This window comes from Cytobacillus oceanisediminis (assembly GCF_007830235.1).
GTDB lineage: Bacteria > Bacillota > Bacilli > Bacillales > Cytobacillaceae > Cytobacillus > Cytobacillus oceanisediminis.
Genome location: NZ_VLKI01000001.1, coordinates 555,481 through 613,151, shown reverse-complemented (window position 1 = coordinate 613,151; position 57,671 = coordinate 555,481). Strand labels below are relative to the sequence as shown.

Genomic DNA, 57,671 nt, shown 5'->3' with positions numbered 1-57,671 from the left:
AGTATCAGTCGGAGAACAAGAAATACAGCCAGTTTTGGGTACATATAAATGGAATGGTGAAAAAGTGGAGAAGGAATTAAAGGATTTAACAGGGTCGCTCAACTATAAGAATCTAGAATTTAGCGATAAATTAACAATTCGCTTTCCAGATGATGAGCAACCCATTTTTGTTGCTAAAGGAAACTATCATAATAACAAACTTTATGTAAATCCTTATTATAGTCATTTTGGCGAGAATGATTATTATTTAAGTAATTATTCAAGTATTGAAACTCTTTCTCTTCACGCTTATTGGAAAGATGGTAAAAGGGCTGAATATATTATTCCTTTAAATATTCGGCAGGTTAATCCTGAAAAAGATTATCTGGCTCACAGTAGGGGGTATCATTCACTGCTTCTTATAGGAGACGCTGAATCGGATGGGCAGTCAGTAAGTGATGAGCTTCATGCAGAATTCCCAGCCTTCTTAATAGAAAGACGTGGATACATAGATACTGAAACAGCTAAAAAGCTATATCCAGAATTGAACGTTGAAAAAGATCCAAGTTATATTTTATTTGATCAGGAGAAAGAAGTATTCCGGACAAATACTTTGGAAGAATTGAAGAATTATATAAAAGAAAATTCTTATGTTCGCAAAAGGACTGTTGAAGGAGTTGTTACTTATATAGATCGTGAGTTTAGGTTCATAAAGGTGGACGATAAGCCCTTTTCAGCAGAAGATGTTTCTTCCATTCGGACAGGCCAAAAAATCAGTCTGGATGTGACTGATTTAAACAAAGACATTCCTTTCTATCATAAAATAGAAAATATAAAAGTATTAAAAGAACCTGACCGCACTTTACTGGACAAGAAATGGCTATCAAAGGAGAAAGATAAATTCTCTATCCTGGCAATCGGCGATACTTCTTTTACCAAGCCTTTCAAATCTCCTCATAAAGCTGACTTCAAATTAGCAGATAACATTACCATACAGAAGTCACTTAAGTTAGACGATGGCAAGGCGGAGCCAGCCATTTATGTGTTTAACGATAAAGAGTTACTATTCCAAACAAGTGATTATGAAAATGTGCTGCAGTTTTTATTTGAAATGGAGCAAATATTGCTTATGAAAAAAGAAATGAAAGCCATTGATTATTAACTGAGTATACTAATAATTATAACTGCATCTTACTGTAATGTTCATTAAACACTTTAAAGAGCCTTTCATCTCCGCCGCGGTCGGGATGGAGGGCTTTTAGCAGTTTCTTAAATTCTTTTTTTATTAATTGCTCATCGGTTTCAGTGCTTAAGCCCAAAACCTCGGCAGGGTGAAAGTCTGAGTCTGAAATTTCATTTTGTTTATGTATCATTTTCTTTAAAGAGCGTACCTTAGACTCCTCGATATTTATGCGGGTCTGCAAGATTTCGATTTGGCCTTTAAGGCTTTTGACTTCCTGAAGGATGCATTCCAATTGCCGCTGATGCTCTTCGGCTTGTTTTTGGAAAATGAAATCAGTAAGGTCCTTTATTTTGATTTTGTAGGAAGTTTTCCTTCGCTGGCTGCGTTCCGCCTTGATTTTCCCTTCTTCAATCCAGCGTACGACTTCCTGGTGGTTGGCGGAAATGCCAGCACACATTAGTTGTTCTACTGCTTCCGTTACATTTAGCATCTATTTTCACTCTCTTTATGTATAATCTCCGGTTAAAAAGTTAATGCAGTCAGAATTATCATACCACTAATTTATTTCAGAAAAAGAACAGCAATATGACAGAGTATTAAAGTCTATTTACGGCGTAACAACTTTGTTTCATGTTCTTACAGTTATTGGATATAAGAGTCATTCTTTAAGAAGCGGGTATTAAGAGATTAAGAGAGGCATATTTAAATGGGAGGGGTTTTACCATGAAAAAATCAACAATGGGTCTTGTTTTAGGATCACTGGTTTCTGCAGGGGGGCTTGCGTTGGCTGCCTCAGCTTATAGGAAATGACAAAAAGATAACTGTGAAGTGCTTGAGGATTCGAATATGAGGAACAGTGAAAACATTGACCAAATAGAAAGTGTGGATGCTGATAAAGTTCCAGAAGAAAAAGGACTTACCCTTTATGATTCTGCTTTAAGAGCAGAATGGGTCGCTAACGTCTTTCCGCAGACGCATTTTGATTGGGAGGAAACCGAAAGGCAAAAAATATAGAGAATGATCTTGAACGGCTGCCGGGTTGGCGGCTTTTATTAGTCTTTGGCTCTGTTAAAGCTTATTGTTGTTTTTTAGCACCCTGTTGATTGGAGCGGAAGGCACGAACTCCTCGAAAATGCATTCGCATTTTCTTCGTGCGGTGTTTATTCGAGGATGCTTATTCAACGTCCTGCGGGAGTGCGGATCAAAGGGAGACCCCGCAGGAGGAAAGCGACGAGGAGCGTCGGACCGCCCGCTGTTCGCTGAGTGCCTCGTGCTGAAATCAACAGGCAAATTTAACAGAGCCTAGTTTTTAAAGAGAATAAATACCAATCATTCCATAGTTTCATTTGCTAATGACACTATGGAATGATTCAATGCTTCACAATATATCCACTTTCCCTTAGTTAGGGAGATGGGACTATTATTTAATCGGGCGTTCCAGCGTTAAAATTTCATCTTCCATTGAAGCATATTGCTGTTCAACTACATGCTTAACATCAGTAATAGCCGCATTGTAGAAATGTGGTGCTAGTGACTCTTTAGCAAAATCCAAGACCCTTTCCGCACTAAATTCCGATATTTCTTCGCATCTTTCTTGAGAAAAAAAGGTTTGAATGTCCGAAATCATCTTTTGCTGCTGTTCTTTTGTAAGTTTTATAAACAAAAAAATCCATCCTCTCAAACAGTGATACATGTAACTATACATCTGAAATCCAAAGAATTATAGGCTGGATTTCAAAGAATTTATATGTACAAACAGGAGTCAGCAACTGAACTCCTGTTTGTGTGCTTGTTCAATAAACTTGCCAATTGATTACAGGTAATGTTTTTCTCTATAAACAATGGTTCAATTGTTCTTTGCGAAGATGCGAGGATACCCAATGACATGGGATTTGGTAACCAGCCGATTGCTAAAATTATGCACATCACAACACTAGAAATCCCTTTGGTTGAAATAGGAAGAAAATTATTCTTCAAGCAAAAGATATTAAAAAAATTCCCATAAAGAAATCGTTGTCAAATTGATCGAACGGAAAACCGTTTAGTTAAGGGTTAATTAAATAATTCATATCAAAACGACAGGCATCTGTCGTTTATTTGTATAGAATAAACTCTATTTTCCCAGTAAATACTAACAAAAAAATATGGGGATGATGTATATTGGGTTTTGTCCTTTTAGTCTTTTTGGCTTGGCTTATAACGGTATTGTATACAGTAATAAATAAGAAGCTAACGTTTATTGAAAATACCTTTGTTTATTTGTTTACCCTTGTTATTAATATTAATTTTACGTGGATTGTATATGAGGAATTGAAATTGGCTGAGATATCGGATCGGGCATTGGATTATACCGCCTTTTTGATTCACCGCAGCATTACCCTTCCATTAGTGATTGTGATAGCCATCAATCTTTATAGAAATGCGAATACCCTCGGATCTAAAGTGGTCAGGACGGCGTTATCCGTATTATTCCTTGTCTTCGCTGTTGCAATTGCTCGTTATTTTGACATTTTGGAGTATAAGAACTGGAGTATCCTGTCCGAGATCGTCTACTTATTGTTATTGCATTTCCTGGCCATTTACTCCTTAAAATACTTCGAAAACATTAAAACAAGAGGGGTGCGAGGATCATGAAATTGTGGGAAAGTTTCGACCAGAATGAAGTTATTCTTTTAATCTTGATAATTATGGCCTATTTGGCCTATTTTCTGATGAAAAGGAAACCAGGCAATCTCGCACCTCAAATAAGAATTTTAAGTTTACTGTGGGGATTGGCGATAGGGGTCTTATACGATTTTACCATTGGCGGAGGACAGACCGATTTTTATCGGGTAAATGATTTAAATAACTATGAAGTCACAGATGTTATTTATTATTTATTATTTGCCCCCTTTGGGTACTTCTTTTTCTATTTCTATGAAAGGCTTAAGATCAGCAAAAAAACATTTATTATCTACGTCTTGGTCTGGGCTTTATTTGGAGTCGCGATTCAATGGCTTTTGACAAAGGCGGGTATTTTAACCCTGCAAAATGGTTACCGCCTGGCCCATTCATTCCCGATCTTTTTATTCACCCAGACGATAACAGGAATTTATATTCAGATGCTTAAATCGAAAGAACAAGTCTGGGCAGTGGAATAAAGGATTTAATTCCTGCTATTAAGTGGCAGCTATTTTGTTTGAAGTGAAAAAAGCCAGAAAAGAGTACTTCCCTTGATGAATCCTAACAAAAAAAGAAACTAAAAAAGTCATCCAAAGGGATGACGGGTAAAACGATTGAACTTTTTAATTGTATTTAACAAATCAACATTATTTGGATTTTTTATCATTTGTTTTTACTGTTTGAAGTTTGCCTGTTCTCTGGCGTTCAGCATCTTTCTTAAATGCTTCCATAGCCTTGTAGCAGAGAAAATTCATCGTTACACCTCCCAGTGGCATTTGTTAGTTATTTTAATTTATTCCCGCCATTGTTTTCGTAAAACGTAAAATTTGAAAATTTCTAATTATAATGCAAAGGGTGTAGCTTATTTTTAAAAAGCAAAGTTAATGTAGGGTTTGTTGAAGCGAATGGCAGATTAACGGGTACTTTAATTTATTAAAAACGCTCAGAGCTAATAGTCTCTGAGCGTTGTCCGGTAACCTCGGCGGCTTCCCCAATATATTTGCTGCTAGCTTATTTACCATATATCAGGTTACAATTTGCCTAATTATAGAGTTTACCATGAAAATGGGGAAGTTGAAGTATTTACCATTTGAAAAGATAGAATGGATTTTTATTCCTACTGATTGATTGTTATTTGGTATAGTGGTAAATAAGCAAACTCATATAATTGAGGAGAGGGAGGATATTTTTGCGAAACGGGTTTCCTAAACTTGAAACTAAAAGGCTAATTTTAAGAGAGGCAACAAAAGAAGATGCTCATGATATGCTGGCCTATTTGTCAGATATAGAAGTTGTCAAACATATGGGGATCGACTCTTGCCAAACGATTAAAGAGGTCAATGAAGAAATCGAATGGTATCAAGCCATATATGAACAAAGTACGGGAATTAGATGGGGAATTGCACTCAAAGAATCCGGAAAGATAATAGGAAGCTGCGGTTTTCTTAATAGGGAAGCCAAACATTATCGCAGTGAAATTGGATATGAATTGAGCAAAGAATATTGGGGGAAAGGAATTGCCAGCGAAGCATTGGCAGCCGTTGTTAAGTATGGTTTTGAAAACCTTCAGTTAGAAAGAATAGAGGCATTGATTGAACCTCCCAATCTACCATCCCAAAAGCTGGTTGAAAGACAGGGTTTTATCAGAGAGGGCTTGCTGCGGCATTATGAATATACACGAGGCAAATTCGATGATTTATATATGTACTCAATCATTAAAGGAGATATCAAGAAAGTATAGTTATACTTAGAAAAGACAGAACAGGCAGTAATAACATTATGTTAATTTCTTGGTGGCAAAATATGCAGGTACTCGGGGGAGCTTTACTAAATTTAAGCTTATTAAAGGGGATGGATAATATGGTGAATTATAATGGCCGTACATTTGTTTCAGTTGAAAATACAGCAAATGGGGAAGTTTCTTCCAAAACTTTTTTCAATTACAAACAAGAAGGGCATATTATTTCAGCGACCTATAGCGGGGGAGAGATTATACAAGGAACGCTTATTGGCTTAGTAAAAGAGGATAGCAGCTTAGAGTTTAGATACAATCACGTGAATAGAAAAAATGAAATTAGAGGCGGTATATGTATATCTACACCTAAAATCTTGCCAGATGGACGAATCATGTTAGATGAAAAATGGCAATGGCTTGATGATGAAGCAACTGAGGGAACTTCCAAAATAGTAGAAGTTATCAAGTAAGAAATTAAAAGATCGTTCGTTCATAAACGTTAATAATGAACTATGTTTCTTATTTAAAAATATGCTATTGTTTTTATTTATTTTATGAAAATGGAATTTTGAAAATTTTTACGAAAAGAATTAGTTAACTATTAACAGGGAAAGCGACCTTTTTCAAGGCCGCTTTTTTACTTTCTCACATATAGATAAGAATCTTACTCAGGTTTATTGTTAGCATCTGGATCAGGTGTGAAGGTTGCTTTATACCCATCATATTGAACCATATTTACCATTCCTGCTGTTGCATGATGAAGGTCGTGACAATGGAATAGCCAATTTCCAGGGTTATCAGCTTTAAAAGCAACAACATATTCATCCCCCGGTTTTAAATTAATTGTATCTTTCACAATAGGAGAGCCTTCTAATGGTTTGCCATTTTTGCTCAGAACTTGGAAGAAATGGCCGTGCAAGTGCATTGGATGATCATCCATCATCGAATTATTAGTCAGAGTCACTTTAACTAGATCGCCTTCCTTAACCTTTATATTATCGGTATCCGGGAAAGTTTTTCCGTTAATCGTAAAGGCCATTCCATTCCCATCCATAGCTGTATTCAGATCCATTGTATATTCAACATCATAATTTTGGCCCAGCGAGAACTGCCCTTTATCCAAACCGCCGTAATTAATAAATGTGAATTCTGGAAGTTGTTCTGACTGATTGGACTTATCTGTTGAATCAATTGAATTTTCGTATTGGATTTTGGTCTTCATTCCTTTTGTGCCTTCCATGTCGCCGTGGCACTCAATGAACCATTCTCCAGGATTGTCTGCTGTAAATTCAATGTCATATCGCTCACCTGGTGCTATGGAGATCACCTGATCTTGGATTTCTTGCGGCTCATTCAATTCTTGTCCGTCAATAGCGGCTACTTTAAATTTATGGCCATGCAAATGGATTTTATGAGACATAAATCCAACATTGACAAGGCGGATTCGAACTTTTTCTCCTTCTTTTACAATCAAGGGATCAATACTGTCACCGCTTTTTCCGTTGATTGTAAAAATATCATAGGCGCTCATATCATGGCCCATTTCACTCATGCTGCCATGATCCATGCCGCTCATAGAGGAGTTATTGGAATGGGTTTCCGTTTCATTATCATCTTCAGATCCCATATTGCTGTGATCCATACCTTCCATATCAGAGTCAGACTCTTCGGGATTGCTCATCCACTCATCAAGCATTAGGGTATAGTCCCTGTCGTATGCTTTTTCTTTAGGCTCTACAATAAAGGATCCGTAAAGGCCTTTGTCCATTTGCTCCACCGCATTTTGATGGGTATGGTACATATAAGTCCCTGCATCTTCTGGTGTAAATTCATAGGTGAAGCTTTCTCCAGGCTGGAGGGCATTTTGTGTTACACCAGGTATACCATCCATATCATTTGGGACCGTAATGCCGTGCCAGTGGATGGATACTGGTTCGGACAGTTCATTTTTAAGATTTATTTTTACCTTTTCTCCTTGCTTTACACGGATTTGCGAACCAGGAACAGAACCGTTGAATGTAAGGGCATTTACACTGGTTTTCTTATTAAGCTGGTGATTTCCCTCTTTAGCAACAATGTTAAATTCATTGCCTGTTAATGTTTTAGTGCTAGCAGTTCGAACCCCTTTTACCATCTGTTCTCCAACTGAATTCTCCTGTTTCTCTTCTTCCATGTCCATATTGCTATGGTCCATGCCGGCCATATCCTCTGTTTGCTGTGAAGAGCACGCAGCAAGAACAAGCATTGAGAAAAAGACTAGTGCTAGAAGTTTAAGTTTCATAACCAATACCTCCTGTATTAAGTAAACAAATCATAATCTAAATATTTGCAGAAAGTATGGATAAATGGATATTAATTTTTGGCATCTTTCGTATTTCACAAAACCTTGAAAAGTTCATTCGCATAGAGAAGAAAGACGATAATTCTACCTGCTAAATATGCAGTTTTAATGCATTTCAAAATATTGTAAGATTTTATGGAATTCTCAATGGAAAGTGAAGTGTATCACAGTAGAAGTTTCTCCAGCCTATTATGATGGCTATACAATTGATTAGGAGGAACTCAAAATGAAAAAAGCAAAAAAAGTAATTTTGATTAGTTTTTTAGCATGGGGCGTGATACTGGCTGGCTGCAGCAGCTCTGAAAGTGAAGAAGAGGATCCCACTTTAAAAGAGAAGGCATCTGTGACTGTAATTGAAGATGAGCAAGAAGGTAAAGCAGAAGAAACCGCTGAAGCATCTGCGGTTCAATACTATTACACAGCAAATGAAGGGGGAAGCATTTCGAAAATCGATGCAGCCACCAACTCCGTTGAATCGTCCATTGAAGTAGAAGGCTCAGTTCATAATGTTCAGGTTTCTCCTGATGGAAAAATGATTGGGGCAACCGTTGTGCCAAGCATGGGAGGTCATGGCCATAGTGATGGGAAGGAAATGAGTGCAAAAGCGCTGTTTTATAGTATTGAAAGTGATGAACTCATACAGGTAGTTGAGGTAGGAAACCACCCTGCCCACATTGTGTTTACTGAAGATGGAAAATATGCGGTTGTGACTAATAATGAGGACAATACAATATCGATCATTGATATGAAAAATTTTACAGTTATTGATACAGTTAATACAGGAAAGGGACCGCATGGTTTCAGGATTTCAGATAACAGTAAAAAAGCATATATCGCAAACATGGGGGAAGATACAGTCAGTGTAGTGGATCTAGAATCTATGGCAGAAGAAAAGCGTATTAAAGTTGGTGCAGCCCCCGTTACAACTGGAGTAACTTCTGATGGAAAAACATTGGTTGCAACTTTAAATGGAGAAAATGCCCTCGCCATTGTAGATTTGGCTACAGACAAAGTAGAAAAAGTTCCAGTTGGTACAGGACCAGCACAGGTTTATATTGATGTGAAAGATCAGTTTGCCTACGTCGCAAACCAAGGAACAGAGGAAGCACCATCAAAAACTGTTACAGTTATCAATCTTGCAGCGAAGAATGTAACAGCCGAAATTGAAACCGGGAAAGGCTCTCATGGAGTTGTTTCAAGTCCAGATAATAAAAGGGTCTATGTGACCAACATGTTTGAAGATACGGTAAGTATAATTGATATAGTAGAAAATAAGGTTATTGAAACCATTGAGGTAAAAGGCATTCCGAATGGCATCAGCATTACGGAATAATTTAGAAACGAATAATCAAAACTCTTAGAAATCATCAGCAAAGAATAAAGTACTTTTACAATCTGTTTTTTTGAAAAATACCAAATAGTCTAGAAACGGACAATGTTTCATGGCTAGACTCTTATGGTTACTGAGTTATAAAAATATCCTGGATGTACGGGGGCCCAAATTAAATTTGCTGGCTTTCGTACATTTTTTTATACTTGAATTATCTTTACACTATTTACTTAAGGTTAATCATTAGAGGCGGAAACGAGGTTATTTAAAACATGGCCATTTTAAAGAGGCACTTGCTCGTCGGATTTGCAGCAATATGTTTGGTCTATCTTTTCTTAATAAGCCGCTCAGAGTGGAATCCAATGCATGCATGGAACCGTGCGTATGCTGATGTCTCATTTATTCTTCTTTGTGGAACGATTTTGATTGGCCCTCTTAGCCATATACATAGGGGATTTATTCCACTGTTATCCTGGAGGCGAGAAGTAGGGATCTGGTGTGCCATAATGGCTTTACTGCATGTGTATATCCTTCTTGAAGGCTGGTTTTATTGGGAACTTGTTAGATTAATCATAGGAGTGAATCAGGAAACGGGACGACTATCTTTTGATCCAGGGTTTACACTTGCCAACCTTATAGGCGTCATATGCCTTATTTACTTGCTGCTGCTGGCTCTTCTTTCAAATAATAAAGCAATTAAAATCCTGGGAAAACGGGGATGGGACTATCTCCAGCAAAAGAGCGGGACCCTCTATATACTGGTTGTTTTGCATGCAGCTTTTTTCCTATTCTTTTTCAGATTAGGAAATGTTAATTGGATGCAGCGTCCTTTCCTCTTAATAATAACAATTGTTTTTATATTGCAGTGGCTGGTTTTTATACTAACGGTTAAAAAAAATAAAAAAAAGAAATAGTAGGAACTGGCGAAAATTGATTTTGCCCGATTATGTTAATAGAAGAAAGTTCCCAATTAACCTGAGCATGCGATTAAAATCGCATTTTTTTGCAAAAATAAAAGTTAATGGCTGTATATTATTTTTTAATAGAATCCCATCAAGTTGGGATTCTATTATTTTTTCTTGTACATATAGTTAGTAAAACGGAAATTAATAGGGCGGAGGGAATAAATGAAAGAACGGAATTACAGGGTTATCTTATTTATGCGTATACAATCCATCTATCTAGCTTTATTTTTCCTGATTTTCAGTATTATATTTTTTGTTAATTTTATAGATTTGAAAGAAAAGTTTACGTCTTCTTTTATTTATGATACGAGCGAAAAAATACATGTGAATTTCTTTTTAAGCCTTATGGCAACGGAAATCGGCCAGTTAAAATCAACTGTTAACGAGGAAGAAGCTCCTTCCATTTCCCGTTCGGTATTCCTTACATTTACAAATATTTGGCCGGAAGACATACGTACTTTTCTTGGAAGAGAAATTCCGGGTTTTTCCTCTTTTAACACCGAAATTGCTGTAGCAGGATTTGGAACCGATCTCACTACTTTGCCAATTGAGTCAGCGCCTCCGCTGGAAATGCTATTGAAAGAGAAGGAACTAGCGGAACAAGATCAATCCCAGCCAAATAATACACAGGAAAAGGGTATTATGCCAGGGCCCAAAACGGGAAAGGATGTAGCCTTTATTTATCACTCGCACAGCTGGGAGGCATTCTTGCCAGTGTTGCCTGGAAAAAAGACAGCTAATGAAGCAGTAAGTTTAGATGAAAGTAAAAATATAATTGCTGTTGGAAGAAAATTAAAAGATGAATTGATGAAAAGAGGGATTGGAACCAGCCATAGCACTACTAATGTAACAGAGGAATTGAAGAAGAAGGATTGGAATTACAATCATTCTTATGCTTTATCGAGAGAGACTGTAAAAGAGGTTATGGCCCAGGAATCTTCAATAAGTTATTTGATTGATATTCACAGAGATTCTCAGCCAAAGAAACTCACTACTGCCGTTATAAATGGAAAAACATATGCAAGATTATTTTTTATTGTAGGAAAGGAAAATAAAAACTATGATCGAAATCTAAAACTAGCAAAAGAATTAAATGAAGAACTAGAAGAAAGATATCCAGGAATCAGCAGAGGTGTTTTTATTAAAACAAAGGATGATGGGAATGGCGTATATAATCAAGACCTTTCAAGCCAGTCCATGCTGCTTGAGTTCGGAGGTGTAGAAAACAATAAAACCGAACTGGATCATTCTATTAAGGCATTTGCGGAAATTTTTAGTGAATATTATTGGAAAGCAGAAGAAGTAAGCGGAGAAGGATAAATTTAAAAATGTCTGCAGGCTGAATCACAAAAATTTTCAATTTCAAACTCCTATGTAATTTTCTCTTTATTGTTTTGTCTAAAAAGCTGACTTGAATTGAAGTCAGCTTTTTTTCTTTATAAATTAATTTAAGAGTGGCTTATTTTATTTTTAAAAAACAGAATGTTCAAAAAATATGGTAATATGATAAGTATTAACCCCCCTGGGGGGATAGGGGTGAGGAATATGAGTGACTCTCATAAACACAGGAAGGCAATAATTAATCGATTAGCAAAAATTGAAGGACATGTTCGGGCAGTAAAAGAGATGACTCAAGAGGGGAGGGATTGTAACGATTTATTGATTCAACTTGCTGCTATCCGTTCCGCTATTGATGGCTGCGGAAAACTGATCTTAAAAGATCATTTAGAAGGCTGTCTAATCCAAGCGGTCAGAACTGGTGACGAGGAAGAAGTCTTAATGCAGCTGAACCAGTCAATTGACAAATTTATAAGGTAAGGGGCACGAGATGGCAGGTGATATTGGGCAAGAACCTTTGAAAATAATAAAAACCATTCTCTTGTTGGCATTGCCAGTAGTTATTGAAAACTTTTTTCAAATGATACTTGGGTTTGTAGATACATTGTTCGTTTCAAAGCTGGGGCTTATTGAAGTAAGTTCAGTTGGAGTTACAAATGCAATCCTGGCTATTTACCTGGCGATATTTATGGCTATAGGTATTTCAGCAAATGTTTATGTCGCCAAATATTCAGGAGCTGGAAATGATGAAAAGGTTAAAGAAGTAACAGCTCAGGCCATTATCTTGGCCTTGCTTTCAGGAATAATTTTTGGCTTGATCACCCTGTTCCTTTCTGATGAATTGTTAAAACTGATGGGTGTTGAAGAAGAGGTACTTTCGTCAGCTAATTCCTATTTCAGAATAATAGCTATCCCGTCCATTTTTATTTCCCTAATGTTTGTATTAAGCAGTGTTCTAAGAGGAAAGGGAGATACAAAATCTCCTATGAAAATCAGTATATTTATCAATCTCCTAAATATAGTGCTTGATTATGTTTTAATTTTCGGTTTTTTCTTAATTCCTGCGTTTGGTCTCGAGGGTGCAGCATATGCAACTCTTTTTTCCCGTTTAGTTGGTTCCTTCTGGTTAGTAATAGATCTAAGGAGAGAGGGCTTAATCGAATGGCGGATGAGTCTTTGGAGAATAAATAAAAAGGTTCAGTTAGAGATGATCTCTCTCAGCAGCCCGGCTGCAGCAGAGAGATTGGCAATGCGTCTTGGCCAGGTTTTATATTTTGGTTTTATTGTCAGTATTGGAACCAACACCTTTGCAGCACATCAAATTGCAGGCAATATAGAAGTGTTTGCCTATATGATTGGGTATGGATTTGCAACAGCAGCAACCATATTGGTCAGCAAGAATTTTGGTTCTGGAAAGCATGATGAGGCAAATATGTATGCAAAGTACTCTTTGTGGATTGGCACAGTCATAATGAGTTTTTTTGGCTTGTTGCTTTTCTTGGGAGCAGAGTGGCTTGGGTCGTTTTTTACGCATGATCCTGGTGTATTAAAAGACATAAAAATTGCTTTGCAAATAGATGCCTTTATACAGCCTGTCCTGGCTATTGTATTAATCTTAACAGGTGTATACCAAGGCGCCGAAAATACAAAATATCCTTTTTATTTAACTTTGGCAGGCATGTGGCTGATCAGAACAGGAGGGGTTTACGTTCTGGGAATGACCCTGGGAATGGGGATAGCCGGGATTTGGTTAGCCATAGGATTAGACAATTTATACAGAGCCATTTTTCTTATTAAGAATTTTAAAAACGGAAAATGGATGAAAGAAAGGTCAGTGCCTGCAGATGATCCTGCAGTAAGCTGACCTTTTTTTTAGTTTACTTTAATTGTTCCGGTCATACCGTTTTCTTTATGCCCGGGAATGGAACAGTAAAACTCATATACCCCAGTTTCAAGAGGGGTGAAAGTCAATGTGGCGCTGCTATTGGAGGAAGCATGGAGGTGAAAGTCAGCTTTAGAAACACCGTGGTTTGCATGGTGGCCGCTATCTTTTTTCTTAATCGCTATCTTTTTAATTTCAATGTCATGGTCTGCATGATCTTGATTGTTCAGAGTGATCGAAGCTTCTTGGCCTTTATTCAGGCTAATTTCTTCGGGTGTATAGGAATATTCTGATGGATTAACAGTTAAAACAATTTCATTCGATTTGTTATTTTTGTCTTGGCTGCTGTGGCTATGCTCTATTGCTGCTGAGTTAAAGTAGGGGATTGCATTGCTTTTATCTAATTGAGTTCCAAAGAAGAAAAATAAAAATAGTAAAACAAAAGTGAAGAACGGTTTTAAAAACCACTTTTTATCATCAACTGATTTTGTGGCAGGCAGGATATTATATAACAATAATGAACTCACAGATAGAGTGAGTAAAATATTGAGCATGGTCAATGATTGTTCCTGGGTGATCATTTCACCGAGCATTGCTCCCATCATTCCTCCCATTAAACCAGACATAAATCCTTCTAATGAAGGAAGGATGCCAAACGCTATTCCGCTTGCCAATCCAGCAAGTACCCCAATTCCTGCTGAAACCAGTGTAGAAGTATATAAATCTCCTTGATAAAGTGCTCCAAATAAGACTCCCGCTGTTAAACCCATATTCATTCCCATTGCCATTGAAATAACCATTGCTTGCATTTTAGTTAATCGGTGCCTGAATTTTATGGATAACATAATGGCTGCGATTCCCGAAGCAGCTATTGTTGTTAGAACAAATAACTGATACAGTCCCAAAATTATCAACTCCCCTTTGTTTGCTAAATGATATGTAAGGAGGAGACAAGCGATGCAAAAAAAATGTAAATGGATAAAAAAATACATTACTAAAGTATGCAATATTCTAAAAATTCGGTATTTACAAAGCGGGGATTTGGTATTATTATAGTTTCTAATACCCAATATACGATAGTGGGGTACTGTACTTTACAAGGAGGGAATAAAATGCCTAAAGGTCAGAAAATCTTATTTCTAGGAGTTTATGGAATGGAAGTGGTTGAATGCGGGGGAGCGTTAGCCAAAAACATATTAAACGGGGGAGAGTCATATGCAAGCATTATGCTTTGCAGAGAAACGAGCCAGCCTCAAGTAAAAAGTGCTGCTGAGACATTAGGAGTCAAAGTTTCTTTCTTAAATTTTGAATATGGGACGGTAGATTTAAGTAAGGAGTCAAAGGTTAAGCTGATTAAGAGAATCCGTGAAATTAGGCCTGATATTATCATAACACAAGATCCTGAACACTCTTTTCATGACCTAGACCCCGACCGAAGACCTGCCATGACCCTGCTGCTCGAATCAATCGCCCTTGCAAGCAGAGACTATGCATTGGATGAAACACCTGGTTTAGCCCCTCATCCTATTCCGACAATCTATTACATGACACCTCACCATCCTAATACAGTCATTGACATTTCCCAAGTATGGGAGAAAAAAGAAAAGGCAATGGATATGCTTGAGAGTCAAATGGAGTTCAGCGGCAAGCACTTTGATGAAATGCTGGATCTAAAGACAGTTGAGATGTTATATCCTGGATTTTCAAAATTGGATAGTTACCAGGAAAAAGGAAGAGCTATGCATAAAGTTCTGGACAAAGCCGTTCATGTATATCATGGCCTGGCGACACACGGACATTTTGCTCTTGCTGAAGCTTACCGGAGAGAAGGAAACTTTCATTTACAGGAACTAATCAAATAAGTAGCTTAAATCACTAAATAGGGGGAGTGAAAATGAAGAGGTCAGCAATTTCCATGGGATTAATATTTTTGTTTTTGCTATCAAGCTTGAATCCTGTTCACGCTGCTGAGACAGTTCAATCATTGAAAGTGGGCATTACAAAAGATGAGAATGGATTAAACCCTTATACTTATGTGACCGGATATCCAGGTTTAGATCTGGTAAATTTACTCTATGATACTCTCTTTAACCTGGATGAAAATAACCAGCCGGAACCCTGGCTAGTAAAGGAATACAAAGTCAGCGAAGATGGACTGACCTATGAGTTAACTCTGCATGAAAACATAAAGTGGCATGACGGAAAACCCCTTACAGCTAATGATGTAAAATTCACAATGGACTATTTTATTAAATACCCAAAGTCAAGGTTTACAAATCCTTTAAAAACAATTAAGTCAATAGAGGTAACCAGTGAAACGGCTATAACGCTATATTTATCACAAGCTGACCCTAACTTTATGATTCAGCCTCTTGCTGATTTGCCTATTTTACCAGAACATATTTGGTCTAATGTTTCTAATCCTGACGATGAAACAAATGCACTCGGAAGCGGACCTTATATTCTGGTGGAACACAAATCAGGACAGTACTACAAAATGAAATCCAACAACGAATACTTCAAAGGGGCTCCGCCAATCAACGAAATGATATTCCCAATAATTGAAGATACGACCGCCATGTATAATGCTCTTCAAGCAGGCGAGCTTGATGCCATCTCATCAAGTATTTCACCTGAACTTGTAGAGCAATTTAGTTCCAATCCTGCTTTGCAAGTTGTAAGGGGGCCTGGATACAGTACGAGCTTATTTCAACTCAATGCAGAGAAATATCCAATGACGGAAACGGCTTTTCGCCAGGCCATCGATTATGCCATTGATAAAGAAGGTTTAGTGAATACAGTTCTGCTTGGGTATGCAGAAGTGGGAAGTCCTGGTTTTATTCATCCATCCTCAGCGTATTTCAACTCCGAAGTAAAACCAGTTTATGATAAGGAAAAAGCCAAACAAATTCTGGAAGATGCTGGTTTTATTGATAAGGATGGCGATGGTTTTAGAGAAGACCAAAAGGGTAATAAAATCGACTTAACTACTTTGGTTTACTCTGGCAATCCGATTAGAATCAGAACGGCAGAATTAATTTCGGAAGCGTTAAATGAAATTGGAATCAAAAATGCAGTGAAAGCAATGGATTCGACTACTGTAGACTCCTTAATGTGGCCTGATTTTGATGTCAGCAAAGGCAGAGATTACGATCTTGGTGTCTGGAGCTGGTCCAATACTATGCAGCTGTTCCCAGATCGAATGAATGATCTTTTTCATTCCGATCCAGCTATTGGGTCTGTCAATATTGGGGGTTACAAGAACCCCGAATTTGACCAAATGGGTGAAAAGCTTAAAGGGACATACGATGAAAAAGAACGTCTTAGTCTAATCAAGGATATGCAAGCTTTTGTTGCTAATGATGCTCCTATTATTACTCTTTATTACCAAGAAATTGTTGGTGCCTTTAACCCTGCAAAATATGATCAGTATGTCTTCCAGGTGGGCAAGGGGATTATCAACAAACTATCCTTTGTTTCAAGTGAAAAATCTAATTTGCCTGGCAATGAAAAGGTAAGTAACGATTCAGCTGCTTCAACAGATAGTAAAACTGCCAATACGAGTACAGAGAACGAAGGGAATAATACTTCACTATATGTATTTGGTTTTGTTGTTTTAGTAGCTGTCGTGGGATTTGTACTCCTAAGAAGAAAGAAAAAAGATAAAGGCAAGGATGATTTTGGTTTTTAATTGAAAGATTTTCCCGTAAAAGCACTTACTTTTACGGGAAAAATCTTTTTAATGGAATTTACATATTTGGAGGTGAAAAAGTTGGGGAAATTTATTGCTGGCAAGCTTTTGCAATATTTAATTGTTATTTTTCTTATGCTGACATTGAATTTTCTATTGCCCCGTCTTATGCCAGGAAATCCATTGGTTTTCTTAGCAGGAGAAGATGTGGGATTTATGTCCAGTGCAGAAAAAGAAGCTATATTAGATAAATATGGCCTAAATGATTCCATCTTGGAGCAGTATGGAGCATATATAAAGAATATTTTCACTGGTGATTTTGGATATTCTTATCAGCAAAAACGACCTATCTCAGAACTCTTGATGGAGAGACTCCCATGGACAATGCTTCTTACAGGTCTGGGGCTTGTACTCTCAACCGTTATCGGTGTCATGTTTGGTGCAATCTCAGCATGGCGCAGGGGCACCAGAACAGATGCCAACCTTCTAACTGTCTTTATGTTTTTAAGTGCCATGCCTTCTTTTTGGGTTGGCATGATCCTGGTGTCTATCTTTTCAGCTCAATTAGGATGGCTGCCAGTGTTTGGAGCAGAAAGTGCATGGTCCAACTATACGGGAATGGACCGGTTAATAGATATTGGAAAACATCTTATCCTCCCATTGGCTACCCTTATTTTGATTTCTGTTACAAGTACATTTATGATTATGCGGTATTCTATGCTGAACGTGCTCGGAGAAGATTATATTATGATGGCTAAAGCAAAGGGTGTAAAAGAAAAGGTTATTAAATATAAGCATGCTATGAGAAATGCACTTCTCCCTGTGGCTACTGTATTTATGCTTAGTTTGGGATTTACTTTGGGCGGTGCAACTGTTATAGAAACCGTATTTGCCTATCCAGGTGTAGGCCGTCTTATGTTTGAATCAGTATTAAGCAGAGATTACCCTCTTATCCAAGCTACATTCCTAATTATCACCTTTAGTGTAGTCATTGCTAACTTTCTGGCAGATTTAATTTATCCTTTACTTGATCCAAAGGTGGGAAGCCGCAATGGTTAATCAGAAGTGGAAGAAATATTGGCAAGTTCTCACATCTAATAATATCGGCTTGTTTGGTTTAATTCTTTTAGTGATCTTTTTGCTGATTGCCCTTTTAGCGCCAATCCTTGCTCCATTTGATCCATCAGCCCGAGTTGGGGATCCTTTTATGAAGCCTAACAGCCAATTTTTACTTGGTACGAATGATGTTGGACAGGATATATTAAGCGAATTGCTATATGGGACCAGAATTTCTTTGTTAATAGGAGTTATTGCGGCTTTTATATCGATTCTTCTTGGCTGTCTTGTAGGGATTATTTCCGGTTACTATGGCGGAAAAACAGATGCATTTTTAATGAGATTGGTAGACTTAGTGCTGGTTATTCCATTTCTGCCTCTCATGATTTTATTGGCTGCGTTTATCGGCCCAAGTTTTTGGAACATTGTTTTGGTTATTAGCCTTATTTCATGGGCGAGTCCAGCAAGGGTAATAAGATCTCAGGTTTTAACATTAAAAACAAAAGGATATGTTGAGGCTGCAAAGTCTATCGGTACAAATATTACAGTCATATTAGGCCGTCATATTTTGCCTGGGGTTATTCCCATAGCACTTTCCCAATTTGTATTAGCGGCAAGTCATTCCATTTTAATCGAAGCTTCATTAAGTTTTTTAGGTCTTGGAGATCCGTTTACAAAAAGCTGGGGGACCATTCTATATTATGCTCAGGCCAGAGGAGCGTTTTTAACTGATGCGTGGATCTGGTGGGTTTTGCCGCCAGGATTGCTAATTACAACACTGGTAATAGGATTCGCTTTTACAGGTTATTCACTTGAAGAGATTCTGAATCCCCGATTACGAAAGGAGCGCTAATTTATGAACACAGTGTTGTCAGTGGAAAACCTTTCTACCTACTTTAAAACGGATAAAGGCATTGCAAAGGCAGTAGAGAATGTATCATTTTCACTCAATAAAGGGGAAATGCTCGGTTTAATAGGTGAGTCAGGATGTGGAAAAACAACAGTTGCTCAATCCATTTTAAGGTTAATAGAATATCCTGGAAAAGTGGTGTCGGGGCGTGTCCTATTAAATGGAAGAGATCTCATAAAGGCTTCTGAAAAAGAACTTTCATCCATGAGATGGAAAGAGATTTCGGTTATACCCCAAAGTGCAATGAACGCGTTGAATCCTATTTTCACAATAGGAGATCAAATTATGGAATCCATTTTGCTGCATGAGAATGTAAGCAAACGGGAAGCACTTCAGCGCACGAAAACCCTTCTCGAATTAGTGGGTATAGATGGTGAGCGGTGGAGGAGCTATCCTCATGAATTCAGCGGAGGAATGAAACAAAGGGTCGCCATTGCTATGGCTTTGGCATGCAATCCCAAATTGGTTATATCAGATGAATCCACAACGGGATTGGATGTTTTAACGCAGGCACAGGTAATTGCCTTAATCAAAAGCCTTCAAAAGAAAATGGACCTATCCGTCATCCTGATCTCTCATGATTTGCCGATGGTTACAGCCATATGCGATAAGATAGCCATTATGTATGCAGGCAACATCGTAGAATGGGCTTCCACTGAAGATATTTTAAAAAATCCCAGACATCCATATTCTCAAGCACTTTTAAATGCTTCTCCTGATTTAAGCAATCCAGAGAAGGAAGTGGTTTCTATACCAGGCAGCGTCCCTAATTTGGTGGATTTTCCACATTCCTGCCGTTTTCATACAAGATGCCCCTATGCTTATGACAAATGCCGGCAGGAAAATCCGGAATTTAAAGAAATCAAAAAAGGACATTACGTAGCCTGCTTTTTAGAGGAGGAAGGAAACCATGGATAAAAGCATCCTTTTAAAAGTGAGAAATTTGAAAAAAACCTTCATAAAAAAGTCGGGAACTTTTTTAAAAAGAAAAAAAACGGAGGTTTATGCTGTCAATAATGTCAATTTTGAAGTCAAGCAAGGCGAAATACTTGGAATTATTGGGGAAAGCGGATGTGGCAAAACGACAACTGCCAGAATGGTCATGCGGCTTATGAAAGAAACTGAAGGAGAAATATCCTTTGAAGGAGTTAATCTTTGCAATCTAAAAGAATCAGAGACTAACAAAATCAGAAAAAAGATGCAAATGATATTTCAAGACCCATACGATACATTAAACCCCGGTATGAGAATACATGATATTTTAATGGAGCCGATCAACGCTCATGAAAAGGATTTGCCCTACGAAACTAAGTATCGAAAAGTCATAGAAGCCATTGAGGCTATTGAGCTAAAACCCGCTGAAGACTTTATTAATCGATACCCGCATCAGTTAAGCGGCGGGCAAAGACAGAGAATTGCCATTGCGCGAGCTATAATATTAAAACCTTCATTTATTGCGGCAGATGAACCTACGTCCATGCTTGATGTATCAGTAAGAGCTGGAATCCTGAACCTGCTGCTGGATTTAAGAAAGAAAATGGGACTTACAATGATGTTTATTACGCATGATCTATCTACAGCCAGTTATATGTGTGATCGAATTGCCGTCATGTATCAAGGTAAAATCGTAGAAATAGGTCCTACGAAAAAAATTATTCAGCATCCGTCACATCCCTACACCAAAGCGCTTGTTGCTGTGGTAAAAGATTTAAATTATTTTATTAAAAATAGGGAGAAGCTGATACTGGATGGGGAGGTCGATTCCACCAAAGAGGAAAAAGGCTGCCCGTTTGTTGCCAGGTGTCCTCACAAAGAAGCAGCATGCCATACACAAGTACCCGAGTTAGAGGATGTGGACAAAGGACATTCAGTATCTTGCCATTGTCATACTGAACTATTAGAAAAGACTTCTTAAGAAAGGGGAAACGAAATGGTCTCTGAAGTGAAGAAGAATGAGTTGCTCCTCGAAGAAGAAAACTGCTGTGCCAGCGGAAGCGAGAGAAAAAGTCACCATTCCGAGAAGGTAAAGAACAACCTAGTTATACGATTAAACCGAATAGAAGGCCAAGTTCGCGGCATAAAAGGTTTAATTGCAAAAGACACTTACTGTGATGATGTCATTACACAAATCTCTGCTACTCAATCGGCTTTAAATAGTGTGGCAAAAATTCTTTTAGAGGGGCATTTAAAGGGATGTGTTGTGGATCGTCTTCAAGAAGGGGATATGGATGTATTAGATGAGGTGCTCATTACTGTACAAAAATTAATGAAAAAATAGAGGAGTTGTTTAGGGATGGAAAAGGTCACTTTGAATGTAGAAGGAATGTCATGTGAACATTGTATTAAAGCAATTGAGGGCAGTGCTGGCGAGCTGGTGGGGGTTTCAAATGTTAAAGTTCATCTGGATAGCGGGATAGTCGATGTTGAATATAACTCCTCTAAAATTACTTTAGACAAAATAAAAGAAACCATCAATGATGAAGGGTATGAAGTAAAATAGGAGTGCGAAATGGCACTCCTATTACTGGTTTAATTACTTTTGGGCTTGTTGAAAAAGGCTTCAGCAGTGGGGTCACCCCTCCGCATGCAAATTCAAGTTTGTTCTGTTTCTTTTAGTTTTTTCCTTTGTCAACGTGAAAAAGGCGATGAAGCCAATAAAGGAAGTGATAAATAAAATGGTTCCCATTGGGACAGCAGTTGTTTCATCAATGCTGACAAGAGGGGAGACAGCAGAACCGAGCACTAAAGGCAGCATTCCGATCACTGCGCTTGCACTTCCAGCACGATGTCCCTGATTTTTCATAGCCAATGTAAATGAGCTTGTAATGATCATCCCCATGGAAGTCATGTAAATGAAGATGGGGATGACAAGCATGAATAGCGGTCCCTTGATAATCGTCATAACCAAAAGTACAGAGGTGGCACTAACAGCGATACAGACCGCTGTTCGAAGCAGGCTCCTTTCCGGGATAATTCCCGCAAATCGGCCGATAAGAAAGCTCCCCGTAATAATGGCCAAGCCATTAATGCCAAAAAGAATGCTAAATACCTGTGGCGAAACCCCATAAATCCCCTGATAGACAAAGGGCGTTCCGGAAACATAAGCAAAGCTTCCACCGTGAATAAAACCTACAATTAAAGCATAGCCAATGAAAGAACGGTCCTTGAATAAGCCCCCCATACTCCTAAGTGAATTCCCGATCGAGCTTGGAACCCGTTTTTCTGGCGGAAGGGTTTCTTTTAAACGCAAGTAGATCACGATCGTAATAAAAACCCCAAGCACACATAGAAAATAAAATATAGTTTCCCAGCTGGCAAACGGCAGAAGCAGAAGTGCTCCTCCTGTCATTGGCGCAATCATGGGAGCTGTGGCATTGATAACCATCAGGAGCGCGAAAAATTTCGTCAGTTCTTTTCCGCTGAACACATCGCGAACAACTGCACGAGAGAGGACAATCCCGGCTGAAGCGGTTAAGCCCTGCAAAAAGCGGGCAGCAATAAAGGTTGTGATATTTGGTGCAATCGCACATAAAAGGGAGGATAGTGCAAAAAGAGAAATTCCAATTAAAAGAGGCTTTCTTCTTCCATGGGCGTCACTAAGCGGCCCGACGATAACCTGTCCAACGGCAAGCCCGATCAGACACGCCGTTAAACTCAGTTGAACAAGTGAGGCACGCGCACTCAAATCCTCCGAAATATCCGGAAAGCTCGGCAAATACATATCAATATTGAATGGCCCCAGAATTCCGAGCATACTGAGGAGAAAAGCCAGGGCAAGCCGTTCTTTTCCTGTTGGATTATGAAACAATACAAACACCTTTCTTTCTGTAAAACTGCTAATCTTTTACATAAATATGGCTAGTATACGCCAGGGGAGGAAGGATGTCCAGCAGAGAATCCCGAAGAATGATTTCTTGTCTTCTGTATTCCATTTTGTGCTCAGGGTAGTATATTAAGCGGTCCAACTTGCTTATAAACTAAAAAAGCTTATTAAGGTAAGTCCATAATAAGCATTGGTTGTTCTGTTTTCCTTTGGCATTTCTTTTCTGATTGATCGAAGTAATTAATTTAATTTTTATAAAAGCTTTATCCAAGTCTCTTTTCCTTAAGCTCTTTTCTAAAAGATTGTTGTTTTTGAATAGGTTCTGTGAGATAAACAAGGTTGGTTGATTGGAGCGAAAGGTGCTAATCCCGCGAAAATGCATTCGCATTTTCTTCGTGCGGTGTTATTCAAGGAAGCTTATTCAATGTCCTGCGGGAGGAGCGGGACAGGTGAGACCCCGCAGGTGCGGCACACCGAGGAGGTTCACCGCCCTCCCCGCGGTTCGCTGAGCATCCTGGAGCGGAAATCAACCTCTCCTCAGTTAGCAACAAAATATACGAAAACAGCCTTTCCTTATGATGAATTCTTCTTATTCATGAAGCTTATGGATTTCCCTTGCCATCGTTTCTAAAATATAAACAACAGGTACTTGTGTAGTAACATTGGATTCTTCAAAAAATTCCTCTGTTACATAATAGGCGATGTTTACATCAGAGATTTTGGCAATAGTTGAGAGTTTATTATTAGTAATACTAACGATTTTACTACCTTCTTGTTTAAGTTGGTTCAGATGAGTGACCGTAAAATTATTTTCTCCTGAGACAGATAAAGCAATGGTTACGCTATTATTCCGGAGTTTAGAGTGGATCGGGAAGTGAGGATCTTTAATATACAGCGAGAATTTACCTAAGCTAGAGAAATATCTTGCCCCATATTCAGCGAGGATACCAGAGCTGCCGATCCCAATAAAAATAACGGTATCTGCTTTAATAACGAGATTTGCAGCCTCCCTAATTTTTTCCTCTAAATTACCTTTAAGAGTTCGATCAAAAAATTCGACAATTGATTGTTGGGAACTTTTAATGATCGTCTTTTTATTCTCTTGTAAATACATTTTAAGCTTTACTTTAAATTCAGAAAAACCTTCACAATCCAGCTTCCTGCAAAAACGTAAAATGGTAGCTGTTGATACATGGGTTTCATCTGCAAGTTCACGGATTCGCATATAAGGCACTTTTTCACTGTTTTGAGAAATGTAGTTGTACAAAGAAGTTTCTAATTCATTAAAAGATGCGATTATGTCGTTTGTGAACATTGATCTAGATTCTCCTTCAGTAAAAAAAGTATTGTAGCCTAAAAAAATGAGTATCCACATTTTAACACAACGAATTAATGAGAAACAAAGTGTTACACATATGTAACAAATCCCTTTTTTCCGTTATTAAATACTAGATGCACTTCGTTCATTTACTATCCTGCTAAATGCAGTTAAAATGCTTTTATAATCTTATTTCGAATTTTATAGGGAAGAGAGATTTAAAAATAACACGAAAAACAAATATTAATGATGGAATAATATTTGGAGGTAATCAAATGAATAAATATCAATTCCCCCAAGGTTTTTTATGGGGCGGGGCGACGGCAGCCAATCAAATAGAGGGCGGATTCAATGAAGGCAATAAAGGGCTAAATATTGCAGATGTTCTTCCAGGCGGAAAAGAACGGTATAACATTTTAATGAATCCAGGTTTTGATTTTGAAATCCATCGTGATCAATATTACTATCCAAATCATGAAGCGATTGATTTTTTTCATCGATATAAAGAAGATATTGCATTGTTTGCGGAAATGGGTTTCAAGGCGTTCCGTATGTCGATTGCCTGGACGCGTATTTTCCCAAATGGCAATGAGTTAGAGGCAAATGAAGAAGGTTTGGCTTTCTACGATCGTGTGTTTGAAGAATTGCACAAGCAAGGAATTGAACCAGTCGTAACCATTTCCCATTATGAAATGCCGCTGCATTTAGTAAAAGAATATGGCGGCTGGAGAAACCGCCAAGTGGTCACTTTTTTCGAGAGATATGTAAAAGCTATTTTCAATCGCTATAGGGATAAAGTAAAGTACTGGATGACTTTTAATGAGATCAATAGCGGCTTGGTGATGCCGATTCAAGGGCTTGGCTTTTCATATCAAAAAGAAGAGGACAAATACCAGCCAACCTTTCAGGCGTACCATCATCAATTTGTTGCAAGTTCCATCGCGGTTAAAGCATGCCATGAGACCATCCCTGATTCGAAAATTGGCTGCATGATTCTTTTTGCACCTGTCTATTCCTTTGATAGTAATCCTGAGAATGTCATGTATGCCCTTCAGGAAGAACAGCTTTTCAACTATTATTGTGCAGATGTACAAGTACGTGGGGAGTATCCAGCTTTCATTAAGAGATACTTCAAAGAACATGATATTGAATTGGAAATTCAAGAACGCGATTTCGAATTAATAAAGGAGAACACTGTTGATTATATTGGCTTCAGTTATTACATGTCCCGCACTGAGAAGAAAGTAAAGACAGGTGCGGAAGGGGCAGAAGGCAATATCATTGGCGGCGTAAGAAATCCTTTCCTGGAAACAAGCGACTGGGGATGGGAAATCGACCCTGAAGGCCTGCGCATTAGTTTAAACAAATTATATGACCGTTACCAAAAACCGCTATTTGTTGTAGAAAATGGGCTGGGAGCCTATGACAAAGTAGAAGAAGATGGATCGATTCATGATGAATATCGAATTGATTATCTTCGCGAACATATTAAGGCCATGGGTGAAGCCATTGAAGATGGTGTTGATTTAATGGGCTATACAAGCTGGGGCTGTATTGATATGGTAAGTATGTCAACAGGGGAGTTCTCAAAACGCTATGGTTATATTTATGTTGATAAACATGACGATGGCAGTGGAACAATGGAACGGAAAAAGAAGAAGTCGTTCTTCTGGTATAAAGATGTAATTGCAACAAATGGGGAAAAATTATAGAAGTCGATTTTGTTGAGGGCTGCTGAGGTAGCCCTTTTTTTCTTTTTACTAAATGGCTCTGTAAAAGCTTATTGTTGTTTTTTAGCACCCTGTTGATTGGAGCGGAAGGCACGAGACTCCTGCGGGAGTGCGGATCAAAGGGAGACCCCGCAGGAGCAAAGCGACGAGGAGGCTCCCGGACCGCCCGCGGAAAGGGAGTGCCTGCAGCGGAAATCAACAGGCAAATTTAACAGAGCCTACTAAATAAAAGGTCACTTAAAAAATTGTTAACAGGTTCCAAAGTTATAAAAAGTTTTTTATCAACCAGGATAAGCTATTGATATAGGCAATGGATTACCAGTGAAAGTAGCTCAGTACAAAAATTCAAGTACTTGTTATTTTAAATTTGTAGAACCAAAGAAATTATTATAAGAAAAAAGTGTAGATGAAGGGAGCTATAAAAATAATTAAAGCCATATTATCTAGGATTTCTTGTAACTTATTTGGCAATTCTAATGTTAGTGAAACCTTTAAAGTTTTTTTAGATAGGGGAGAGGTGTATGGAGTCACTTTGGCTGGAGTATGCTTGGGCATTGTTAATCTTAATAGGACTAGAAGGTTTGTTGTCGGCTGACAATGCCCTTGTTCTGGCAGTTATAGCCAAGCATTTACCCGAAGATCAGAAAAAAAGAGCTATAACTTACGGAATTATCATGGCATTCGCTTTCCGATTTGCTGCGCTATTTGCCATTTCTTTTATTGCAAACGTTTGGCAGATACAGGCGATAGGAGCAGCTTATCTTCTATACCTGGGTTTAAAGCATATCATTCAAGCCCGGTTTGGAAAAGAAAATGAGAATATCCAAAAGGAAGTTGAAGAGGAATCCGCTGGGAAAGGATTCTGGCCTACAGTAGGGAAAATTGCTTTAGCAGATCTCGCTTTTGCCATTGATTCCATTCTCGCTGCTGTTGCTCTTGCCCTTGGTCTTCCAGATTCACCACTTGAAGACTTTGGGGGGATGGATGGAGGACAGTTTATTGTTGTTTTACTTGGAGGAATTGCTGGTCTTGTCTTAATTAAATTTGCGGCAACCTGGTTTGTGCAACTTCTTAATAAACGTCCAGCATTGGAAACAACGGCATATGCCATTGTTGCCTGGGTTGGTGTCAAACTTGCTGTGATTACACTTGCACATGAGGATATTGGTATCTTAGATCATGATTTTCCCCATAGTACAGCTTGGACATTGGTCTTCTATGGAATATTGGTTGGTATTGCCCTAATCGGCTGGTTTGCACCGAGCAAGAAGTTAACTGAGAAAAATATAGTCTAAAAGTTACCCAATGGAAGAAAAAGAATAGCGGTGGTATAGCATATATAAAATGAATCCATCATCTTTTTCTTCCGATTTAAGGTTATGTTCATTCAATGTAATAAATAGCTGTTATGAAGTTAAAAAACTGGAAGAGCGAAATGCAGACCTTGTATTTCTAACATACTATTTTAAGTAGTCTTAAATTCCCCCGCCTGCATCATAGTAGCTTCTTTTCTCATTTCTCTCAATTCTGGATAAAACAAGGCTCCCAACTGCTACAATGATCGCACTGCCCACTATTAGAACGTTATAGATATCAAATTTGCTAAATAAGTTGATTAATAGATAGGAAACAATAAGGGAAGCTAAAGGGGAGATGACCCAAACTAAAGCAATTCGCTTAATCACACTTTTTTGTAAAATGGAAAACCCATCTTTAGCAGCTCCAACCCCCAGGATTCCACAGGTTGTTACCTGGGTAAGGGGGATTGGAAGACCGAAAATGGAAGCAATAATCACCAATGTACCCCCAGTAAAAGATACAGCGCTTCCCTGCAGTAATGAAAGTTTGGTTATCTTTTTTCCGTTTGTTTCTAATACCCTGCTTCCTAAAAGCAAGGCTCCTAAGGAAACAAATAGGGCACCGATCAAAAGGCCATTTCCTGCTGAAATCATGTTGGCGCCTACAAGAGGGCCGATGGCATTGGCAACATTATTCATACCCGCAGAAAAAGCCTCCAAACAGCCGCCAATAACCAGTAATAGGGAGAGCCATTTTGTCCATGGGCCATTTCCTGTAAGGCCAGTCCACCGGTTCTCTGAATACTTGATCAGGTAGCCTAACCCGTATGTAATCAGAAATGAACTAATCGGTATGATGATCCAGAAAGCGATAATCACAAATAAAGTATCAGTGTATATAGCCTGAAAAGCAGCTCCAACCCCTATGATTGATCCTACTGTTACTTCACTGGTGGATAAAGGAATTCCAATAATGTTTGCAATGAAAAGGGTTAAAGTTGCTCCTAATAAAATAATGACTACAATTTGGGCATCCAGTAAATCAGTCGGGATTAATCCTTCTCCGATCGTTTTAACTACTTCTCCGCCGCCTAAAAAAGCACCCAAAAAGGCTGAAGCTGCAACTAACAAAAGTGCAAACTGTTTACTTTTAATTGCACCAGCCCCGTATGGTGCCCCCATGGAGGCTGCCGTTCCGCTTGCACCTATGTTCATGGCGAAGAAAAGGGAAACACCAATTGCAATGTAAGTTAACAAATAAAAAACCTCTTTTCATGGTTGTTTAAATGATGATTTTTAAAAGAGAGACAATTCAGGCTTTTAATTCCAAGTAATCCAATATGATTTTATTATTATAGATTATAAAGTCTTCCATGAAAATACACAAGAGTTTAGGGAGCGAATATTTAAAGAACGATTATTAAATGAACTGAATAAATGGACCCTTCCCGATGGAAACCATTTATACTGGGAAAAAATTGATGAAGATCTAACCAGGATGACTTTACGAAACAAAGGTGTTCCAACTGGATTCGCAAAAGTTTTTAGACCTAAACAGTCGTTTCTGCCTTCTTTTATCAATCCTGCCAATCATATATAATGAAATCATTCCAAAATGATAGGTGAACGAGGTATGAATATTACGATTAAAGATATTGCCGAGCTAGCAGGTGTCGCAAAGAGTACGGTTTCGAGGTACTTGAATGGCGGCAATGTGAGTGAAAAGACGAAAGAGAAGATCCGCAAGGTAATCGCGGAAACGAATTATGAGCCAAATTCTTTTGCCCAGAGCCTGAAAGCGAAGAAGACGAATTTTATTGGGGTGATTGCGCCTACTCTGGATTCGTATGTGACCTCGACGGTGCTGATGGCGATTGATGAAGAGTTGAGGAAACGGGATTATACCACACTGATCATTAGTACAAGCAAACATGTTGAACGCGAAATTGAAAGCTTGATCAGTCTGTCACGGCAAAAGGTAGATGGCATTATTCTGATTGCTACTGGTGTTACTGAAAAGCATATTGAGACCATTAATTCGATTCAGATTCCTGTCCTGATTGTTGCCCAGGAAGTGGATCAGTGCAACTGCATCATCAATGATGATTACCAAGCCGGGTATAAAATGGGCCAATACATCGTGGGCAAAGGGCATCTGTCAGTCGCTTATATTGGCGTAACAGAAAGTGATATTGCGGTTGGACAGCGCCGTAAACAAGGAATTTTGGATGGGCTGGCAGAAGCAGGCGTTTCCGATATTAAAACATATATATCCGAGTTTGATTTGCATGATGCAGCCAAGGTTACGAATGATATGCTTGAAAATTTTACTCCGACAGCAATTATTTGCGCGACCGATACGATTGCGTTTGGTGCCATGAAGACTATTTCGAAATTAGGCAAAAAAGTCCCTGATGATTTTTCACTTACCGGCTTTGGCGGATACAATATTTCGGAAGTCATCCATCCGGCTCTTACGACAATAAGATTCAAGAATGAAGCTACCGGTGTGATGGCTGCTGAGACTATTATCAAAATGACGGAAGGCTATGGAGTGCCGGAGCTGCAGGTATCAGGCTTTGAATTTGTCGAAGGAGAGAGCGTTAAAAGTTTAAAAAGCTGATAACGTTTTCAAAAAAGGGTTGTGGAAACTTAAAAGCTGTATTAGAATGAATTTATGGAACCGGTTCCTGTTCAAGAAACATAACTTGGCAGGAACGAGCGTTTATTTTTTTAAACATTTTAGGAACCGGTTCCAATTCAACGGTGAAAACTTAAAGAGGAACCAATAGTTATTTTTTAATCAAAAACGGAACCGGTTCCGAAGAAGCTAAGGGGAGGAATTAGAGAGATGGCTAATTCAAATATAAAGTCCAAATACCTGCCTACAGTCAAAGAGATAATAAGATTAATAGGCGGTAAAGAAAATCTGCAGGGGGCAGCCCATTGTGCGACAAGGCTGCGATTAGTACTTAAAGACCATTCACTGGCTGACACCAAGGCGATTGGCCAGCTTGATTATGTTAAAGGGTCGTTTGTAGCCGGTGACCAGCTGCAAATTATTTTTGGAGCGGGAACGGTTAACGATGTTTATGCAGTATTTACTGAGGAAGCAGGAATTTCCGGAATGTCACTTGGCGATGTAAAACAGCAATCTGCCCAGAAGCAAAATGCATTCCATAGAGGAATCAAGGCGCTTTCCGATGTGTTTGTTGAAATTATTCCAGGGCTTCTGGCTGCGGCACTTTTAATGGGTGTGACGGGTCTTCTTAGTCAGGAGGGAATATTCGGGTCACAGTCAGTTGTAGAAATGTATCCTGCTATCGCAGGCTTTAACCGCTTTATTTCCATCATGTCTACGGGTATCTTTACGATTCTGCCATTACTTGTTGTGTATTCAGCTACCAAACGTTTCGGTGGCAACCCGGTTCTCGGTTTAGTACTGGGTGCGATCATGCTTCACCCCGATCTTGCAAACGCTTATTTGGTTGGAAATGGAACGGTTGAACCTGAAGTAATCAGCTTGTTTGGCTTAAAGGTTTCACTTGTTGCTTTCCAGGGCGGTATTATCATTGCACTATTGATGGGTCTTGTCGTAGCGAAGCTTGACCAGTTTTTCAGCAGAAAAGTACCGGATATAATAAAGCTTTTCCTGGCACCATTTTTAACTATCGTTATTTCTGGTTTTCTATTATTCTCTGCCATTGGACCATTTGGACGTTTACTGTCGGATGGCATCATTTCAGGACTCATGTGGTCCGTTGAAAATCTTGGCATTGTCGGTTTCATGCTGTTCGCAGGCATTCAGCAGGTGATTGTTATTACAGGTCTTCACCATGTCATTGGGGCAGTAGAAGCCCAGCTGATAGCAGATACAGGGTCTAACTTTATCATGCCGCTTATGTCTGTTGCGTTGATGGGACAGGGTGGTGCTGTACTTGGTTATACTCTGGCTCTATGGAAAAATGATAAAGCAAAACAAATTGGCATTTCAGCATTTGGTTCTACTTTGTTCGGAATTTCTGAACCGGCACTCTTTGGTGTTAACGTGAAATATAGGTTCCCCCTCATCATGGGATGCATCGGGGGCGCCATTGGGGGAGCTTATGTATACCTTACTGGAATCAAAGCGCTTGGATTTGGCGCAACTGCCATCCCTGGATTTGCGATTGTCGCGGCACAGGGCAGCGGGCATCTTCATTATGTAATGGCGAATGTGTTGGCGCTGGCTGTCGGAGCGATTTTAACAATAGTTTACTTTAAAGTGAAAAAGCCAAACTTAGATTAATAGAATGGGAGGTAGAAATTCCTCTCATCTCTATTTTTGCGGGAGAGGATCCATACTATGGCAAGATATACAGAAGCTAAATATAGAACGATATTTGAAGCGAAGGAAAATGAGTTAGAAGAACTTAGAGAAAAATCGATACACTCTGACTGGAAACCGGCTTTTCATATTCATCCTCAGTATGGACTGATCAATGATCCAAACGGACTTGCTTATTTTAATGGGGAGTTCCATGTCTTTTATCAGTGGTACCCGTTTAGTGCGATGCACGGGATGAAGCACTGGGCCCATGTGAAATCAGCTGATCTTGTCAATTGGGAGCGGCTGCCGGTTGCACTTGTCCCGGTTGAGGATTATGAATCCCATGGCGTGTACTCTGGCGCTTCTCTTGAAGTCGATGGAAAGCTATACTTGTATTACACAGGCAATGTTAAATTCAGTGCAGAGGAAAGATCTGCGAACCAGTGCCTGGCCATAATGGAAAAGGATGGGAACATTCAAAAATATGAAAAAAACCCGGTTATTGAAGGTGTACCAGCGGGATACACCGGTCATGTCCGGGATCCAAAGGTGTTTGAAAAGAACGGCCGCTACTATATGCTTTTGGGTGCGCAGCGAACGGAGTTAACGGGAGCTATTATTGTTTACGAATCAGAGAATGCAATCGAATGGTCATTCAAAGGCGAACTGGATATACAGATTGGTTTTCCTGAATCCGTATATATGCTGGAGTGCCCAGATTACTTTGAACTGAATGGCAAAGATGTGATGGTCTTCTCGCCACAAGGATTAAATGCAAAGGGGCATGATTACCATAATCTTTATAATGCCATCTATGTAATGGGAAAGCTGGATATCGATGCTTTAAAGTTTGAAGTTGAACATTATCAGGAGCTGGAAAAAGGCTTTGACTTCTATGCCCCGCAATCCTTTGCAGGAAAAAACAATGAGCGCCTATTAATTGCCTGGGCTGGTATGGGTGAAATCGATTACCCAAGTGACAAGGAAGATTGGGCGCATTGCCTATCGATCCCGAGGGAGCTTGATATTGTGGAGGGCAAGCTGGTTCAAAGGCCTGCAGACGCGTTAAAGCAGCTTCGGGAAAACTCGCAAACTAGCGAGGCTGCAATGGCAGAAGGAAACAAGGTTATTGATCAGGGGATCGGGCAGCATGAATTTGAGTTTGTTATTGACTCAGTGGAAGCCAACAAGTTTGGGATTGAATTGTTTTCATCTGAAACAGAAGGGCTTTTGCTTGAGTTTGACCGTGTTAAACAAACAGTAAGTTTGAACCGGGAAAAATTCGAGTCGGCTTTTGGCGGGGAATATGGTTTCGTTAGAAGCTCCGAGCTTAAAATTGAAGACAATGTTAAGGTGCAAGTGTTTGTCGATCATAGCATTGCCGAGATTTTTATTAATGATGGCGAAGTAGCGTTCACAGTAAGAGTATTCCCTAAGAAAGATTCAAAAGGAATCAAAATTTTTAGCGATGGAGTAATAAGCTGCAGCTATACAAAGCATGAGCTAAACAATGGAATTACACGTTAAGGGTGAGAAGATGACAAAACTATACTCAATCGGTGAAGTATTAATAGATTTTATCCCTCAGCAAAAGGGGGCCGCGTTAAAGGATGTTGTTACGTTTGAACGCGCTCCAGGAGGGGCACCGGCAAATGTTGCGGCAGCTGTGGCAATGTATGGACACGAAGCATCTATGATTACCAAGCTTGGTAAGGATGCATTCGGCGATTTTTTAATCGAACAGCTTCAAAATGCTGGCGTGGAAACAGATAAAATCTTTCGCACAAAAGAAGCAAATACAGGGCTAGCCTTTGTTTCCCTAAAAGAAAACGGGGAGCGGGATTTCTCTTTTTACCGCAAACCATCTTCAGACCTGCTTTTTGAGGAGGAAGAGATTCATCCAGACTGGTTTAGTGAAGGAGATATCCTTCATTTCTGCTCTGTCGACCTCGTGGAAAGCCCGATGAAACTGGCCCATAAAAGAGCAGTTGAATTAATGAAGGAAAAGGGTGGCCTCATTAGCTTTGATCCCAATGTCAGACTCCCGCTATGGGATAATCCCGCGGATTGCAGGGCTGCCATTCTTGAATTCCTGCCAGACGCACATATCGTTAAGGTTTCGGATGAAGAACTGGAATTCATTACGGGAATCAGCAGGGTAGAGGAGGCTATTGCTTCTTTATTTACCGGAGATGTTCAGACTGTCGTTTACACGAAAGGTGCTGCAGGTGCGGATCTTTACATCAAGGACAATAAATGGGAATCATCAGGATACACGGTAGATGTCCAGGACACTACGGGTGCTGGTGATGCGTTTATCGGCGGGTTTTTGTTTAAACTGCTTGAAGCCAAAGCGACTCCGGGCAGTTTAATAAATGTTCTGACAGAGCAGCATAGCGAAATCCTTCAATTTGCAAATGCGAGCGGTGCTTTAACTGCGACAGGAAAAGGGGCCATTTCTGCATTGCCCAATAAGGAACAAATTACAAGGCTTTTAGAAGTACAATAACTGGCTCGGTGTTAGAATCCAAAACAAAATATCTCCTAGCAAAAAGGGTATCAAATCGCAATGATTTTGATACCTTTTTTATTGATCTTCGGTGTAAATTAACAAATGTGAGCTGGGAATTGTATTTAAAGTATTAGGGTGTGCTGATCCAATAAGACCATTTTTTGTTTGAAGGTTTTTATTAAACTCAAGTAGTTTAGTTGAAGAAAGAACCTTCATAACTTAAAAGGAACCATCATAACTTAAGTAGAATAATGATCAATCATAAATTAGAAAGGAATTGGGAATATGCGGCAAATAATTGCTCTTGGAGGCGGGGGATTCTCTATGGAACCAGAGAATCCTTTATTAGATCTATATATCTTAAATCAGTCACGTAAACCAAACCCCAAAATCTGTTATGTTCCTACTGCAACTGGAGATTCAGATATATGTATAAAATGGTTTTATGACTTTTTTGAAAAACAAAAGAGCCAGCCTTCACATCTATCATTATTTAAACCGCCTACAAGAGATTTAGAGGGATTTGTATTAGAAAAAGATATCATTTATGTGGGTGGTGGAAATACAAAGAATTTATTAGCTTTATGGAAAGAATGGGGATTAGATAAGATCATGAAAAAGGCATGGGAACAAGGAATAGTGTTGGCAGGCATCAGTGCAGGTTCCATTTGCTGGTTTGAAGAAGGGGTTACGGATTCCTATGGCGATAAACTCGAACCATTAAAGTGCTTAGGTTTTTTAAAAGGAAGTAATTGCCCTCATTACGATGGTGAAACGGATAGAAGACCTTCTTATCATGAACTTTTGGCTTCTAATAAAATAAAACCTGGATTAGCTGCAGATGATGGAGTTGCTATTCATTATATAGAAGAAGAGATTAGTAAAATAGTAACCTCAAGACCCAACGCTAAGGCATATAAAGTCCATTACGATAAAGCAGTCGAAGAGATTGAACTGGACACTGAATACTTAGGATTTTTTTAAACAAACGTGGGCTTATCTGTAAAAGATAAGTGTCTGTTTTTACTATGAGCATCTTATTTTAATCTTCTTCACCTTGATTGTTGAATGGAATGACACCATAATTCATAAAAAATATATTGACTTAAATAACTGTAAATATTAATATTACAGTATAAACTCAGAAATCTTGATTTATAACATTTTTGTAATTGACTTAAATCTACATTTTTTTATCTTAACTGTAATATTTTTTATTACATTATAAGTTGTTAGGATGAACATTCAGCATTCTGTTTTCATATGCATAAAAGAAAAAACTTTAAGGAGTGTAAGTAGTATGGTGAACTTGTATATAACATCTAGTTGCGGATCCTGCCGAAAAGCAAGGGCCTGGCTGGAGGAACATCAAATTGATTATATTGAAAGAAACATAATAACAGACCCGCTTACAGTGGATGAGCTAAAATCTATTCTTCGCCTGACGGAAAATGGAACAGATGAGATAATCTCAACCAAGTCAAAAGCTTTTCAGGAGTTAAACGTAAGTATTGAGTCTTTGCCGCTCCAAGAGTTGTATAAATTAATAATAGAAAACCCGCAAATGTTGCGCCGGCCCATTATCCAGGATGAAAAAAGATTACAGGTTGGCTATAACGAGGAAGAAATTCGCAGTTTCATTCCAAGGAAACTTCGCACATTCTCTTACAATGAATGGAAAAAAGCTGCCAATTAGATTCATGACAATCTGAACTGTAACACTGAGTATTACCGTACAATAATTATGATTCACAAAATTTATCAATCAGTTATCAATTCTAGGAGTCTGGCCATGAATAGTGACTTTACTCTTGCGATTCAAAGTTTAACTTATCTTTTACTGCAGCTGGACTGTATGTCAACAAGTGATTCTATTTCAGAAAGAGCAGGCGTCCATCCAGTCCGCATACGTAAAGTCCTCAGTTTGTTAAAAAAGCACGGATTTTTAAAATCAAAAGAAGGTATAGGCGGCGGTTTTTTTTATGCTCGGGATTTAGAGGATGTGAATCTCTGGGAAATCTATTAGATCACTTCTGAGGGTTCATTGCAGCCAAAGTATCCTGAATCAAATGAAGCGTGTGTGGTGGGTGAAAATATGCAAAGAGTTCTATTTGACATTTTTTTAGGTGCTGAAGAACATTTGGGGGAATATTTAAAGCACTATACCATTAAAGATATCGTTCAGCTTATCAATGAAGAAAAATGAGGGAGGGTATAGCCTTCCGTTGATCAAATTATTATAAAAAGTGTTACAGTTTAATCCCATGGCTGTTCAAGCATTTTCTTTATCTGTTTGCTTAACAGGGGGACTGTGTTGTTAACAGTCTTAAAATATTGATTGACACAAGTTAAACCGGCCTTTTCATTTAGAAAGGCCGGTTTTTTTTATGTAAATAAATACTTTCATGTTTATAGTTTTTTAACAAGTGGATTGTATTTAATTTAACGGGTTTAACAAACTTTCAAATTTATTGATCGTCACTGTTAGGCTTTTTTAATAACCCATAAAAAAAGAGTCTGGATAAATCTTCTCCTAATTTCGAATTTTTACTGCTTTCATTATAAAAAAGAAGATCTTTAGCTGCATTTTGTAAGATATTTAGATACACCATTATTGATTCTGTTGAGATATCGGGATCGACATACCCTAGCTGTTTCCCCTCTTCAAAAAAGCAAATAATATATTTCATTCGCGCTTTAAAAAAGTCTTGAATTAACTGTTCCAACTCAGGATTGCTCTCAACTAATTTATTAAGAAAATCCGGGTTTATCCCGCTAACAGTTGCTGTATCCAGGATCAGCTTTTCAACTTTTTCAGGGAACGATAAGTCCTCTTGCTGAATGGTTTCTAATCTGCTATTCCACTCTTTTTGCAGAAAAGTGTGAACAACGTTTTTTACTAATTCATCTTTCGTCCCAAAATGATTATATATAGTGACAGGAGATACTTTGGCTTTCCTGGCTATCTCGGCAAGGCTTACTTTTTCAATGCCAAGGTCTTTAAATAGCTCCAGTGCTGCTTTTTGAATTTGTTCTTTTTTCTTCTCGGTACGTAGTTGATACCCGTCCAATAAACTCACCTCTCATTCATCATAAAATATGTTTTGAATAAACTCAAATAAATTTATTCAAAACATATTGACGAAATCACAACAAATGTTTATATTGTGAATAAAATAAATAAAAATCATTCATTAAATTCATTTTGTAGGAGGGGAACGGCTTGTCAGTTATTCAGGTGAAAAATTTGACGAAGAATTTTGGAAAAGCGCACATTTTGAAAGGGATTGATCTTGAAGTAACGAAGGGTGAAGTTTTAGGATTTATTGGCCCCAATGGTGCCGGTAAATCTACGACTATAAAAGTATTGCTTGGGATCTTAAAGGCGACAGGCGGAGAGGTCAGGATTTTTGGAAAAGATGCCTGGAGTGACGCTGTTGAGATTCATAAAAAAGTAGCCTATGTACCTGGTGATGTGAATTTATGGCCGAACTTAACCGGCGGAGAAGTAATCGATTTATTTTTAAAATTGAATGGAACCAAGAATAAGGCGAGACGGGAAGAGCTCATTCAAAAATTTGATTTAGATCCAACCAAGAAATGCAGAACCTATTCCAAAGGAAATCGGCAAAAGGTTGCTTTAGTTGCTGCCTTTTCGTCTGATGCAGACCTTTATATATTAGATGAACCTACATCTGGTCTTGACCCTTTAATGGAGAAAGTATTTCAGGAATGTGTAATGGATGTTAAAAGACAAGGGAAAAGTGTTTTGCTTTCCAGCCATATTCTATCAGAGGTGGAAAAGCTGTGTGACCGTGTCAGCATCATTCGCCAAGGAAAAATAATTGAAACGGGATCATTAAGCGAGCTGCGCCATTTAACACGGACCCAAATGCTTGTTGAAACTAAACAGCCAATTATAGGACTTAATGAGATAAAAGGCATTTATGACCTACAGGAAAATGAACAGGGACTTTCTTTTCAGGCCGATTCAGAGCAAATAGACGGTGTCATTAAACATATCAGCCAATTTGGGATCTTAAAGTTTGTAAGTTCACCGCCAACTTTAGAAGACTTGTTTATGCGCCATTATGAAGGATCAGAGGGTACAGCAGCGGGAGGTAAACACTGATGGCTGGTAAATTAATGGCCAATACGGCACATCTTTCTCTATTCATTCTCAGGCTTGATCGGATACGAGCACCTTTATGGTTATTGGGCTTAACTTTTTTTACAATTGTTGTGCCTATCGCATTTAGTGAAATGTATGGTTCTCAACAGGAACGTGATGTGATGGCTCAAACCATGGTTAACCCTGCAATGACTGCGATGGTTGGTCCGGGTGATTTAGAAAATTATACGCTTGGGGCAATGACAGCACATCAAATGCTGTTAATGACTGCAGTGGTTGTAGGGCTGATGAGTATTTTACTTGTCAGTCGGCACACAAGAGCAGATGAGGAAGAAGGCCGTCTGGAAATGATCAGGTCTTTACCAACCGGTCGGCTTTCGTACCTAAATTCAGCCTTCATCGTGATAACTGGCATATGTGCCGTTTTAGCATTAATCAACGGTTTTGGCCTCTACGCCCTTGGATTCGAAAGCATGGATCTGGAAGGGTCGCTGCTTTATGGTGCAGCGTTAGGAGCAGCAGGTCTATTTTTTGCGGGTGTTACAGCAGTTTTTGCACAGTTAACGGAAACTTCACGCGGAACAGTTGGCTATTCCATTGCTTTACTGCTGATGGCTTACCTTATTCGAGCCATTACAGATGTGACGGATGAATCTCTTTCCTGGCTTTCCCCTTTAGGATGGGTGACGAAAGCAGAGGTGTATTCTGCGAATAATTGGATGCCGATTGTTTTAATGATTGTGGTATCTGCTCTCCTTTATGCATTAGCAAATTATCTAAATGCGATTCGTGACTTAGAAAGCGGCTTCCTTCCATCGAAACCTGGCAGAAGGTATGCTTCGCGTTTCCTCCAAAGTCCCTTAGGGCTTGCATTAAGGCTGCAAAAGACCGGAACCATTGCATGGGCGATCGGAATGTATGTGTTAGGGGCTTCATATGGTTCTATTTTAGGAGATTTGGAGTCCTTTTTTTCGAATAACGAAATGATGAAACAGCTTCTTCAGACAAAAGAAGGGCTGACACTGACTGAGCAATTTATACCGATGCTGATGATTGTCATCTCTTTAATGGCAACGGTTCCTCCTGTTATGGCCATGAATAAGCTGTGTGGAGAGGAGAAGAAAGAGAGAATCATTCATCTTTTGGGAAGGGCAGTCTCACGGACTGAATTATTAGGCAGTTACTTAGGGATCGCTGTGATCAACGGATTTTTAATGATCTCTCTCGCAGCGTTTGGTCTATGGTCTGCAGGAACAGCGGCAATCGAAGAAGGTTTGTCATTTGGCATGATATATGGAGCAGCACTTTCTTATTATCCTGCTATGCTCGTCATGATCAGTGCGGCAGTCTCCCTTATTGGGTATTTCCCTAAGCTGACCAGCCTAATCTGGCTCTATGTTTTTTATTCGTTTGTTGTCTTGTATTTCGGTAGTTTATTTCGATTCTCTGATTGGATCGGCAATCTTTCTCCTTTTGGCCATGTTCCGCAAGCGCCAGTGGAAGAATTTTCGATTATGCCGTTAATAGTGTTGAGCATCATTTCAGTTGCTCTGTCATTATTAGGTTTCATTGGTTTTAATAAAAGAGATATTGAAAATTAATAAACGCTGTGTAATAGTTTCTATTATTATCCTGTTTTGAGATTGGTTCAATATCAATTTAAGCACGGTAACCGGAGGAGATGCACTTGTCATTGGACCAGTCATCTTCACGGGTACTGAAATGAGAGCCAACCCACAAATATGAACAAAAAGATAGGAGTGTTTATCCATTAAGTCAGGTGGGTATGTGGGCAACATAAAGGTCACAACTGGATTACTTAATGGAGATTCCGATTTCATCCATTTTTCGGTTCTCAACGTGACATACTCACCCCAAACGGTCACGGTTTTTTCCCTTTCTGACACCGTTTACCTTTACTATCCCAGCAAGACAACTGTTTAGCGTCCAAGCATATCCAGCTGATCTCATTTCTCCACCAAATCTCATTTATGAAGTTCGCGTGACACTTCCAAGTGATCCTATTGCTCCAGCTGACCCTATTTAAATAAATGTCAGAAAAAGCCAAAACCTTTTTAAAGGGTTTTGGCTTTTTTGAGTTTGTCTATCATCTCTATATAAATACGCTTGAAATTCTAGAATTATACAAATACCGGCAGATGACATGACCTTATAAAAATATGCATTTGCATCAATATAATTTGGAATTATTAACCTTTAAAAGTCTTCCAGAGCAGCATTTTTGTTATTTATAACAGAGCAGGTTGGTCTAAGTTCATTTCATCACAAACTACATTTTAACAGTATAGTAAAGAAATTTTTGTAATTCATAAACATTAAATGCTTTGGTTTATGTGTAGTCTTTGGGCCTTTCTGGACAGACTGCTCACTTTAACAGCTTTTAAATAACTTAGAATTATCATATAATAGAATAGAAGATAATTAATATATAAATAATTGAAATGGTTCTAACTGAGACAGAAAAGGTGTGTGACTAGGTCGCGCCTTAGCTTGGTGTAAACGCATACACTTTCTCTGCAAATTTTAGAGGAAAAGGTTGGTATAAATGAACAACAAAGAAACTAAAACAGACGTCATTTTAGTTGGCGCCGGAATCATGAGTGCGACTTTAGGGACACTTTTGAAAGAATTAGTACCGGAATGGGAAATTACAGTGTTTGAGAAGCTTCCAAGCGCAGGAGAGGAAAGCTCTAACGAATGGAATAATGCCGGAACGGGGCATGCGGCACTGTGCGAGCTGAACTACACGGTCGAACAGCCGGATGGATCTGTAGATATTAGTAAAGCTATAAAAATTAATGAACAGTTTCAGGTTTCCATGCAGTTTTGGTCTTATCTTGTAAACAGGAAGCTGATAAATAACCCGCAGGACTTTATCATGCCATTGCCTCATATGAGTATGGTACAAGGGGAAGAGAATGTAACATTTTTAAAGAAACGTTTTGAAGCGATGTCAAACAATCCTCTCTTCAAAGGAATGGAATTTTCCGATGATCCGGGACAACTGATGGAATGGATCCCCCTTATTATGCAAGACCGTCGATGGGATGAACCTATTGCGGCAACAAAAATCGATTCTGGAACAGATGTCAACTTTGGTGCTTTAACACGCATGTTGTTTGACCACTTAAAAACTAAAAATGTCGATATCAAATACAAACATAGTGTGGATAATATTAAACGTACACGCGATGGCTCGTGGGAATTGAAAGTGAAAAATCTTGATAGCGGTAGCGTAGAAAGCCATACGTCAAAATTCGTCTTTATCGGAGGCGGGGGAGGAAGCCTGCATTTACTGCAAAAATCCGGTATTCCTGAAGGAAAACATATTGGAGGATTCCCGGTAAGCGGAATCTTTATGGTGTGTAATAATCCGGATGTTGTAGCGCAGCATCATGCAAAAGTATACGGCAAAGCTAAGGTTGGAGCTCCGCCAATGTCTGTTCCGCATCTTGACACAAGATTTATCGACAATAAAAAATCGTTGCTATTTGGACCGTTTGCCGGCTTCTCACCAAAGTTTTTAAAAAACGGATCCATGTTTGATTTGGTAACTTCCATAAAACCGGATAATCTCGTAACGATGCTGTCGGCAGGTGCCAAAAACATGTCATTGACAAAATACCTGATCGAACAAGTTATGTTATCGAAAGAAAAGCGCATGGAAGAGTTACGAGAGTTTATCCCGGACGCAAAAAGCGAGGATTGGGATTTAGTGGAAGCAGGCCAACGTGTGCAAGTGATTAAAGATACAGAGGCAGGCGGTAAAGGTACGCTTCAATTTGGTACGGAAGTGATTACTGCCGCTGATGGCTCGATCGCAGCATTACTAGGCGCTTCTCCGGGTGCTTCTACTGCCGTTCACGTTATGCTTGAGGTAATCCAAAAATGCTTCCCGCAACATATGAAAGAGTGGGAAACCAAAATCAAAGATATGATTCCTTCTTATAGCGTTTCACTAATGGAAAACCCAGAGCTTCTGCACGAAATTCATACTTCAACAGCAGAGACGCTTGGTCTAAGCAAAAAAGAGCTGGTCTTTAGTTAATCCTTTTAATGAATAAACAAAGGTATTGAATGAATAAGTTTAAACAACATTTTTCATTAATGGACAAGCATTTCTATAATGAAGAGATTGAAAAGGCAAAGACTGAAGAAACCAGAGATAAAATAAGGAATTGAGTAAATAATAGAATATTGGAAATGAAACATAGAACCTTTGATCTATTTTTGGATTGAAGGTTCTTTTTTACAAATTCGCAGGTTAATTACAAAGTTTTTGACTACAAAACTTTATTATAAAAGTGTCATTTTAAAAAATTTGTGTTAAAGTTTAATTGTCTGAAAATTTAAAATGTGATTATAGACAATATGTGTTTAGGAGGTAGATATTATGACTGACAAAAAATACAATGGGTTTGAAAAATACTAAGGGGATTACGTCTAAATAATTAACTATTTAGCGTTTCCCACATTTGAAAGGGGAAAAAATGAATCAAACATTATTAATTATTGATGCCCAACAAGAATTAATTGATGGGAACCAAGAGGAAAGTGCGGTTTTTAATAAGCATCAACTTATTAGGAATATCAATTTAGTAATTGAAAAAGCAGGAAAATTCAAGGTTCCAGTTGTCTTTGTTAGAGATTTGGATGTTGCTGAAGGTAAAGGGACAGGTTTTCAAGTTCACAACGAAATTAATGTACCAAAGGATGCTAAAATTTTCGATAAAACTGCAACGAATTCCTTCCATGGTACTGAGCTTCTAAATCATTTAAGATACCAAGAAGTCAAGCATGTTGTTATTATGGGCTGTGCAACGCAGCACTGTATAGATAGTGCAGTCAGAACAGCCACTATTAGTGGTTTGGATGTCACATTAGTCGGGGATGGACATTCAACAACGGACAATGATATTTTAAGTGCAGAACAAATTATAAAACATCATAATAAAACTCTTCATGGACATTACAATGTTGAACATTTTTCAATGGTAAGGAATGCAGAGGAAGACTTGTTTCATCCGACTCATGATTCATATAGGTAAATTAAAATCCGGTACAAAGAGATTTTTTTATTGAGGAAAAATATCCTTTTAATTAAGTACGATTATTTAAAATGAGTTTGGATAAACTTTAACTTCTAAGTAAATCTAGATTATGAAATATTGTACTTCAACTAAAGGTGCATTACTTTAAGATCCAGCCGCCATTTTTTTCAGGCGGCTGTTCTTATTGTACTTAAGGGACAGGTTAGTTCAAGTAGAGGGTTAGCGATTTTTCTTTATTTTATTATCTGACTAAATGTTGAAAAAAATACATAGAGTAAACCTTTCATTAATTGGATTTTATTTTTACTGTGCTATATATCCGGCTGCACTTAGCTGGATCTTTTTCATCTTCAGCTAAAGGGGAGGTTAGCTGAAGAAGATGATCCAATATTAAACAAAGAAATTACTTGATTTAAATTAGTTTGAAAAAAACAGAGGATTTAAGGGGCGGTAAAATTATGAATCAAACATTTGAAATTCAAGCAGTTTACAATCAACTATTAGATGCATGGAATAATCGTAATGCCCAAGCTATGGCAGATTTTTTACAGATGACGGTCATTGGTTTTGTTGGAAGTGTTGGTCTAAGAAAAAGAATGTTTAAATTTATCCCCTTTAAATCACCTAATAAAGCGAAAAAATCGCTTGGCATGTGGGGGTGTGTTAAGGAAATGGAAACAAAATCGCTGATAATCAAAATCACGAAAATATTTATGAAGGAGTTTCATAAGTGAATACACAAATCAAAACAGGTTCGATAGCGGACAAACAAATCAAAATAGTTCCGAAAACTCAACAACAAATCAAAACAGGTCCGATAATGGCTGCTCTTTTAGTGGCAGGATTTGTCTGACTTTTTAGTGAAACGGCATTAAATATTGCCTTGGGACAATTAAGTCAAATATTCCAGGTGAACGCTACAACCATCCAATGGCTGGCAACAGGTTATTTTTTAACATTAGGTATTTTAGTTCCAGTAACAGGTATTTTGATGCAAAATTTACAACTAGGCAAATGCTCATGGCCTCCATACTGCTATCCATTTTTGGTACCGTTCTAGCAGCATCAGCACCTGTTTTTAGTGTGTTATTGGCGGGGCGTATCATTCAAGCAGCAGGGTTAGCCATTAATTTACCGTTAACTCAAAATGTGATTTTTACCATCTTCCCTCCAAATAAAAGAGGAGCCGCCATGGGGGTCATGGGCTTAGTTATGTTAGCTGGTCCAGCACTTGGTCCAACATTAGCAGGACTTATTTTAGATACATTATCATGGCATTGGATCTTCTGGTTTACCATCCCATTCTTATTGTTCTCTCTTATTTTCGGGGCCAAGTATTTACCGAATGTAAATGAGGTGCGCAAGGTTTCGATTGATATATTTTCAGTTATTCTTTCAACGATTGGATTCGGTGGGATTGTTTACGGTGTAAGTGTAGGCGGAGAGCACGGAGGATGGACAAGTACATCTGTTATTGTATCGATCATCGTTGGATTTGTTGCACTCGTATTTTTCTCGTATCGTCAAACGAAAATGGAGAATCCTATGCTGAATCTAAAAGCATTTACTTACCCGCTTTTCGTTCTTGGAGTCATCATGAGTTTTATTACGTTCTTTAATATGTTGTCCATGCTGGTCATTTTACCAATGTATATGCAAATGGCTTTAGTCATTGCTGCTTTTACAACAGGTCTTATTCTTCTGCCGGGTAGCTTACTAAACTGTTTGTTAGCTCCAATCATAGGCCGGTTATTTGACAAGTATGGTCCAAAAGCAGTCATCACACCCGGAGCCATTTTAGTAGCCATAGGTTATGGTATCTATTCACAATTTGGCACAGACACGGCTTTATGGATGATTGTGGTCACTTTTTGAAAATATTAAAAAGCTTTTTTAGTCTTCTTCATACGAGCATTAAACAGTTTAAAAATTACAAAGGCAGAAAGGGCAATTAACATAACTTCAATTCCCAACGCCCAGCCATTCTCAAAGCTTCTTTCTATAAAAATTCCCACAGCTGAACCGACAGGAAATGAAATCACAGCCCCAATAACCGCACCAGCTAATAATCCAATATACATGCCAAGTATTAAGCCCATTGGAATTGCTCCTTTCAAGTATGCGATCGCTAATTACATTTTTATTATAATGGATTTCTCTATACTTGTGATATATTTCACAAATCAAACTAATATTTGTCGTAAAAGTATTTAAAAACGTTCATTTTTTGTCTATTGAATTTTGAAACCTGATCTTACTTAATATGAAGAACTCCCATATCAGGGAGTGGTGCTTGTTATCCCTTCGAAATTAAGTCCGTAAAAGGAGAGAGGTGCTAATAAGAGGAAAAAGTGCCGTTTGTGTATGAACCCTGCAGTCTGGATCAGGCACTAATGGTTATTCTTTTAGTTGAAATTTATTCAATAGCAAATCAAGCTCTTGACTGCATCTGATTGTATCGTTATTCAAAAGTCCATTTGAATTTGCTAAACGAATCATTTCATTTCTTTTTCTGACGATTAATAATAAAAGCTTTTCCCTTTTCGCTTGCCTATTTTCCTGTAACATTGTTCACCTTTCTTTAGTGCACTTTTTTCTTTAATAAAATAAACACAAACACTATTATGCATATTTTTTAACACAAAAGAAACCGATTCGACAAAACCAGCCAAAAAAAGTAACTGCCATGTTGTTCATGCTTTTTTATATAATGGCTTGATGTTTAGTCAGAACCAATACAGATACGTATATCTAAATAAGAGATTTTGTTTAAAAGATCGTATTAATCATCCGATCAAGAGGAGGGTTCTCGTCATAAAGGCACTTTCCGTTTTTACGGAATATGCACGCTCTCTATAAAAGGAAGAATACCGTTTCCTCTTCTTGGCAAGGATGGTAAGAAGTAAACATTCATTATTTCTAATTTTAGATGGGGAATGCAGAATGAAAAAATGGAGAAACAGAAGAAGCTTATTTAAGGATAAAGAAAGTGAAATCGGTAGCCCAAAAAACACAGAAAAAGATGATTCACTAGGGGATTTGCTTAAGCAATTAACATTATCCAATGATTTTACCCAGTTTACATATCACGTGAATGAGACTTCGCTATGCATAGGCTACTACACGCCTTTAATTGATACGGAAATTTTGCATCGAGATATACTGCCTTATTTAAAAAAATGGGAGTCATTCTCTTCTTTGTCATCAGTGCTTCCAATTGAAGAAGTGATCCTTACAGCCGATGCAGCAACAATTCAGGAAAATCTTTTAAAAGGATATATTTTTATTTTTGATGTAAATAACTTAAAACAAGTGTGTTTAGTGAAAGCTGGTGTGGAAAGGACACGTCAAGTTTCACTTCCTGAGGTTGAGTTTAGCGTTGTTGGACCTAAAGAGTCCTTTGTGGAAGCACTTGATACAAATATTAACCTGGTTCGAAAGAGATTGCCGATGCCGGAGTTAACCATAAAAGAAATGATTATTGGAAAATTATCCAAAACAAGAGTTTCTGTACTTTATATTGAAGGGATCGCCAATAAAGAAAATGTCAATACTGTCATTCAACGGCTATCCGATTTAGATTTTGATCAAATCATGGATAGTTCTTATATTACGCAATTAATTCAAGACAATCAGAATTCTCCTTTTCCACAGCTGATTGATACAGAGAGACCTGATCGAATTGCATCCGAGCTGGGAGAAGGGAAAGTCGCTATTTTAGTTGATGGCGCACCACACGGGTTAATAGGTCCAACGACCATTTTTGAGTTTTTTTATGCCTTTGAGGACTATTATTTGAATTGGGCGGTTGCCTCATTTTTTCGTCTGGTCCGTTTTTTTGCAGTACTGTTTTCCATCTTGGTTACTCCTTTATATGTGGCGGTCCTAACGTATCATTACGAATTAATTCCCAAGGACTTGGTTAGTACTCTAGTTACATCAAGAAGTGCGATTCCATTACCGCCGATTTTGGAAGCCATTATTTTAGAGTTAGCCATCGAATTGTTAAGAGAGGCAGGGGCAAGGCTGCCAACAAAGGTTGGCCAGACAATCGGTATCGTGGGCGGAATTGTTATTGGAACAGCGTCAGTTGAAGCAGGATTAACAAGTAATGTTTTATTAATTATCGTTGCTTTAGCGGCGTTAGCATCCTTTACAACACCTGTCTATCAAATGGGTAATACGATTCGTTTAATCCGCTTCCCTTTTTTGCTGATGGCGCATTACCTGGGCTTAATTGGGGTAGCGGTTAGCTTTTGTTTCTTGTTGATCCATTTATTAAGGCTGTCTTCTTTAGGCAGACCATTTCTTGAACCGTTTTATCCGGTAAGAGTCCAGGATTTAAAGGATTCACTTATTCGTTTACCTTTTTCTATGCAATCAAAGCGGCCAATTCAGGAACAAACGGAAGATACAATGCGTTTCAATCCCAAAAAGGCTAAAGAGAAACATGATTCCAAAAGAATTTAAGAAAGGAAGCTGGGTTCAAATTGGAAGAGAAAGAATTTCAAATATCACCTTTTCTTGCTTTCTATTTAGTTCATTCTGTCCAATTAGGGGTGGGCGTGTTTGGATTCCAGCGTACGATCATGAAGTCTGCGGGCAATGATGCTTGGATAGCGGTCATTGGAGGAGGAATCGCGGTAAGTATTATCATCTGGGTGATGTACCTGCTGCTAAATAAGCATCAAAAAGATCTCATTCAAATACATAGAGATTTGTTTGGAAAATGGATTGGGGGGTTCTTAAGTCTTATTTGGATCATATATTGGCTAATGATTGGAATAGTCGTACTTCGAAGTTATATTGAAATTGTTCAGGTGTGGTTATTTCCGATGATTAATATTATCATGTTTAGCATCATCTTACTCGTGCTCGTCTATTATTGTGTAACAGGAGGATTTCAAATTGTTACAGGAATCAGTTTCCTGGGAGTCGTTATTCCCTTTTATATATTTTTTACATTTTTATATCCCATTGAATATACTCACTTTCGAAACTTACTCCCTATATGGAATCATTCCTTGAAAGATGTAACTATTTCTACGAAAGACATGATGCTGGGATATTTAGGATTCTCTACTTTGCTGATTTATTATCCTTATATAAAACATCCTAAAAAATCGCAAAAGTGGGCTCACCTTGGGAATCTTCTGACAGGAGTAATCTATTTATTTATTCTCATCATTTCAATCGGTTTTTTTAGCGAGAATCAAATAAACAGACACACCTGGCCTACATTATCCCTGTGGAAAATTGTCGAACTCCCATTTGTAGAAAGGTTTGAGTATATAGGAATAACATCCTGGGTTTTAATCATCCTTCCTAATATTTGTATATCTGTATGGGCTTCTGCCAAAGGTGTACATACAATCTTTAATATTAAACCTCAAAAAGTAGTGGTGGTCAGTGTTGTCATTTTGCTCATTTTACTTGGTTCAACGATAGCGATTGAGGGAAGAGAAAATATCGAGAAGTTAAATAAATATATGTCTTTATTAGGCTTATGGTTAGTCTTTGTGTATATCCCCTTACTAACTCTTTTGTCTTTCCTTTTATCAAAGATAAGGAGGAGAAACATTGAGAAAGCTTAAAAGGATGGTACAAATTATTCTGCTGCCTCTATTTCTGACAGGATGTATGAATATCGATCAGCATATTTTGGACGATGTTCAATTAATTACAGGGGCTGCCTATGAGTATGTAGATGACGATACAATAGAGTTAACAACTGTCTTTCCCAATCATCAGCCTGATGGGTCTGTAAAAAATGAAACATTAACGACTACTGCAATTCTTAATAAAGAAAACCGTGATAAGCAAAGCTTACAATCAGAAAAACCAATGGTTAGCGGGAAATTAGAAGTAGCCTTATATGAAAGGAATACAGCAGAAAAAGGAATTTTAGAGCTATTGGATACCTTATCAAGGGATCCTTCGATTGGTGCGAATGTTTATATGGCAATCTTAGATGGAAACCCAAAAGAAGTGTTAAATAAACAGTATGGAAATATAGATAATGGTATATTTTTATCCAATTTAATTGAACAAAATGTCGAATCAGGGTTGATTCATAAAACGAACCTGCATATATTTAAGTATAAATTATATGCTGAAGGGATTGATCCTATGCTTCCCATTATTGAACAAAAAGAAGGGAAGCTTAACATAAATGCTATTGGATTGTTTGAAGAAGACAAATTGGTTGATCAAATCGAGCAGGAAAAATTCTTTTTTATGACAATCCTATTAGAACGGAAAGGTCAGAAGGATACATATGCTTTAAAAACGAAAGAAGAAAAAAAAGCTTCTATTGTAAATATAAAGTCTGTCAGAAAATACGATATACCGAAACCAATGACAAATTCTGAGATAAAAATAAACATTAATTTAAAGGCAATTATTCGAGAATACAACGATGGAACTTTAAATAAACAAAAAATCAAAAAGGTAGAGAATGCATTGAAAGAGGAGATTGAAACAAAATCAGAAGAAATGATCCAGCAATTTCAAGAAAAGGGAATTGATCCGCTTGGCATAGGGGAAGAAGTGCGCACTCGAACTCGTCAATGGGATCAGAAAAAATGGAAAGAATTATACCCGGACATCAAAATAACCGTCCAGGCCAAAGTGAAAATAATGGAGTCAGGAGTAATCGAATAAAAGTTTTACATACCAAGAGATATATATTTCCTTGTACTCAGTGATGTGTAAACAAATAGCACAAAGCCTTTTTCCTTCAGGGAAAATGGCTTTTATTTTTGAATTTATCTTTTGGACAAGTCTAGATGCCATCCAACTTCATAATGCAGCATCTACAAAAATTGGCCTAAACAAAAATTTGGGGAACGAGAAGGTATTCAGGGCGGTAAAATGATGACCGATTTACCAATTCGATTGGCTGCCTATCCGAGTCATCTCATCGGCTCCACTGGATCCGGGATTATGTTGGCGAGTTATACATGGGAAGATGATACATGTCCTGGGATAACTTGAAGGGGGGAGACCGGATTCGAAATGCACTGGATAACATGGCAGCCGTCCATGGCCAGCGAGTTTATGGACATTTTTTAACAGGGGCGCCCCCCATAGCTGGTCTCAATACCCTTTTTCTGGCGGTGCTTTCTCCATGTTTAAACCCGATCAGAAAACAGAGTTGTTTCTCTTTATCCATGCTCCTGAGGGAAGAGTCCATTATGCTAGAGAACACATATCCACTGCCCCCGCATGGGTTGAAGGCGCCGTCCAATCCGGGATCAGGTTGCGCATGAAGTGACGAATCTGCCCAGAACTTACGATGGCTGGTAACCTATTTTTGCCAAATACTACAATAGAACTTTATTAAAAAACCTCTTAAGTTATTGGAATATTTCAATAAATAAAGTATAATAGTTCGAAAGTTGAGAAGGAGATGAGCTGAGAATGACGAGTGTGAGCGAAGAAACAAAAGGTTATTTTGGTGAGTTTGGAGGAAGCTTTATTCCCGAAGACTTACAGGAAGTCATGGACCATTTAGAGGCTCAATTTTTAAAGTTTAAGGATGATCCAGAATTTAAAAAGGAATTTTCCTACTATCTAAAACAATATATTGGCCGCGAAAATCCATTGACTTTTGCTGAGAATTTAACGAAGCAAATTGGCGGGGCCAAGATTTATTTAAAGCGTGAAGATTTAAATCATACTGGTGCCCATAAGATTAATAATGCGATCGGACAGATTCTGCTGGCGAAGAGGATGGGAGCCAAACGGATCATTGCGGAAACCGGAGCGGGACAGCATGGCGTTGCTACAGCAACTGCATGTGCCATGTTTGGGATGGAATGTATCATTTATATGGGGAAATTGGATACGGAGCGCCAGGCTCTCAATGTATTCAGAATGGAATTGCTGGGAGCTAAAGTCGTTCCAGTGGAAAAAGGGCAGGGCCGCCTAAAGGATGCAGTTGATGAAGCATTAGGAGACTTGGTCCAAAACTATAAAAATACGTTTTATTTGCTGGGTTCTGCGGTTGGTCCTCATCCATTCCCAACGATGGTAAAACACTTCCAGTCAGTGATTAGTGAAGAGTCTAAACGGCAAATTCTGGAGCAGGAAGGAAAGCTGCCTGCAGCAGTCATTGCTTGCACAGGCGGCGGAAGCAATGCAATTGGTGCCTTTGCCCATTACTTGGATGAAAAGGAAGTGCGTCTGATCGGTGTCGAGCCAAAAGAAGCTCCAACCCTGTCTGAAGGGGTTCCGGCGGTCATTCATGGATTTAAATGCTTAACTTTGCTTGATGAAGAAGGGCAGCCAAAACCAACGTATTCAATCGCAGCAGGGCTTGATTACCCTGGGATCGGACCGGAGCACAGCCATTTAAAAGTGAGCGGCCGGGCTGAATATGTGACGGCAACAGGCCAGGAAGCGCTCAAAGCCTTTCAGCTGTTATCAAAAACAGAAGGAATTATTCCGGCGCTTGAAAGCTCCCATGCAGTGGCCCATGCCCTGAAATTGGCAAAAGAATTATCAAAAGAGGATGCAATCATCGTCAATCTATCAGGGAGAGGCGACAAGGACGTGGAGCAGGTCTTTAAGATGCTGAATAAAAACTGATTTATTTAAGGAGGGTATCTGACAATCAGATATCCTCTTCATTTTACTAGTATCGTCTACTTCCAATAAATGTTACAAGACAAATGTAACCGCTTACATTATAATAGAGGTAAGAGATAGGAAAGGGGATGCAAACCAATGGAACTTTTAATGGAACAATGTGAGCATGGCCAAACAGAAGAACCTTGTGAAGAGTGTGCCCCCAAAACAGAAGGGGAAGAGAACTTCAATACCTCTGATTATGATTATCATAAAAGATTGTGGTTTTAAAAAATATATAAAAACACTTGGGTGCGCTTCTGATATGCTCCCCTTTAGGTAGACAGGTTAAAAAATAAAAACCTGTTTTCCTGTAAGGGGAGTATTTATTATGTCAAAAAGAGCTCATTCTATAGAAGATAAAATTAAGATCATAAAGGCATTGGAAAATGGGAGCCATACCCTTGCGGAGTTGGAATTCATATACAAAGTAAGTGATATGTCAATTTATGATTGGGTCTATAAGTATGAAAAGTACGGGGCGGAAGGCTTAAATGAGTCCTCTACCTGGAAGAGATATTCAAAGGAACTTAAGATGGCTGCGGTAAATGACTATCTTAGCGGGGACTACTCCTTCCAGGAGGTAGCGAGAAAGTATGAAATTTCTAGTACTTCGTCCCTTGGTCAGTGGATTAAAAAGTATAATAGTCATAGAGAATTAAAGGATACTTCCAAAGGAAGGACAATTACTATGACTAAAGCAAGAAAAACCACACTGGATGAACGGATACAAATTGTGCTCTATTGCCTTGGGAACGGAAAAGATTATCAGGGGGCAGCTGAGACCTTTTTGGTCTCTTACCAACAGGTATACCAATGGGTTAAAAAGTATGAGGATGGAGGAGAAGAAGCCCTCCAGGATAAGCGGGGAAGGAGGAAAGAAGAAGTTGAACTCTCTCCTGAACAGAAACTGAAATTTGAAATGCAGAAGCTTGAGAGAGAAAATGAACGTTTACGTGCAGAGAACGCATTTCTAAAAAAGTTAGAGGAGATCGAAAGGAGGCGAAGATAAGCCAAATACGCCTTGGAGATAAATATATGGCAATTCAGGAACTTCATCAGGAAGAGGGATTCCCTCTCATCATGCTTTGTAAAATTGCGGGGATAGCCAGGTCTTCCTATTATAAATGGCTGAAGCGAACGCCTTCGGTACGTGAACGCCAGAACGGGGAACTTATAAAAGAAATAAAGATTCTCCATGAGGAGGTTAAAGGAATCTATGGCTACCGCCGAATCACGATGACCTTAAACCGCAAATTGGGAAAATGCTTCAATCATAAGAGAATCTATAGGCTGATGAGGATTTCCTGTATTCAAAGTGTCATTCGGAAAAAGAAGAAACGCCATAAACAATCCACCCCTCAACATGTCGCAGAAAATGTGCTGGACCGTGAATTTGAAGCCGAAAGTCCGAACGAAAAGTGGGTTACGGACGTTACTGAACTGAAATATGCCCAAGGCAAAAAGGCTTATTTGAGTGCGATTAGGGATCTCTATGACGGGTCCATCGTCAGCTATGTTTTAGGACATTCAAAGAACAACAAACTCGTGTTTAAGACCCTTGATTTGGCAATAGCCCAACTGGACGGAGACCATCCCCTTATTCATAGCGACCGGGGGTTCCAGTACACTCACCGAGGATTTAAACGAAGAATAGATAAAGCAAAGATGAGTCAAAGTATGTCCCGAGTTGGTCGATGTATTGACAATGGTCCAATGGAATCATTTTGGGGAACGTTGAAAAGTGAAAAGTATTACCTGGAGAAATATGAGACGTTTGAAGAGCTTTCTGAGGGGATAGAAGCGTACATAAAATTTTATAACTATGACCGATACCAACAACGATTAAACGGCCTTAGCCCTATGGAATACAGGGCTAAAGCCGTTTAGATTGTTTTTATTATTTCCACTGTCTACTTGACGGGGTGCAGTTCATTCACCCAAGTGTTTTTTTGTGCTTAAATCTATATTTAAATGGCTTTTTAACAAAACTTATTACTAAACTCTTTTTCTTCTCATCCATTGTGTTGCAGCCCATTTATCTCCTATTACAACGGGTGCTCCACCATGTAAGGTTAAGTCGTTTAAAATTTGATCATTATAGAAATATTCAAAGTACACCGCCATACCCTTTTGAGGAGATACGTGAAAATTAAGTTTCGGAAAATACGTTTCTCCGCCTTGCTCTACATCATTTAAGTACATGACAAGGGTGCTTATTCTGGGATTGCTTGCAGCTTTGCTGGTTGATGAAAAGAAATCAAAATGAGCTTTATACTCTTGCCCAATTTTATAATTTAGAATTTGCAGGCCTTCACCATGTTCAACAGGTATGTTCATGATGTGAGAAATTCTTTTTTCAATTCTTTCCACAACTTCATTTTCGCCTTCTTGAAAAAACGTGCTGCTGCTTGTTCTAAGATCATCTATTTCACGTATGTTTCCTATTTTTGAACGCTGCATTCGATCTTTTGATAACCGAATCAGCTCGTCACATTCTTCATCGCTTAAAACATTGCCTAATATTACGACTAATGGTTCTTCTAATCTAGCAATTATGTTAATGTCTCGATCTTCTGTAATGATTTTATTACCAATATGATGGAAAATGGTAGGTTCTTTTGTAGGTAATTCTCTAACATCCATTGTCAACTTCATCGACCTCTTATATTTAGTTTTCTGAAAATTTAAGATATTTAGCAGCTGGAAATGGTAATTTATTTGGTGAGTTTTTCGTTTCCTCCTATATTTCAGAATGGATGTCTATGTTAGATTCTCTAACTGAGTTTATTTTACACTGTGAAGTGTTGATTTTCTATCTTTTTATTTTTAGGCTCTGTTAAAGCTTATTGTTGTTTTTAGCACCCTGTTGATTGGAGCGGAAGGCACTAATCCCGCGAAAATGCATTCGCATTTCCTTCGTGCGGTGTTTATACAAGGAAGCTTATTCAAAGTCCTGCGGGAGTGCGGATCAAAGGGAGACCCCGCAGGAGCAAAGCGACGAGGAGCGTCGTACCGCCCGCGGAAAGGGAGTGCCTCGTGCTGAAATCAACAGGCAAATTTAACAGAGCCTATTTTTATAAAATAGATTTTTTAAAAAACAAATAGTCTTACTTTGAGTGACGCTAAGTGTCAAAAAAAGTATATTACGACAGGGGCATTTTATGATTTTCCCAGAATATATTTCAATACATAAGAGGCATGTCTAAACAAAAGGAGATGTCATGTGTATAGAAGAAGGGCACATTACTATGTGAATCAAGGCTATTTTCGGAAGGCTTCATTATTTAAAAATGGCTTTTTTATATTTTGCGGAGCCAATCTTGTAGCAGTCGCATTGCAATTGTTCCTGGTGAAAAATTATGTCATTGACGGCGGCATTGTTGGCTTAAGCATTATGCTCTCCCATATTGTCCATGTGGATGTTGGCGCGCTGCTGTTATTATTAAATATACCGTTTTTAATAGTAGGTTACTTCTGCTTTGGTTCCAGGTTCCTGATATTAAGTCTTTATGCCAGTTCCGTATTGGCAGGAGGCACTTACATATTGGCACCTTTCGAAGAAATGACGAATAACCCCATTCTGGTCATTCTCTTTGGAGGACTTATTTTAGGAATTGGGGTCGGTCTGATCATCCGGTTTGGCGCTTGTTTAGATGGGACAGAGGTTTTAGCGATCTTATTTAGTGAAAGATCTCCATTAACGATTGGACAATGCATTATGTTGTTTAATTTTATTATTTTTACAAGCTCCATTTTCCTATTTGGGGTTAGGGAAGCTGCCTATTCATTGGCAACGTTTTTTGTAGCTTATAAAACGATTGATTCTATTATAATGAAGGAATAGGCAGTATCTTGATATTATGAAGGACATTTGGTGAGGTCAATTACTGGGATTTGTCCTTAACAACCCTTTTGATGGGCTTCCCCAGTTCTGGTCCTGAAATTGTCCTTTAAGTCCCTTGTGCAGGCCAATTCACCAGCTATAATCCTAAAGTTTGTCCAGCAATCTCCTTATAAAGGCCAATTCACCAGCACATATACTAACATTTGAACAATGCCTTCAGAAGTTTTACAGACTATTGCCTGTCCGGCATGGAGGCAAACGAAGAGCGTATGAAGGAATATGCTGAAAAAAAGTGTGGACTTCATTACAGCAGTTAACCCGCATTCTGTCAATACATCATATTGCAGACAAAGTTCTCTTACATTTACCTATAACAATAGCTTCCCGCGCAATGCTTGAGATAACCACATATCTAAGGAGCTTGAATTGATTCTAAACCATACGAAATGACTAAAACGGGAATAGCAGATAATATCTAAAATAAATATAGGGGTCCCTGAATGAGGAACCGCAGGCTATTTGGAGTATAGCTTTCTGGATTACTTTTGATCGTGTGTTTCTTTAAAAAAGCAGGACTAAAATGGAAAATAGTTCCAATACCTAGAGTATTTCATTTTAGAAAATAGGCAATTTGCTGCTGCCTAGATACTATAGTTTGGTCAAACACCACAAATAAAATGACCAGCGCCCTAAACAAACAAATTTAGATGAAAGTATGGATCCACCACTTGATGACAACTATCTTGTTTAAATGAATAGCTATTCGTGCAAGCCTCAACTCCTATAAAGAGTTGAGGCGATTTTTTTTATGTAAGGAGGAAATGTAATTAAGTTATCAATCCGTAAAACCAAAAGATATGACATGATATTGAAAAGTTTGAACAACAATTTTTATAAATGCCGGGTTAGATCTTTGGACTGTTTTTATGTGCATTCGCCATGAAAATCTATTTTTCTGTTTTTAGAAATTAAATAATATGTTTCCTGTAGACATTTGTACTCTAAATCGAAATTCTTGTACAAGTACTATAAAAATTCCGCTAATAACTGAGGAAATGTCCCACAACAAAAAGAGTCAATCTAACTATAATAAAGTAACTTAAAAAAAGGAGGGAAATATATTGCGCGAGAGAAAGTTAAGCAGAAAAAAAGCTAAAATGGAAAGCTTACTTGATGATTTAAAACAGCTAGAGAACACAGAAGAAAATGAAAAAGCCAGGGAAAAGCTCCAATCCAAAGTGGAAAAGTTACAAAGTGAAATAACAGATGCAGAAACAGAAACCGAAGAAGAATCACCAGAAGAAGAGTCATCAGAAGAAGAGTCATCAGAAGAAGAGCAGAAGCCAACAACTTAAGGATAATGGAAACCAATAAAAAAAAGCCTGATTATTAATTAAGTTCCTTTATTCCAATTATATTAGATTATTTATCCTAGAAATAGACAGGCCAGGAGCAATTTATATAATCAGAAAGGAGGAAGTAATGGGTTGGCAAAAGAAAAAAAGTAAATTGAAAAAAATTCAAAAATTGCTTGAAAAATTACAGTCACTTGAGAATAATAGTGACATTTCAAAAGTGGATTATCAAAGCATAAAGAAAGAATATCTTGAGAGATTATATGAGTTAGGCTATACCATGATAGAAGCGGAAGTGGAAGCAGATACAGAAGTGGAAGCCACGGCAACAGCGGAAGCCATGGCAGAAGCAAATGCAGACGCGGAAGCAGACGCGGAAGCAGACGCGGAAGCAGAAGCAGAGGCAGACGCGGAAGCAGACGCAGAGGCAGACGCGGAAGCAGACGCGGAGGCAGACGCGGAAGCAGAAGCAGAGGCAGAAGCAGACGCGGAAGCAGATGCGGAAGCAGATGCGGAAGCAGATGCAGAAGCAGACGCGGAAGCAGATGCGGAAGCAGATGCGGAAGCAGAAGC

56 protein-coding genes and 1 pseudogene (1 of these 57 running past the window's edge) are annotated in these 57,671 nt (G+C 38.5%); 45 read left to right on the top strand and 12 right to left on the bottom strand.

The window, feature by feature from the left end; translation table 11 throughout:
* On the top strand, positions 1-1,141 hold the 3' portion of the coding sequence (locus IQ19_RS02960; protein ID WP_242020894.1) for a hypothetical protein. Its footprint begins 143 nt before the window's first position; only the last 1,141 of its 1,284 coding nucleotides appear in the window; its start codon lies off the left edge, out of view; the stop codon is at positions 1,139-1,141.
* Positions 1,142-1,157: 16 nt separating this feature from the next.
* Here the strand turns inward: IQ19_RS02960 and IQ19_RS02955 are convergent, their stop codons facing one another.
* Entirely contained in the window at positions 1,158-1,652 is a 495-nt protein-coding gene (locus IQ19_RS02955) for a J domain-containing protein (protein WP_144539669.1), read from the bottom strand.
* 356 nt (positions 1,653-2,008) lie between these two features.
* Here IQ19_RS02955 and IQ19_RS28370 point away from each other — a divergent pair, with 356 nt between their 5' ends.
* A complete protein-coding gene (locus IQ19_RS28370; protein ID WP_242020874.1) occupies positions 2,009-2,176 on the top strand; it encodes a hypothetical protein in 168 nt (55 codons plus the stop codon).
* A gap of 406 nt (positions 2,177-2,582) precedes the next feature.
* Here IQ19_RS28370 and IQ19_RS02945 read toward each other — a convergent pair whose 3' ends face one another.
* Positions 2,583-2,825, bottom strand: coding sequence for a DUF2164 domain-containing protein (locus IQ19_RS02945; RefSeq protein WP_144539667.1), 243 nt, complete (start codon positions 2,823-2,825; stop codon positions 2,583-2,585).
* A 497-nt stretch (positions 2,826-3,322) separates the two neighbouring features.
* On the opposite strand from IQ19_RS02945, the gene IQ19_RS02935 reads away from it, so the two are divergent.
* The 3 genes from IQ19_RS02935 to IQ19_RS02925 all read left to right on the top strand — a co-directional run bounded on the left by IQ19_RS02935 (position 3,323) and on the right by IQ19_RS02925 (position 5,564).
* Entirely contained in the window at positions 3,323-3,796 is a 474-nt protein-coding gene (locus tag IQ19_RS02935; protein ID WP_144539665.1) for a hypothetical protein, read from the top strand.
* Positions 3,793-4,302 (top strand): hypothetical protein, encoded by a 510-nt coding sequence (locus IQ19_RS02930; protein ID WP_144539663.1) that lies wholly within the window; start codon positions 3,793-3,795, stop codon positions 4,300-4,302. The genes IQ19_RS02935 and IQ19_RS02930 overlap by 4 nt, the downstream gene beginning before the upstream one ends.
* A gap of 710 nt (positions 4,303-5,012) precedes the next feature.
* The gene (locus IQ19_RS02925; RefSeq protein WP_144539662.1) at positions 5,013-5,564 is read left to right on the top strand and encodes a GNAT family N-acetyltransferase; all 552 of its coding nucleotides are present in this window, start codon (positions 5,013-5,015) and stop codon (positions 5,562-5,564) included.
* Here the strand turns inward: IQ19_RS02925 and IQ19_RS29415 are convergent.
* The gene (locus IQ19_RS29415) at positions 5,551-5,628 is read right to left on the bottom strand and encodes a hypothetical protein (RefSeq protein WP_479684286.1); all 78 of its coding nucleotides are present in this window, start codon (positions 5,626-5,628) and stop codon (positions 5,551-5,553) included. The genes IQ19_RS02925 and IQ19_RS29415 overlap by 14 nt on opposite strands.
* Between IQ19_RS29415 and IQ19_RS02920 the strand changes: the two genes are divergently transcribed.
* Positions 5,603-6,028: an avidin-fold protein gene (locus IQ19_RS02920; protein ID WP_394138718.1), complete on the top strand. Its 426-nt coding sequence runs from the start codon at positions 5,603-5,605 to the stop codon at positions 6,026-6,028. The genes IQ19_RS29415 and IQ19_RS02920 overlap by 26 nt on opposite strands.
* Positions 6,029-6,222: 194 nt before the next feature.
* Here the strand turns inward: IQ19_RS02920 and IQ19_RS02915 are convergent, their stop codons facing one another.
* Entirely contained in the window at positions 6,223-7,839 is a 1,617-nt protein-coding gene (locus tag IQ19_RS02915; RefSeq protein WP_144539660.1) for a multicopper oxidase family protein, read from the bottom strand.
* Between the two features lie 286 nt (positions 7,840-8,125).
* On the opposite strand from IQ19_RS02915, the gene IQ19_RS02910 reads away from it, so the two are divergent.
* The 5 genes from IQ19_RS02910 (at position 8,126) to IQ19_RS02890 (ending at position 13,396) form a co-directional block, all read left to right on the top strand.
* Entirely contained in the window at positions 8,126-9,232 is a 1,107-nt protein-coding gene (locus IQ19_RS02910) for a YncE family protein (protein ID WP_144539658.1), read from the top strand.
* A 359-nt stretch (positions 9,233-9,591) separates the two neighbouring features.
* Complete coding sequence (locus IQ19_RS02905) at positions 9,592-10,143, top strand: ferric reductase-like transmembrane domain-containing protein (RefSeq protein WP_242020873.1); 552 nt, start codon at positions 9,592-9,594, stop codon at positions 10,141-10,143.
* A 213-nt stretch (positions 10,144-10,356) separates the two neighbouring features.
* Positions 10,357-11,514, top strand: coding sequence for a stage II sporulation protein P (gene spoIIP, locus IQ19_RS02900; RefSeq protein ID WP_144539654.1), 1,158 nt, complete (start codon positions 10,357-10,359; stop codon positions 11,512-11,514).
* A gap of 225 nt (positions 11,515-11,739) precedes the next feature.
* On the top strand, positions 11,740-12,012 hold the full coding sequence (locus IQ19_RS02895; protein WP_144539652.1) for a metal-sensing transcriptional repressor: 273 nt from the start codon (positions 11,740-11,742) through the stop codon (positions 12,010-12,012).
* Positions 12,013-12,022: 10 nt separating this feature from the next.
* Positions 12,023-13,396, top strand: a complete 1,374-nt coding sequence (locus IQ19_RS02890; RefSeq protein WP_144539649.1) for an MATE family efflux transporter — start codon at positions 12,023-12,025, stop codon at positions 13,394-13,396.
* Between the two features lie 8 nt (positions 13,397-13,404).
* On the opposite strand, the gene IQ19_RS02885 is transcribed toward IQ19_RS02890, so the two are convergent.
* Complete coding sequence (locus tag IQ19_RS02885) at positions 13,405-14,319, bottom strand: cupredoxin domain-containing protein (RefSeq protein ID WP_144539647.1); 915 nt, start codon at positions 14,317-14,319, stop codon at positions 13,405-13,407.
* A 207-nt stretch (positions 14,320-14,526) separates the two neighbouring features.
* On the opposite strand from IQ19_RS02885, the gene IQ19_RS02880 reads away from it, so the two are divergent.
* The 8 genes from IQ19_RS02880 to copZ all read left to right on the top strand — a co-directional run bounded on the left by IQ19_RS02880 (position 14,527) and on the right by copZ (position 21,571).
* On the top strand, positions 14,527-15,276 hold the full coding sequence (locus tag IQ19_RS02880; protein ID WP_144539645.1) for a PIG-L deacetylase family protein: 750 nt from the start codon (positions 14,527-14,529) through the stop codon (positions 15,274-15,276).
* 32 nt (positions 15,277-15,308) lie between these two features.
* Positions 15,309-17,105 (top strand): ABC transporter substrate-binding protein, encoded by a 1,797-nt coding sequence (locus IQ19_RS02875; protein ID WP_144539643.1) that lies wholly within the window; start codon positions 15,309-15,311, stop codon positions 17,103-17,105.
* A gap of 81 nt (positions 17,106-17,186) precedes the next feature.
* Positions 17,187-18,164, top strand: coding sequence for an ABC transporter permease (locus IQ19_RS02870; protein ID WP_144539641.1), 978 nt, complete (start codon positions 17,187-17,189; stop codon positions 18,162-18,164).
* Complete coding sequence (locus tag IQ19_RS02865; RefSeq protein ID WP_144539639.1) at positions 18,157-19,014, top strand: ABC transporter permease; 858 nt, start codon at positions 18,157-18,159, stop codon at positions 19,012-19,014. The genes IQ19_RS02870 and IQ19_RS02865 overlap by 8 nt, the downstream gene beginning before the upstream one ends.
* A gap of 3 nt (positions 19,015-19,017) precedes the next feature.
* Positions 19,018-19,989 (top strand): ABC transporter ATP-binding protein, encoded by a 972-nt coding sequence (locus IQ19_RS02860; protein ID WP_144539637.1) that lies wholly within the window; start codon positions 19,018-19,020, stop codon positions 19,987-19,989.
* Positions 19,982-20,986: an ABC transporter ATP-binding protein gene (locus IQ19_RS02855; protein WP_144539635.1), complete on the top strand. Its 1,005-nt coding sequence runs from the start codon at positions 19,982-19,984 to the stop codon at positions 20,984-20,986. Before IQ19_RS02860 ends, IQ19_RS02855 begins: the two co-directional genes overlap by 8 nt.
* Before the next feature lie 15 nt (positions 20,987-21,001).
* Positions 21,002-21,349, top strand: coding sequence for a metal-sensitive transcriptional regulator (locus IQ19_RS02850; protein ID WP_144539633.1), 348 nt, complete (start codon positions 21,002-21,004; stop codon positions 21,347-21,349).
* Positions 21,350-21,364: 15 nt separating this feature from the next.
* Positions 21,365-21,571, top strand: coding sequence for a copper chaperone CopZ (copZ, locus tag IQ19_RS02845; protein WP_144539631.1), 207 nt, complete (start codon positions 21,365-21,367; stop codon positions 21,569-21,571).
* A gap of 72 nt (positions 21,572-21,643) precedes the next feature.
* Here copZ and IQ19_RS02840 read toward each other — a convergent pair whose 3' ends face one another.
* Together IQ19_RS02840 and IQ19_RS02835 are read right to left on the bottom strand one after the other, a co-directional pair.
* On the bottom strand, positions 21,644-22,879 hold the full coding sequence (locus tag IQ19_RS02840) for a Bcr/CflA family efflux MFS transporter (protein ID WP_144539629.1): 1,236 nt from the start codon (positions 22,877-22,879) through the stop codon (positions 21,644-21,646).
* A 604-nt stretch (positions 22,880-23,483) separates the two neighbouring features.
* Positions 23,484-24,209: a MurR/RpiR family transcriptional regulator gene (locus IQ19_RS02835; protein ID WP_144539627.1), complete on the bottom strand. Its 726-nt coding sequence runs from the start codon at positions 24,207-24,209 to the stop codon at positions 23,484-23,486.
* A 278-nt stretch (positions 24,210-24,487) separates the two neighbouring features.
* On the opposite strand from IQ19_RS02835, the gene IQ19_RS02830 reads away from it, so the two are divergent.
* Both IQ19_RS02830 and IQ19_RS02825 read left to right on the top strand, forming a co-directional pair.
* Complete coding sequence (locus IQ19_RS02830) at positions 24,488-25,924, top strand: glycoside hydrolase family 1 protein (RefSeq protein ID WP_144539625.1); 1,437 nt, start codon at positions 24,488-24,490, stop codon at positions 25,922-25,924.
* A gap of 539 nt (positions 25,925-26,463) precedes the next feature.
* Positions 26,464-27,237 carry a TerC family protein gene (locus IQ19_RS02825; protein WP_144539623.1) on the top strand — a complete coding sequence of 258 codons (774 nt, stop codon included), beginning with the start codon at positions 26,464-26,466 and terminating at the stop codon, positions 27,235-27,237.
* Between the two features lie 180 nt (positions 27,238-27,417).
* Here IQ19_RS02825 and IQ19_RS02820 read toward each other — a convergent pair whose 3' ends face one another.
* A complete protein-coding gene (locus IQ19_RS02820; RefSeq protein WP_277875253.1) occupies positions 27,418-28,497 on the bottom strand; it encodes an inorganic phosphate transporter in 1,080 nt (359 codons plus the stop codon).
* A 376-nt stretch (positions 28,498-28,873) separates the two neighbouring features.
* On the opposite strand from IQ19_RS02820, the gene IQ19_RS02815 reads away from it, so the two are divergent.
* From IQ19_RS02815 to IQ19_RS02785, 7 genes and pseudogenes are all read left to right on the top strand, one after another.
* The gene (locus IQ19_RS02815; RefSeq protein WP_144539621.1) at positions 28,874-29,863 is read left to right on the top strand and encodes a LacI family DNA-binding transcriptional regulator; all 990 of its coding nucleotides are present in this window, start codon (positions 28,874-28,876) and stop codon (positions 29,861-29,863) included.
* Between the two features lie 228 nt (positions 29,864-30,091).
* A complete protein-coding gene (locus tag IQ19_RS02810) occupies positions 30,092-31,528 on the top strand; it encodes a PTS transporter subunit EIIC (protein WP_144539619.1) in 1,437 nt (478 codons plus the stop codon).
* Positions 31,529-31,585: 57 nt separating this feature from the next.
* A complete protein-coding gene (locus tag IQ19_RS02805) occupies positions 31,586-33,076 on the top strand; it encodes a glycoside hydrolase family 32 protein (RefSeq protein WP_144539617.1) in 1,491 nt (496 codons plus the stop codon).
* A gap of 10 nt (positions 33,077-33,086) precedes the next feature.
* Entirely contained in the window at positions 33,087-34,058 is a 972-nt protein-coding gene (locus IQ19_RS02800; protein WP_144539616.1) for a carbohydrate kinase family protein, read from the top strand.
* 288 nt (positions 34,059-34,346) lie between these two features.
* On the top strand, positions 34,347-35,045 hold the full coding sequence (locus IQ19_RS02795; protein WP_144539614.1) for a Type 1 glutamine amidotransferase-like domain-containing protein: 699 nt from the start codon (positions 34,347-34,349) through the stop codon (positions 35,043-35,045).
* Between the two features lie 316 nt (positions 35,046-35,361).
* Complete coding sequence (gene spxA, locus IQ19_RS02790; RefSeq protein WP_144539612.1) at positions 35,362-35,757, top strand: transcriptional regulator SpxA; 396 nt, start codon at positions 35,362-35,364, stop codon at positions 35,755-35,757.
* Positions 35,758-35,853: 96 nt separating this feature from the next.
* A pseudogene (locus IQ19_RS02785) lies at positions 35,854-36,267 on the top strand (Rrf2 family transcriptional regulator).
* A gap of 262 nt (positions 36,268-36,529) precedes the next feature.
* On the opposite strand, the gene IQ19_RS02780 reads toward IQ19_RS02785, so the two are convergent.
* On the bottom strand, positions 36,530-37,132 hold the full coding sequence (locus IQ19_RS02780; protein ID WP_158638727.1) for a TetR/AcrR family transcriptional regulator: 603 nt from the start codon (positions 37,130-37,132) through the stop codon (positions 36,530-36,532).
* A gap of 152 nt (positions 37,133-37,284) precedes the next feature.
* Here IQ19_RS02780 and IQ19_RS02775 point away from each other — a divergent pair, with 152 nt between their 5' ends.
* The 7 genes from IQ19_RS02775 to IQ19_RS02750 all read left to right on the top strand — a co-directional run bounded on the left by IQ19_RS02775 (position 37,285) and on the right by IQ19_RS02750 (position 45,140).
* Complete coding sequence (locus IQ19_RS02775) at positions 37,285-38,193, top strand: ABC transporter ATP-binding protein (RefSeq protein ID WP_144539608.1); 909 nt, start codon at positions 37,285-37,287, stop codon at positions 38,191-38,193.
* Positions 38,193-39,794 (top strand): ABC transporter permease, encoded by a 1,602-nt coding sequence (locus IQ19_RS02770; protein ID WP_144539606.1) that lies wholly within the window; start codon positions 38,193-38,195, stop codon positions 39,792-39,794. Before IQ19_RS02775 ends, IQ19_RS02770 begins: the two co-directional genes overlap by 1 nt.
* 965 nt (positions 39,795-40,759) lie before the next feature.
* Entirely contained in the window at positions 40,760-42,262 is a 1,503-nt protein-coding gene (locus tag IQ19_RS02765) for a malate:quinone oxidoreductase (RefSeq protein ID WP_144539604.1), read from the top strand.
* A gap of 442 nt (positions 42,263-42,704) precedes the next feature.
* Positions 42,705-43,262, top strand: a complete 558-nt coding sequence (locus tag IQ19_RS02760; protein WP_144539602.1) for an isochorismatase family protein — start codon at positions 42,705-42,707, stop codon at positions 43,260-43,262.
* Positions 43,263-43,723: 461 nt separating this feature from the next.
* Positions 43,724-43,999 (top strand): nuclear transport factor 2 family protein, encoded by a 276-nt coding sequence (locus IQ19_RS02755; protein ID WP_144539600.1) that lies wholly within the window; start codon positions 43,724-43,726, stop codon positions 43,997-43,999.
* Positions 43,996-44,118: a hypothetical protein gene (locus IQ19_RS28905; protein WP_277875252.1), complete on the top strand. Its 123-nt coding sequence runs from the start codon at positions 43,996-43,998 to the stop codon at positions 44,116-44,118. Before IQ19_RS02755 ends, IQ19_RS28905 begins: the two co-directional genes overlap by 4 nt.
* A gap of 167 nt (positions 44,119-44,285) precedes the next feature.
* Positions 44,286-45,140: an MFS transporter gene (locus IQ19_RS02750; protein WP_242020872.1), complete on the top strand. Its 855-nt coding sequence runs from the start codon at positions 44,286-44,288 to the stop codon at positions 45,138-45,140.
* A gap of 5 nt (positions 45,141-45,145) precedes the next feature.
* Here IQ19_RS02750 and IQ19_RS02745 read toward each other — a convergent pair whose 3' ends face one another.
* Together IQ19_RS02745 and IQ19_RS28900 are read right to left on the bottom strand one after the other, a co-directional pair.
* Positions 45,146-45,364 (bottom strand): hypothetical protein, encoded by a 219-nt coding sequence (locus IQ19_RS02745; protein WP_144539598.1) that lies wholly within the window; start codon positions 45,362-45,364, stop codon positions 45,146-45,148.
* A 298-nt stretch (positions 45,365-45,662) separates the two neighbouring features.
* Positions 45,663-45,833 (bottom strand): aspartyl-phosphate phosphatase Spo0E family protein, encoded by a 171-nt coding sequence (locus tag IQ19_RS28900; RefSeq protein ID WP_144539596.1) that lies wholly within the window; start codon positions 45,831-45,833, stop codon positions 45,663-45,665.
* A 375-nt stretch (positions 45,834-46,208) separates the two neighbouring features.
* On the opposite strand from IQ19_RS28900, the gene IQ19_RS02735 reads away from it, so the two are divergent.
* The 7 genes from IQ19_RS02735 to IQ19_RS02710 all read left to right on the top strand — a co-directional run bounded on the left by IQ19_RS02735 (position 46,209) and on the right by IQ19_RS02710 (position 53,786).
* Entirely contained in the window at positions 46,209-47,735 is a 1,527-nt protein-coding gene (locus tag IQ19_RS02735) for a spore germination protein (RefSeq protein ID WP_144539594.1), read from the top strand.
* Positions 47,736-47,755: 20 nt separating this feature from the next.
* Positions 47,756-48,859, top strand: coding sequence for a GerAB/ArcD/ProY family transporter (locus IQ19_RS02730; protein WP_144539592.1), 1,104 nt, complete (start codon positions 47,756-47,758; stop codon positions 48,857-48,859).
* Positions 48,846-49,928: a Ger(x)C family spore germination protein gene (locus IQ19_RS02725; protein WP_144539590.1), complete on the top strand. Its 1,083-nt coding sequence runs from the start codon at positions 48,846-48,848 to the stop codon at positions 49,926-49,928. Before IQ19_RS02730 ends, IQ19_RS02725 begins: the two co-directional genes overlap by 14 nt.
* A 466-nt stretch (positions 49,929-50,394) precedes the next feature.
* Positions 50,395-50,541 carry a hypothetical protein gene (locus tag IQ19_RS28360; protein ID WP_242020871.1) on the top strand — a complete coding sequence of 49 codons (147 nt, stop codon included), beginning with the start codon at positions 50,395-50,397 and terminating at the stop codon, positions 50,539-50,541.
* Positions 50,542-50,687: 146 nt separating this feature from the next.
* The gene (gene trpB / locus IQ19_RS02715) at positions 50,688-51,857 is read left to right on the top strand and encodes a tryptophan synthase subunit beta (RefSeq protein WP_144539588.1); all 1,170 of its coding nucleotides are present in this window, start codon (positions 50,688-50,690) and stop codon (positions 51,855-51,857) included.
* A 138-nt stretch (positions 51,858-51,995) separates the two neighbouring features.
* Positions 51,996-52,127, top strand: a complete 132-nt coding sequence (locus IQ19_RS28895) for a hypothetical protein (RefSeq protein WP_277875251.1) — start codon at positions 51,996-51,998, stop codon at positions 52,125-52,127.
* A 100-nt stretch (positions 52,128-52,227) separates the two neighbouring features.
* A protein-coding gene (locus IQ19_RS02710) for an IS3 family transposase (protein ID WP_242020870.1) occupies positions 52,228-53,786 on the top strand; the annotation gives its coding sequence in 2 pieces (ribosomal slippage) (positions 52,228-52,870 and positions 52,870-53,786; 1,560 coding nt in all).
* 108 nt (positions 53,787-53,894) lie between these two features.
* On the opposite strand, the gene IQ19_RS02705 is transcribed toward IQ19_RS02710, so the two are convergent.
* On the bottom strand, positions 53,895-54,542 hold the full coding sequence (locus IQ19_RS02705; protein ID WP_144540079.1) for a 2OG-Fe(II) oxygenase: 648 nt from the start codon (positions 54,540-54,542) through the stop codon (positions 53,895-53,897).
* Positions 54,543-55,122: 580 nt separating this feature from the next.
* On the opposite strand from IQ19_RS02705, the gene IQ19_RS02700 reads away from it, so the two are divergent.
* From IQ19_RS02700 to IQ19_RS27995, 3 genes are all read left to right on the top strand, one after another.
* Complete coding sequence (locus tag IQ19_RS02700) at positions 55,123-55,743, top strand: YitT family protein (protein ID WP_144539586.1); 621 nt, start codon at positions 55,123-55,125, stop codon at positions 55,741-55,743.
* Positions 55,744-56,864: 1,121 nt separating this feature from the next.
* The gene (locus IQ19_RS02690; protein WP_144539584.1) at positions 56,865-57,098 is read left to right on the top strand and encodes a hypothetical protein; all 234 of its coding nucleotides are present in this window, start codon (positions 56,865-56,867) and stop codon (positions 57,096-57,098) included.
* Between the two features lie 127 nt (positions 57,099-57,225).
* Positions 57,226-57,671: hypothetical protein (locus tag IQ19_RS27995; RefSeq protein ID WP_199749360.1), on the top strand; the 446-nt coding region annotated here is incomplete at its 3' end.

What these genes read in the sequence shown, in the direction of transcription:
- IQ19_RS02920 (WP_394138718.1), top strand. Translation starts at nt 5,603, where the DNA reads ATGTTAATTTCTTGGTGGCAAAATATGCAGGTACTCGGGGGAGCTTTA.
- IQ19_RS02890 (WP_144539649.1), top strand. Translation starts at nt 12,023, where the DNA reads ATGGCAGGTGATATTGGGCAAGAACCTTTGAAAATAATAAAAACCATT.
- IQ19_RS02860 (WP_144539637.1), top strand. Translation starts at nt 19,018, where the DNA reads ATGAACACAGTGTTGTCAGTGGAAAACCTTTCTACCTACTTTAAAACG.
- IQ19_RS02955 (WP_144539669.1), bottom strand. Translation starts at nt 1,652, where the DNA reads ATGCTAAATGTAACGGAAGCAGTAGAACAACTAATGTGTGCTGGCATT.
- IQ19_RS28360 (WP_242020871.1), top strand. Translation starts at nt 50,395, where the DNA reads ATGTTTAAACCCGATCAGAAAACAGAGTTGTTTCTCTTTATCCATGCT.
- IQ19_RS28900 (WP_144539596.1), bottom strand. Translation starts at nt 45,833, where the DNA reads ATGTTACAGGAAAATAGGCAAGCGAAAAGGGAAAAGCTTTTATTATTA.
- spoIIP (WP_144539654.1), top strand. Translation starts at nt 10,357, where the DNA reads ATGAAAGAACGGAATTACAGGGTTATCTTATTTATGCGTATACAATCC.
- IQ19_RS02875 (WP_144539643.1), top strand. Translation starts at nt 15,309, where the DNA reads ATGAAGAGGTCAGCAATTTCCATGGGATTAATATTTTTGTTTTTGCTA.
- IQ19_RS02750 (WP_242020872.1), top strand. Translation starts at nt 44,286, where the DNA reads ATGGCCTCCATACTGCTATCCATTTTTGGTACCGTTCTAGCAGCATCA.
- IQ19_RS02770 (WP_144539606.1), top strand. Translation starts at nt 38,193, where the DNA reads ATGGCTGGTAAATTAATGGCCAATACGGCACATCTTTCTCTATTCATT.
- IQ19_RS02800 (WP_144539616.1), top strand. Translation starts at nt 33,087, where the DNA reads ATGACAAAACTATACTCAATCGGTGAAGTATTAATAGATTTTATCCCT.
- IQ19_RS02705 (WP_144540079.1), bottom strand. Translation starts at nt 54,542, where the DNA reads ATGGATGTTAGAGAATTACCTACAAAAGAACCTACCATTTTCCATCAT.
- IQ19_RS02735 (WP_144539594.1), top strand. Translation starts at nt 46,209, where the DNA reads ATGAAAAAATGGAGAAACAGAAGAAGCTTATTTAAGGATAAAGAAAGT.
- IQ19_RS02895 (WP_144539652.1), top strand. Translation starts at nt 11,740, where the DNA reads ATGAGTGACTCTCATAAACACAGGAAGGCAATAATTAATCGATTAGCA.
- IQ19_RS02830 (WP_144539625.1), top strand. Translation starts at nt 24,488, where the DNA reads ATGAATAAATATCAATTCCCCCAAGGTTTTTTATGGGGCGGGGCGACG.
- IQ19_RS28370 (WP_242020874.1), top strand. Translation starts at nt 2,009, where the DNA reads ATGAGGAACAGTGAAAACATTGACCAAATAGAAAGTGTGGATGCTGAT.
- spxA (WP_144539612.1), top strand. Translation starts at nt 35,362, where the DNA reads ATGGTGAACTTGTATATAACATCTAGTTGCGGATCCTGCCGAAAAGCA.
- copZ (WP_144539631.1), top strand. Translation starts at nt 21,365, where the DNA reads ATGGAAAAGGTCACTTTGAATGTAGAAGGAATGTCATGTGAACATTGT.
- trpB (WP_144539588.1), top strand. Translation starts at nt 50,688, where the DNA reads ATGACGAGTGTGAGCGAAGAAACAAAAGGTTATTTTGGTGAGTTTGGA.
- IQ19_RS02910 (WP_144539658.1), top strand. Translation starts at nt 8,126, where the DNA reads ATGAAAAAAGCAAAAAAAGTAATTTTGATTAGTTTTTTAGCATGGGGC.
- IQ19_RS02905 (WP_242020873.1), top strand. Translation starts at nt 9,592, where the DNA reads ATGCATGCATGGAACCGTGCGTATGCTGATGTCTCATTTATTCTTCTT.
- IQ19_RS02810 (WP_144539619.1), top strand. Translation starts at nt 30,092, where the DNA reads ATGGCTAATTCAAATATAAAGTCCAAATACCTGCCTACAGTCAAAGAG.
- IQ19_RS02850 (WP_144539633.1), top strand. Translation starts at nt 21,002, where the DNA reads ATGGTCTCTGAAGTGAAGAAGAATGAGTTGCTCCTCGAAGAAGAAAAC.
- IQ19_RS02835 (WP_144539627.1), bottom strand. Translation starts at nt 24,209, where the DNA reads ATGTTCACAAACGACATAATCGCATCTTTTAATGAATTAGAAACTTCT.
- IQ19_RS02880 (WP_144539645.1), top strand. Translation starts at nt 14,527, where the DNA reads ATGCCTAAAGGTCAGAAAATCTTATTTCTAGGAGTTTATGGAATGGAA.
- IQ19_RS02865 (WP_144539639.1), top strand. Translation starts at nt 18,157, where the DNA reads ATGGTTAATCAGAAGTGGAAGAAATATTGGCAAGTTCTCACATCTAAT.
- IQ19_RS02765 (WP_144539604.1), top strand. Translation starts at nt 40,760, where the DNA reads ATGAACAACAAAGAAACTAAAACAGACGTCATTTTAGTTGGCGCCGGA.
- IQ19_RS02855 (WP_144539635.1), top strand. Translation starts at nt 19,982, where the DNA reads ATGGATAAAAGCATCCTTTTAAAAGTGAGAAATTTGAAAAAAACCTTC.
- IQ19_RS02825 (WP_144539623.1), top strand. Translation starts at nt 26,464, where the DNA reads ATGGAGTCACTTTGGCTGGAGTATGCTTGGGCATTGTTAATCTTAATA.
- IQ19_RS02755 (WP_144539600.1), top strand. Translation starts at nt 43,724, where the DNA reads ATGAATCAAACATTTGAAATTCAAGCAGTTTACAATCAACTATTAGAT.
- IQ19_RS02745 (WP_144539598.1), bottom strand. Translation starts at nt 45,364, where the DNA reads ATGGGCTTAATACTTGGCATGTATATTGGATTATTAGCTGGTGCGGTT.
- IQ19_RS02915 (WP_144539660.1), bottom strand. Translation starts at nt 7,839, where the DNA reads ATGAAACTTAAACTTCTAGCACTAGTCTTTTTCTCAATGCTTGTTCTT.
- IQ19_RS02795 (WP_144539614.1), top strand. Translation starts at nt 34,347, where the DNA reads ATGCGGCAAATAATTGCTCTTGGAGGCGGGGGATTCTCTATGGAACCA.
- IQ19_RS02805 (WP_144539617.1), top strand. Translation starts at nt 31,586, where the DNA reads ATGGCAAGATATACAGAAGCTAAATATAGAACGATATTTGAAGCGAAG.
- IQ19_RS02760 (WP_144539602.1), top strand. Translation starts at nt 42,705, where the DNA reads ATGAATCAAACATTATTAATTATTGATGCCCAACAAGAATTAATTGAT.
- IQ19_RS02930 (WP_144539663.1), top strand. Translation starts at nt 3,793, where the DNA reads ATGAAATTGTGGGAAAGTTTCGACCAGAATGAAGTTATTCTTTTAATC.
- IQ19_RS02815 (WP_144539621.1), top strand. Translation starts at nt 28,874, where the DNA reads ATGAATATTACGATTAAAGATATTGCCGAGCTAGCAGGTGTCGCAAAG.
- IQ19_RS28895 (WP_277875251.1), top strand. Translation starts at nt 51,996, where the DNA reads ATGGAACTTTTAATGGAACAATGTGAGCATGGCCAAACAGAAGAACCT.